Origin of the sequence: Streptomyces sp. NPDC101132 (assembly GCF_044759225.1) — a bacterium.
Lineage (GTDB): Bacteria > Actinomycetota > Actinomycetes > Streptomycetales > Streptomycetaceae > Streptomyces.
In genome coordinates, this window is the sequence record NZ_JBIVYX010000020.1 from 56,649 (window position 1) to 111,623 (window position 54,975).

The window sequence follows — 54,975 nt, forward strand, 5'->3', positions numbered from 1 at the left end:
GCCGCATCTTGACCTTTGGCTCCCGGTGCCGGCCACCGGCGGGCCCCCGGCCGCGCTCCGTGGCCTCGGCCCCGGATGCCGCCCGAAGCACGCGGCCACCCCGGAACCGCACACCGCGCGGTCCGGAGCCCCCGGCGCCGCGCCGGAGCGCCGGGGTCCCGGCGCGGGCCACCGCGCCGTGGTCCTCGGCGCCCGGCCGGGGGCGACCCGGTACCGGTGTGGCGGGGCCCCGCCCCACCCTCGGCCCGTCCAGGTCGTAGACGTCGGCGCCCCCGTCCCGTGTGGTCAACTCCCGGCGGGGCAGCCCGGCTTGACGCCGCCGGCCGCACCGGCACGGCGGGCGCCGAGCCGCGGGGCGTTAGGTTGGCGGGATGGACTTCACGACGACGGACGGTACGCGGATCCACTACGAGGTGTCGGGCCCGGCCGGCGGCACGCCCGTGCTGCTGGTGCACGGCCACCCCTTCGACCGCACCCTGTGGGACCCGCAGACCCGGGCCCTGGCGGGGGCCGGGTACCGGGTGGTCACCCCGGACCTGCGCGGCTACGGCCGGAGCGAGGTCGTCCCCGGCACGACGCCCTTCGAGGTGTTCGCCGGTGACCTCGCCGAGCTCCTGGACCACCTCGGGCTGGAGCGGGCCGTGGTGGGCGGGGTCTCCATGGGCGGTCAGCTCACCATGGAGTTCCACCGGCTGTTCCCCGGGCGGGTGCTGGCGCTGGTGCTGGCCGACACCTCGCCCCGGCCCGAGGCGGAGGACGGCAAGGCGTTCCGCAGGGCGCTGGCCGACCGGCTGGTGGCGGAGGGGATGGGCGGCTACGCGGACGAGGTGATCGACAAGATGATCACTCCGGCCCACGTCACCGCCCTGCCCGAGGTGGCCGCGCACGTCCTGGGCATGATGCGCGGCACCGACCCCGAGGGTGCCGCCGCCGCGCTGCGCGGACGTGCCGAACGCGCCGACCACCGGCCGGGCCTGGCGGCCGCCCGGGTGCCGGCGCTGATCGTGGTCGGCGAGGAGGACACGTACACGCCGGTGCCGGACGCCGAGGAACTCCACGCCCTGGTACCGGAGTCCACCCTCGTGGTCGTCCCGGGCGCGGGTCACCTGCCGGGGGTCGAGGCGCCGGAGGCCTTCAACGCGGCGCTGCTGGAGTTCCTGGCGAAGGTGTGAGGCGGGCCGGGGCCGGCGGGGCGACGAACCGGGGCGGTCGAACGTAGGATCGGCTGCCATGACTGGATCCGGATCCTGGTCCGTCGCCGGGGTGGACCTGCACGTCGACCTCGACGCGGCGGGGGGCCGCCGCACGGCCCTGGAACACGGCCTGCGCGACGCCGTACGCACCGGACGCCTGGTCTCCGGCGCCCGGCTGCCCTCCACCCGCCGGCTCGCCGCCGAACTGGGCCTGTCCCGCGGCACCGTTCAGGCCGCGTACGACCAGCTCACCGCCGAGGGCTACCTCACCGCCCGCCAGGGCGCCGGCACGGTCGTGGCGGCCCTCGCCACCGCCCGCGCGGGAGCCGGGGCCGAGGCCGCGCGCCCCGACGCCCCCCGGCTCGACCTGCGCCCCGGCAGCCCCGACGCCGGCACCTTCCCGGTGGCCGCGTGGCTGCGGGCGGTGCGGCGCGCGCTCACCACGGCGAGCGCGGAGACGTACGGGTACGGAGACCCGCTCGGCCGCCCCGAACTCCGCACCGCCCTCGCCGGGTACCTCGGCCGGACCCGGGGCGTCCTCGCCGACCCCGGCCGGATCGTGGTCGTCTCCGGCTACGTCCAGGGCCTCTCGCTGCTCTCCCGCGTCCTCGCCGATGCCGGGGCCCGCACGGTGGCCATGGAGGACCCCGGGCTCGCCTTCCACCGGGAGGTGGTCCGCCGCACCGGCCTCGGGGTCCGGCCGCTGCCGGTCGACGGGCGCGGCGCGCAGCCGGAGGCCCTCGACGGCGCCGACGCGGCCGTGGTCACGCCGGCCCACCAGTACCCGACCGGCGTCCCGCTCCACCCGGCCCGGCGCCGCGAACTGACCGCCTGGGCCCGCGCGCACGGCACGCTGCTCGTCGAGGACGACTACGACGGGGAGTTCCGGTACGACCGCCAGCCGGTCGGTGCCCTCCAGGGGACGGCCCCCGGCCACGTCGCGTACCTCGGCACGGTCTCCAAGTCCCTGGCCCCGGCGCTGCGGCTGGCCTGGATGGTGCTGCCGGAGCACCTCGTCGGCCCGGTCCTGGACGCCAAACTGCACACCGACCACCACACCGAGACGCTGGGGCAGCTGGCCCTGGCCGAGCTGATGGCCGGTCACACCTACGACCGGCACGTGCGCGCCGTCCGGATGCGGTACCGGCGCCGCCGCGACCTGATGGCCGGCCGGCTCGCCCCGTACGGCCGGGTCAGCGGCGTGGCCGCCGGGCTGCACGCCCTGCTCGAACTCCCGGCCGCCGGCCCGGCGGAGGCGGACCTGCGGGCCCGTGCGGAGGCCGCCGGCCTGGCGCTGGGCTGGCTCGGCGACCACTGGCACACCCCGGGCGACCGGCCGCAGGGCCTGGTGGTCGGCTACGGCACACCGCGCGAACGGGACTATCCGGAGGCGCTGGAGACGCTGGTGCGGGTGTTGGAGGGGGCGTAGGCGGGGGGCTGCCGGACCTGCCGGGCCTGCCGGGCCTGCCGGGTCTGCCGGGGCGGCTCAAGGCGGCTGGCCACCCGGAGCTGCCGGGCTGCCGAGCCCCCGCCCAAGTGGCCCAGTCCCACGGGAGCAGAATGGCCCTGCTCTCCGGGCCACCGGGACCGTAGCTTCGGAGTGTCCCCGAATCCCCGAAGGCCACCCCCGGAGTCACCCGATGCGGATCCTGCCCCCGTCCGGACCGGCGCGGCTGCTCGCCGCCGCCCAGCTGAGCAACTCCGTGGGCGACGGCGCCTACTACGTCGGCTCCGCGCTCTACTTCACCGGAGTGGCCGGCCTGTCGCCCACCCAGGTCGGCCTCGGCCTCACCGTGGCCTGGGCGGTCGGCTCCGTCGCCGGGGTGCCGCTGGGGGCGCTGGCCGACCGGCGCGGGCCGCGCGGTACCGCGGTCCTGCTGGCGCTGGCCGCCGCGGGCGCCGTGGCGTCGTTCCTGCTGGTGGACTCGTTCGGGGCGTTCCTGGTGGCCGCCGTCGGGTACGCGACCGCCCAGTGCGGGCTGGCGGCGGCCCGGCAGGCTCTGCTGGCCGGGCTGGTGGCGCCGGAGGAGCGGACCGGCGTACTCGCCCACCTGCAAGCCGTGGGCAACGCCGGGCTGGCCGCGGGCGCGGCGCTGGGCGGGCTGGCGCTGCACGTGGGGACGCGGGAGGCGTTCCTCGCGGTCTTCACCCTGGACGCGCTGACGTTCCTGCTGGGCGCGGCCCTGCTGCGGCAGCTTCCGGCAGTGGCTCCGACGGTGGCCCCGGCGGAGGGCGGGGCGGGCCGGGCCGCCGGCACCGTTCCGGCGGGGGAGCGCCGGCTCGCGGTGCTGCGCGACCGGCCGTACGCGCTGGTGACCCTGCTCAACGCCGTGCTGCTGCTCCGGCTGCCGCTGCTCAGCCTGGTCCTGCCGCTCTGGATCGTCAGCCGCACCGACGCGCCCGGCTGGCTCGTCTCGGGCCTGTTCGTGCTCAACACCGGGGCCGTGATGCTGTTCCAGGTGCGGACGGCGCGTTCGGTGACCGGGCTGGACGGGGCCGCCCGGGCGGTGCGCTCGTCGGGCTGGATCATGCTGGCGTCGTGTGCGGTGTTCGCCCTCTCCGCCTGGCGGCTCGGGCCCTGGGCGGGGGCGGCGGTGCTGGTGGCCGGTGCGGTGCTGCAAGTGGTCGCCGAAATGCGGCAGTCGGCGGGCGGCTGGCAGATCGGCTTCTCCCTCGCGCCGGCCCACCAGATCGGCCAGTACCAGGGCTTCTTCGGCACCGGCGTACCGGTGGCCCGCACCGTGGGCCCCCTGCTGCTGACCTCTCTGGTGGTGGCCGGCGGTGTCCCGGGCTGGCTGGTGCTGGGTGGCGTCTTCCTGGCCGCGGGCCACGCGATGGGCCCGGCCACCCGCTGGGCCGCCGGCACCCGCCCGCCCGCCCCGGCACCGCAGCCCACCGGCCCGCTCACCCGAGCGGCCTGACGGCCCCGCCCGCCCGCGCCGCCTCCGACCGCCGCCCCTGCCCCGTCGCCCCGAGCGGCGGGGCGCCGCTCCTGCCGCACACCTCAACGAGATCCCGGGGTACGGCACTTGATGACCCGTCAGCTCATGCCGCCGCCGGGCCGAACGCGCGCACCGGCGAGTAGCCGGTGCGCGGACGTGGGGACGGCCCGCACCTCGGCCGCCCAGGCCGATCCCGGAACCGAGGGTCACCGCCGCCAACGGCGCAGCGGCTGCTCGGACCGGGCGCCCGGGCGCGTGCGGGCGGGCGACGGCGTCTTCGAGGGCGGCCCGGCCCTGCTGCTCGCCGCGGACGACGTCCTCGAAGCGGCCGACGGCCTGCTGCTCGGCGGAACCAGCCGGGTCGTTTCGACCGGCAGCCCCGCTCCGGCGGCAACGGACGGGATCACCGGCAGGTGGCCGACGCGATCGCGGCCACGTACGCACCCGGCCTGCCCCGTCATCCCGTGAACGCCCCCGCGCGGGCCGCGGCCGCCGCCGCTCGGGCCGCGGTGGCGGGGAGGCGGGGGGACGGGGGCGTGCCCAGGAGGACCAGTTCGTGGTACAGCGGGGCCGTTGCCGCGACCAGGAGGTCCCGCGGGCGGGTGCCGGCCGGGAGTTCGCCGCGCCGCGCCGCACGTTCGGCCACCACCGCGCAGCGCGCGTACCGGTCCTCCCAGAAGGCGCGCAGCGCGTCAGCGGCCTGGGCCGAGCGGAACGACGCCGCGATCAGCGCCGTGGTCAGCGGAGGATCGGCGGTCACCCCGGCCAGGATCTCCTCGTTCAGGGCGGTCAGGTCGCCCTCCAGCGTGCCCGTGTCGGCGGGCTCCCAGCTGTCGTCGGCCGCCGCTTCCAGCAGGTCGGCCAGCAGTCCGCCGACGTCCCGCCAGCGCCGGTAGACGGTGGTGCGGTGGACGCCGGCCCGCTCGGCCACCGCGTCGACGGTGAGTGCGTCGTACCCCTGCTCGACCAGCTGCGCGCCGGTGGCTTCGAGGACCTGGGCGCGGACCCGGGCGCTGCGGCCCCCCGGGCGGGAACCGCTTGCGGACGTCGTGGATGCCATGGCAGCATCTTAACGCAACGATCGTCGCTTTAAGGAGTTCCTCACGCAGCCCCCGACCGGAACCACCACGACCGGCCCCACCCGGCCCACCCAGCTCACCCTCCGCGCCGTCACCAAGGCGTACGACGGCCACGTCGTCCTCGACGCCGTCAGCTGCTCGCTCCCGGCGGGCCGGCGCACCGGGATCGTCGGCGAGAACGGCTCGGGCAAGTCCACCCTGCTCCGCCTCCTCGCCGGGGTGGAGGAGCCCGACCAGGGCACCGTCACCGTCCGCGCCGCCGGCGGCATCGGCCGGCTCGCCCAGGAGGAGCACCTCCCCGGCCACCTCACCGTCCAGCGCGTGATCGACCGCGGCCTCGCCGGCCTGCGGGCCCTCGAAACCCGGATGCGCGAGCTGGAGCGGGCCATGACCGACGGCGACGGCAGCGGCCTGGCGGAGTACGGCGACCTCCTCACCGCCTTCGAACTGCGCGGCGGGTACGACGCCGACGCCCGCCTGGAGCGCGCCCTGCACGGACTGGGCCTGGCCCGCCTGCCCCGCGACCGCCGTGTCGGCGGCCTCTCGGGCGGCGAGCAGGTGCGCCTGCGCCTGGCCGCCCTGCTGGCCGGGGCCCCCGAGGTGCTGCTGCTCGACGAGCCCACCAACCACCTCGACGACCACGCCCTGACCTGGCTGGAGGAACACCTGCGCGGCCGCGCCGGCACCACCGTCGCCGTCTCGCACGACCGGACCTTCCTCGACCGCGTGGCCGACGTCCTCGTCGAGGCCGACGCCGACACCAGGACGCTCACCCGGTACGGCAACGGCTACACCGGCTACCTCGCCGAGAAGGCCGCGGAACGCGCCCGCCGCGCCCAGGCCCACGAGCGGTGGCGGGCGGAGGCCGAGCGGCTGCGCGAGACGGCGGCCACGACCGCCCGCCGCGTGGCACCGGGCCGGGCCGCCAAGGACGGCAACAAGATGGCGTACGACCGGGCGGCCGGCCGCGTCCAGCAGTCCCTGGCCGGCCGGGTCCGCAACGCGGAGGAGCGGCTGCGCCGGCTGCTGGCCGAGCCGGTGCCGGCCCCCGCCGCGCCCCTGCGCTTCACCGCCGAACTCCGCACCGCCGAACTCCGCACCGCCGGGCCCGGTACGCGCGCCGGGTGCGCGTCCGGCCCCCTCGTCGACGCCGAGGGGATCGCCGTGACCGGCCGCCTGGGCCCGCTCGACATGACGCTCTCGGCCGGCGACCGGCTGCTGGTCACCGGCCCCAACGGAGCAGGCAAGTCCACCCTGTTGCGCGTCCTGGCCGGCGAACTCGCCCCGGACCGGGGCCGGATCACCCGGCGGGGCCGCGTCGGCTTCCTGTCGCAGCAGCCCGACCCGGGCCCGCCCGACCGCACCGTGCGCGCCGCCTTCGGACCCGAGGGCACCGCCCGGCTGCTCTCCCTCGGGCTGTTCGCATCCGACCGCCTCGACACGCCCATCGGCCGGCTCTCCACCGGCCAGCGCCAACGGCTCGCCCTGGCCCGCCTCGTATCCGAGCCGGCCGACGTACTGCTGCTCGACGAGCCCACGAACCACCTCTCCCTCGCCCTGGTCGAGGAACTCGAAGCGGCCCTCGACGACTACCCCGGAGCCCTGGTGGTCGTCAGCCACGACCGCCGGCTGCGCGACCGCCGGCGCGGCACCCGCCTCGACCTCGCCGCGCCCGTTTCCGCCCCCGCGCCCGCACTCCGAGGAGCCCCGTGACCGACCACCGCCCCCACCCCCACCCGCACGGCCTCCTCCGGGTCTCCGAGCCCGGCGAGGGCCCCTACGCGGTCGCCGCCGGCCCCGACGGTGCCGTGTGGACCACCCTCGTCCACGCCGGCGCCGTCGCCCGGGTCGGCCCCGACGGCCAGGTCACCCGGTACGACACCGGCGCACCTGACTGCGGACCGTCCGTCCTGACCACCGGCCCGGACGGCGCCCTGTGGTTCACCCGCAACCGCGACCACCGCATCGGCCGCGTCACCACCTCGGGCGAGATGACCGCGTACGAGCTGCCCACTCCCGGCAGCGGCCCCTTCGGCATCGCCGCGGGCCCGGACGGCGCGCTCTGGTTCACCGCGATGCACACCGACCGCATCGGCCGCATCACCACCTCCGGCGAGGTCACCGAGTACCCCCTGCCGGTCACGGGCGCCTTCGCCTCCTTCATCACCGCGGGCCCCGACGGCGCGCTCTGGTTCACCCTCAACCAGGCGAACGCCGTCGGCCGCATCACCACCGGCGGGGACATCACCCTGTTCCCCCTGCCCACCCCGGCCGCCGCGCCGGTCGGCATCACCGCGGGCCCCGACGGCGCCCTGTGGTGCGTGGAGATCGGCGCGGGGCGGATCGCCCGCATCACCACCGCAGGCACGATCACCGAATTCCCCCTCCCCGACCCCGGCTGCCGCCCCCACGCCATCACGGCCGGCCCGGACGGCCGCTGCTGGTTCACGGAATGGGCCGCCAACCGCGTCGGCGCCATCACCCCCGACGGCCGTGTCGAGGAGCACCCCCTCCCCGCCGCCGCGCCCGAACCCCACGGCCTCGCCTTCACCCCCGACGGCACCCTGTACACGGCCCAGGAGTCCGGCCACCTCACCCGCCTGGTTCCGGCCGTGACCCCGGACCCGACCCCAACCCCGACCCCGACCGTGCCGCCCCGGACGGGCGGCGCCCGCCGGCCCCGCCCGGGTGTGCCCGGGGGAGGGCCGGGTACTCGCGGGGCGTGACCGTGGGGGCTGACGTGCCCTGGGAAGGAAACGCCGCCATGAGTGCCGTAGCCACCGCCCCGAACCTGGGGACCGCGCCCGCCCTGCCGCCCGGCCGGGGCGAGCTGTCCGCCGCCGTGCGCAGCGCGCTCCGCGCGGAGGGACCGTACGAGCTCGCCGGAGCGGACACCGCCGAGCGCGCCGACCCGTACGGCGAGGACCTCCAACTCGCCCTGTACCTCTGCTACGAGCCCCACTACCGCGGCTTCGACGGAGTGCCGGACGGCAAGGAATGGGACCCGCAACTGCTCGGGCTGCGGCGACTGCTGGAGTGCCGGTTCCTCGACGCGCTGCGCGCGGAGACCGGCGCCGTCGACCGGGTCGACCAGGCGCTGCGCGGACTGCTGGTCGAACACACCGACGCGTACGACGTCTCGCACCACCTCAAGGACGGCGGCGGGCGCGAGGAACTCCGCGAGTACGCGGCCCTGCGCTCCCTGTACCAGCTGAAGGAGGCCGACCCGCACGCCTGGGTGCTGCCGAGGCTGCGCGGGCGGGCCAAGGCGGCGATGGCGGCCGTGCTGTACGACGACTACGGCAGCGGGCGCGCCGAGCGGCTGCACGCCACGCTCTGGGCGGACCTCATGACCGACCTCGGGCTCGACCCCGCGTACGGGCACTACCTGCCCGCAGCCGGGGCGCCGGCCCTCGCCACGGTCAACCTCATGTCACTGCTGGGCCTGCACCGTTCGCTGCGCGGCGCGCTGGTCGGGCACTTCGCGGCGCTGGAGACCGCGGCGCCCCCCGCGGCCGCCCGGATGCTGCTGGCCCTGCGGCGCGCGGGGGCGGGGCCGGCGGCCCAGCGGTTCTACGACGAGCACGTGGAGGCGGACGCGGTGCACGAGCAGGTCGTGCGGCGGGACGTGATCGGCGGGCTGCTGGAGGAGGAGCCGGAGCTGGAGGCGGACGTGGTCTTCGGCGTGGAGGCCACGGTGTGGCTGGGCGACCGGCTGACCGAGCACGTGCTGACCGCCTGGCGCCGGGGCGACTCCGCACTGCGGGTGCCGCTGGACCGGCTGGACGGGGACGGCGCGGAGGGCGCGGAGGGCACGGGAGGTACCGGAGGGGCCGGGTGAGGCTCCCGTGCGGCTGCGTGCGTGCTCGCACGCGGCGCGATGGTCCGGCCGGTACCGGAAGGGGCCACCGCCTTGACGGCGGTGGCCCCTTCCGGCGGGGTCCGCGCGCCGGGAGGACGGTCGGACGCGGACCCGGGGGAGGGTGGTCCCAACGGCCCCGCGGGGGGCGGGGCTCCGACGGTTCGACGCCGGCCCGGGGGGCCGGGTGCCGGCCGGGTACCCCGAGGGCGGCCGGTCAGGAGCGGACCCTCGGGCGGTGGCTGGTGTCGCACAGGGGGAAGCGGAGGCTGCGGCGGCAGGCGCACAGCGCCACGACCGGCCGGTCGCACACGCGCACCTCCCCGTCCGGCAGCACGATCTCGACCGGGCCCTCGATCAGTACGGGCCCGCCCGCGATCGACGTCGCCCGGGGCAGCGGCGGCTCCGCGGGACGCCGGCCGGCGCCCTGCCGTCGGTCCTCGGTACGTTCCACCGGCTCCGGCATGGTCACCACGCTCCTCGCTCCGCGGCCCCGCTCCCGAGGAGGGCGCGAGCACCGTCAGGCCGCCTCTGCCCGGCCGAGGAACCGCCATGCACCCCCCGGTACGAACCCACACGCCCCCGCCCCGCCGCCGGCCCCCGGCTCCGCTGCCGGACCCCGCACCCCGGTCCGAGCACCCCGGCTCGGACCCCGGACCCCGTACCCCGGATCCGGCACCCCGGATCCGGCGCCCCGGACCCGGTCCCTGGCTCCGGCCCGCGGCCTGGGACCGCGGCCTCCGCACCCGGACCCCGGCCGCGGCCGCCGCACCCGGACCTCGGCCTCGTACCCCGGTCCCGCCCCCGCCCCCCGGCCCCGGCCCCGGCCCCGCCCCCCGCCCCCCGGCCGCGACCCCCGCACCCCGGCCTCGTACCCGGTCCCGCCCGCGGCCTCAGACTCCGCACCCGGAGCCCGGCCCCGGCCCCCCGCACCCGGAGCCCGGACCCGGGGCGCCGGTTTCCCCTGGCCCCCCGGGGTAGACGCGGGTCATGGGCGGAGTCGAGGTGGGCGGTGGCCGGGGTGCCGTGCCGACGTTCGGGGTCGAGGAGGAGTTCTTCCTCGTCGATCCGCTGACCCGCGCCCCCGTGCCCCGCGGCCCCGACGTGCTGCGGGCGCTGCTGCCGCGGCTGGGCGGGCGGGTCCAGGCCGAGTTCTACCGCTGTCAGGTGGAGCTGTGCACCCGCCCCACCGCCTCCGCCGCCGAGCTGCGCGCCGACCTCGCCGCCCTGCGGTCCCTCGCCGCCGGGGCAGCCCGTGACGCCGGGTGCCGGCTGATGGCCAGCGGCACGGTCGTGGTCCCTCCGGACGCTCCGATCCCGGTCACCGACACCCCCCGCTACCGCCGCATGGCCCGGCACTTCGGTGCCGTGGTCGACGGCACCCACGGCATGGTCTGCGGCTGCCACGTCCACATCGGCACCGAGGACCGCGCCCAGGCCCTGCTGCTCGCCAACGAGCTGCGCCCTTACCTGCCCGCCCTCCAGGGCCTGCTGGCCAACTCGCCCTTCCGCGCCGGGCTGGAGAGCGGGTTCGCCGGCTGGCGGTCCGTCGAGTTCGGCCGCTGGCCCACCGCCGGGCCCGCACCCGTGCTCGACGCCGCCGGGTACGAGCACACCGCGTCCGCGCTGGTCCGCTCCGGCGTCCTGCTCGACCGCCGGATGATCTACTGGTTCGCCCGGCCCTCCGAGCACGTCCCCACCCTGGAGGTGCGCGTGGCGGACAGCAACGCCGACCTGGACATGACGGTGCTGCTGGCCCTGCTCGTACGCGGCCTGGCCACGACCGCCCTGCTGCGCCCCCGGAACGGGCCGGCCCCCGCGGTCCCCGCCGCCCGGATGCGCGCCGCCCATGCCGCGGCGGCCCGCCACGGCGACCGGGGCGACGCGGTCGACCCCTTCACCGGGGCGACGGTGCCCGCCGCGGAACGCACGAGCGCCCTGCTCCGCCGGGCCGCGCCGGGCCTCGCGGCCGCCGGGGACCTCGACGAGGCGGTCCGGCTCCTGGAGCGCACCCGCCGGGCGGGCAACGGCGCCGAACGCCAGCGTGCCGCCTACCGCCGGGCCGGCCGCCTGCGCGACGTCGTCGACGACCTGGTGGCCGTGACCGAGGCCTGAGCCCCGCCACCGGTACCGTCCGCGCTGCCCCCGCCACGGCACCGTCCCCGCCCCCGCCCCCGGCACCGTCCCCGAGCCCCCGGCCGGCCCCCCGCATACCGCCCGCACCACCGGGTAGCCGCGCACCATGTCCCCCACCATGACCGACAGCACCCTGTCCCTGCTGGCCCAGGGGTACAGCTGGCTGCCCGAGCGCCGCCGTCGGGCCGGGGGCGGGCCCGTGCGCACGCGTCTGCTCGGCAGGCCCGCGGTCGCGCTCGGCGGTCCCGGAGCCGTCGGCTTCTTCTACGACGAACGCCACGTCCGGCGCCACGCGGCGCTGCCCGGACCGGTGCTGGACACCCTCTTCGGGCGGGGCGCCGTGCACACCCTGGACGGCACGCCCCACCGGGTCCGCAAGGGCATGTTCGTCCGGCTGCTCATGGACGAGGCCCGCGTACGGGACCTCGTGGCGCGGGTCGACACGCTCTGGGCGCGCGAGCTGGCCCGTACCCCCGGCCGGCCGATCGCCGTGTTCGACACCGCCGGCCAGGTGCTGGCCCGTGCGGTCTGCGGCTGGGCCGGACTGCCGCTGTCGCAGCGTGCCGTACGCCGCACCGCGCGCGACTGCGTGGCCATGGTCGACGGCTTCGCCACCCCCGGGCCCAGGCACTGGCGCGCCCGGCGGGCCCGCAGGCGCCAGGAGAGGCAGTTCGCCCGGCTCGTCCGGGACGTCCGCGCGGGCCCGCCCGCCGACGGCCAAGCCAAACCCACCGTCCTGGAGGCCGTGGCACGGCACCGGGACGTCGAGGGCCGGCCGCTCGACCCGCACACCGCGGCCGTGGAACTGCTGAACGTCGTCCGGCCCACCGTGGCCATCGCGTGGTTCGCCGCCTTCGCGGCCCACGCACTGCACGCCTGGCCGGCGGAGGCCGCCCGGCTGCGCGCCGACACCGGCACCGACCGCGCCCGGGCCTTCGCCCAAGAGGTGCGCCGCTACTACCCGTTCGCGCCCTTCGCGGCCGGCCGGGCCGCCGCCGACCTGGAGTGGCAGGGCGAGCACATCCCCGAGGGCACGCTCGTCCTGCTCGACCTGTACGGGCAGGACCACGACCCCCGCACCTGGCACGACCCGGAGCGCTTCGACCCCGAACGCTTCGCCGGCGGACCGCCGGACCCCGACACCCTGGTCCCGCAGGGCGGCGGCGACCCCACGACCGGCCACCGCTGCCCCGGCGAGGACATCACCCTCGCCGTACTCACCGTCCTCGCCGCACGGCTGGCGGCCCAGGAGTACGCCGTACCCGACCACCAGGACCTCTCGATCCCGCTGCGCCGGGTGCCCACCCGGCCCCGCAGCGGGGTCGTGATCACGCCGGTCACCCCGGCCGGCTGAAACGGAAGCGGAACGCATTCACGAGAGCAGGAGGAACGCCATGCCCCGCGGATCCAGCCCCAAGAGGGAACGCCAGTACGAGCACATCAAGGAGAGCGTCAAGTCCCGCGGCGAGAGCGAGAAGAAGGCGGAGGAGATCGCCGCCCGCACCGTCAACAAGGAACGCGCCCGCGCGGGCGAGTCCAAGACGGCCAGCAAGACCTCGCTGGAGGACATGTCCTCGTCCCGGCGCGGCGGCCGGCGCTCCCACAGCGGCGCGCAGGGGCCCACGTACGACCAGCTGTACGAGGAGGCCAAGCGCCGCAACATCCACGGCCGTTCGACCATGAACAAGGCCGAGCTGAAGCGGAAGCTGGACCGCTGACCCGCCGCGCGGGAGGAGGCAGCACGATGACAGGTGCGGATGCGGATGCGGCTGCGGCTGCGGGCACCGGGCACGGCTCCCGGGTCGTGGTCGTCGGTGCCACCGGCAACGTGGGGACCAGTGTGGTGGGGGCCCTCGCCGGGGACCCGTCGGTGGCGTCCGTCCTGGGCCTGGCCCGCCGCGTCCCCGACTGGCGCCCGGCCGGGACCCGGTGGGCCGCCGCGGACGTGGACCCCGGAGGCCCCGACCTCGTGCCGCACTTCCGCGGCGCCGACGCGGTGGTCCACCTGGCCTGGCGGTTCCAGCCCGCGCACGACCCGCTGACCACCTGGCGGACCAACGTGCTGGGCAGCATCCGCGTCTTCGAGGCCGCGGCCGAGGCGGGCGTGCCCGCGCTCGTGTACGCCTCCTCGGTGGGCGCGTACTCGCCCGGTCCCAAGGACCGCGAGGTGGCCGAGGACTGGCCCACGCACGGCTGGGCCGCGGCGGCGTACTGCCGGGAGAAGGCGTACGTCGAGCGCTGGCTCGACGCGTTCGAACGCGACCACCCGGAGGTGCGGGTGGTCCGGATGCGGCCCGGCTTCCTCTTCAAGCGGGAGTCCGCCTCGCAGCAGCGCCGGATCTTCGCCGGTCCGCTGCTGCCGGGCCGGCTCGTGCGCCCCGGCCTCATCCCCGTGGTGCCCGACCTGCCGGGACTCCGCTTCCAGGTGCTGCACACGGACGACGCCGCCCAGGCCTACCTGGCGGCCGTGGTCCGTCCGGTGCGCGGCGCCTTCAACCTCGCCGCCGGGCCGGTGGTCGACGCCGGCCTGCTTGCCGGGCTGCTGGACGCCCGGGTGGTCGCGGTGCCCCGCGGCGGCGTACGGGCCGCCCTCGCGGCGGCCTTCCGGCTGCGCGCGGTGCCCGCCTCGCCGGACCTCTTCGACGCGTTCCTGCGGCTGCCGCTGATGGACACCTCGCGGGCGGTGCGCGAACTGGGCTTCGCCCCGCGCCACTCCGCGACCGAGACCCTGGCCGAGTTCCTCGGCGGCCTGCGGGACGCCGCGGGCATGGGTACCGCCCCGCTCCAGCCGGGCCGCGCCGGCCTCCCGGCCCGCGCGGCCTGACGGGGGTGCGTCGTCCGGCCGCGGTCCGGCACCCGGTCCGGCCGCGGTCCGGCACCCGCTCGGCAGGGTGCCGGACGAGGCACGTCCCGGGTCCGGACGACGCACGCCCCGGGCCCGGGACGACGCACGGCCCGGGTGCCGGGCCACCCCCGGCCCCGGTGCCGCACCGCTCAGCCCCCGGTGCCCCTCAGCCCAGGTGCCGGCGCGCCACCGTCAGGTCGGCCACCAGGCCCGCGTACGCCGCCTCCCGGTCGTCGGACCGCAGGACCGCCGACGGGTGCAGGGTGGCCATCGCGTGGCGCACCCCGCCGTCACCGGGCAGCGGCAGCTCCACGACGGCGCCGCGCCGGTCGCCGAGCCGGAAGTCCGGGCCCCACAGCGCCTTGCCGGCCGTGGCGCCCAGGGCCACCACCAGCTCGGGGCCGACGAGGTCCAGCTCGGCGTCGAGCCAGGGGCGGCAGGCGGACAGCTCGCGCAGGGTCGGCTGCCGGTGGATCCGGCGCTTGCCGCCCGCGGGGACCGTGTACTTGAAGTGCTTGACGGCATTGGTGACGTAACACTCGGCCAGGTCCAGTCCGGCCTCCGCAGCGGCCCGGCGCAGCAGCCGTCCGGCGGGGCCGACGAACGGCTCGCCCCGCCGGTCCTCCTGGTCGCCGGGCTGCTCGCCCACCAGCACCAGCCGGGCACCCGGGTCGCCGGCGCCGAAGACCGTGCCGGTGGTGCCCTCCCACAGCGGACAGCCCCGGCAGCCGGCCGCCGCCTTGCGGTGGGCCTCCAGGCCGCCCCGCCGGGGGAGGAACGGCCCGGCGTCGTACGGGACCGCAACGGTTCCTGCCATGCTGCTCTCCCTCGCTCCCGTGTCGCGGCTCCCCCTGGTCCGCGTCTCTCCGGCGGACCGGCGCCGAAACGGGGAGTCGGGGAGTATGGGGTGTAGGCCGGGCAGGTGCCGGGCAACAGGGGGCAGGGGGACCACACGGGGGCCGGGAAGGGAGTCGGCCGTGAGCGACACAGAGGTGACGGTGGTCGTCAGCGACTGCGCGGAGGACGACGCGCGGACGGTGCTGACGGCGCTGGGCGAGACGTTCACACCGGACCGGGCCCCGGCGGCCCGGAGCGGCGGCCGGGCCACCGTATGGTCCTCGACCTTCGACGTGGCCCACCCCAAGGAGCACGCCGCCCACCCGGTGCCGCTGGAACACCCGGTGACCGTCACCGCCCAGGGCGGCTACGGCGCGGTGGACCGGGTCGTGGCGGAGCTGGGCACGGTCTTCGCGATCGACGCGCAGGGCAGCGCGGCGGGTGACCAGGAGAAGGACGTCCACCTGCGCCTCCACGGGCGCTGAACCCAGCGGGGCCCGGAGCGCAGCGAGCCGGGCCGGGCCTCGCGCGCCGGGGCCCGGGCGCTCAGATCCCGGGCCCGTCCGCCGCCGTGCCCGGCCCCTCGGCCGGTCCGCGCGGCTCGCGGCGGGCCATCGTGGCCGCCCAGCGGCGGCACCAGCCGATCAGCATCCGCAGCAGGCAGGCCAGCGTGACCAGCCAGACGGCCGCGAACGCCCAGATCAGGGCGGGCCGCTCGGCCGCCACGGCCAGGACGAAGAGGGTGAGGGAGGCGGTCAGCAGCAGGGGTGCCGCCAGCCGCAGCGGGTGGCGCCGGGCGCCCCGCCAGGGCACGGCCCAAGGGCGCAGCCCGCGTCGCATCGTGCGCATCCGGCGGTCGAGGAGGGCGTCCTCCCCGGCCAGGTCCCGCTCGATCCCGTCCAGGATCGTGCGCTCCCGCTCAGAGAATCCAGGGCCGTCCATGGCCGCCTCCGGTGGTGCGCCGCCTGCCCCCCGTCCCGTGCCGCTACCCAGTTCCCGCGGGTCCAGACGGATGCCGGTGCAGGGTGATGAGCAGCCGCCAGACCTGGCCCGCCAGGGCTTCCGGCGTGCCCTCGACGAGCCCGTGCAGCCAGTCTGCCACCACGCCGGTGAAGGTGGCCGTGACGGCGGAGGCGATCAGGGCGGGGGAGTGGCCGCCGGCGAGCGTGCGCTCGGCCAGGCTGCGCTCACGCAGCTCCCGGTGGAGCGCCTGGCCGAGCGGTCCCGAGCCGCCGGGCAGCAGCAGGGCCCGGTACAGCCCGGCGTGGCCCGCGGTCTGGGTGAAGAACCGGACCAGCGGCTCGGGCGGTGCGGCCGGGTCGGGCACGCCGCGCCAGGCGTGCAGCGCGTCGACCGCCTGCCGGGCCAGGTCCGCGCAGGTGTCCACGGCCAGGTCGGGTACGTCGGTGTAGTGCAGGTAGAAGGTGGCCCGGCCGACGCCGGCCCGGCGTACCAGGGCGGCGACGGTGATCTCCGCCAGCGGCCGCTCGGCGCACTCGGCGAGCAGCGCGGTGCGGAGCCGGTCGCGGGTACGGGCGGCCCGCGCCCCGCCCCCGTCCGGCGCGGCCGTACGGGGCGTCATCCGGCGACCAGGACGGCCGCCAGTGCCAGGGCGCCGGGCAGGGCCTGGGCCAGGAGGATCCGGCGGTTGGCGGTGAGCCCGCCGTACACGCCCGCCACGGTCACGCAGGCGAGGAAGAACACCCGTACCTGGAAGCCGGTGGGGTCGGCAGCGATCAGGCCCCAGACCAGACCGGCCGCGAGGAAGCCGTTGTAGAGCCCCTGGTTGGCGGCGAGCGGCCGGGTGGCCCTGGCCATGGCGGCGTCGAAGCCCGACAGGCCGCGGCCCGGCGCGCGCTCCCACAGGAACATCTCCAGAACCAGGATGTAGACGTGCAGCAGGGCGACCAGGCCCACGAGGACGTTCGCAAAGATGGACATGTGTCCAGCTTAGATGGACACATGTCCATTCCGCCAATCGCCGCCGCCGTCGCGGACGGCCTGGCCCCGGCAATGGTTCGGTAAAGCAATTATTTACTTGACCAAGTGAACTAATGCTGGCTACCTTCGTCCAGTTACTTGAAGACATGAAACATCCGTGTCCTGAAGCATTGAGTCACTGAGAAGGTCCCCGCCGCCATGAGTCACCCCGCCACCCCGGCCGCCGCGACCGGCCGACGCAGCGAGACGGCCGTCGTCCTCGCGCTGAGCCTCGCCGCGATGGTCGTGTCGATGATGCAGACCCTGCCCGTGCCGATCCTGGGGCTGATCCGCGCCGACCTCGGCACCACCACCGCGAACGTCAGCTGGGTGACCACCGCCACCCTCCTCTCGGCCGCCGTCTTCACCCCGCTGCTCGGCCGCTTCGGCGACCAGCGCGGCAAGAAGCCCACCCTGATCGCCGTCCTCGGCGTCATGGTCGTCGGCTCGGTCATCGCCGCCCTCGCCACCTCGCTGCCCGTGCTGATCGTGGGCCGGGTGCTCCAGGGCGCGGCCACCGCGATCTTCCCGCTGGCCCTGTCGGTGCTGCGCGAAGAGGTCCGGCCCGAGCGGCTCCCCGGCGCGATGGCCCTGGTCAGCGGCACCCTCGCGTTCGGCAGCGGCCTGGCGCTCGTCGCCACCGGCCTGCTCACCTCCGGCTCGGACGCGGACTACCGCAGCGCCTTCTGGATGGCCGTCGGCTTCGCCGTGATCGCCCTGCTGGCCGTCCTCTTCCTGGTCCCGGCCACGCGCACCAAGGCCGGCGGGCGTACGGACGTCCTCGGTGCCCTCACCCTCGGCATCGCCCTGCTGCTCCTGCTCCTGCCGGTCTCGCAGGGCCACGAGTGGGGCTGGGGCTCCGCCCGTACGCTCGGCAGCTTCGCCGGCGCCGCCGTCATGACGGCCGTCTGGGTGCTCGTCGAGCGGCGGGTCCGCGAACCCCTGGTCGACATGAGGATGTTCGTCCACCGCCCGGTCCTGATGGCCAACCTGGCCGGCATCCTGGTCGGCTTCGGGATGTTCGCCAACTTCCTGGGCGTCTCGTACCTGGTCCAGATGCCCGAGGCGCTCACCGGCTACGGCTTCGACGCCTCGATCCTGCGGGCCTCGGTCGAGTTCCTGCTGCCCGGCGCGGTCGTCTCGCTCCTCGCCTCGCCGATCGGCGGCCGGCTGGTCCGCCACCGCGGCCCGCGCGTGGTCCTCGGCCTCGCCGCCGCGCTCGGCGCCGCCGGGTTCCTCTGGCTCGCTCTGGACCACCGCCACGCGTTCTCGGTGATCGGCGCCGGCCTGGTCGTCGGTGCCTCCGTCAGCTTCGGCTACGCGGCCATGCCGGCCGTGATCATGTCGAGCGTCCCGCCCCACCAGAGCGGCATCGCCAACGGCATCAACTCCATCTCCCGCTCCACGGGCAGCGCCATCGGCAGCGCCGTCGTCACGACGATCCTGGCCTCGCGGACCATCGAGCACCTGCCGGCGGGCGTGCCGGAGCTGCCGGCGGAGTCCGGCTTCACCCTGACCTTCGTGGTGGCCGCGGTGGCCTTCGCGCTGGTCGGCCTGATCGGCTGGCTCGGCCTGCGGGCCAGGACGGCCCCGGCGGAGGCCGCCGCTGCGCCCGCGCCCGCCGTGGAGGCATCGGAGGAGGCGTCGGTGGCGGCTCCGGCGCAGGCATCGGAGGCGGCCTCGGCGGAGGCTCGTACCGCCGCCGCGGCGGTGACCGCCTGATCCCGGCCGCGGCCGGGGCGCACGGCACGGCGGCGCAGGGGCGGGCGCACGGGGAGACCCCCGGCGCCCGCCCCTGGCGCGTTCCCGGGGCCCCCGCCGCCTGTCCGTCCGGGTGAACGGAGATTTCCGCGGCCGCGCCGATGAGTTCCGGGGGCCGGACCGGTCCATACAGGTGGCGCGGCACCCGCCGCGCGGTGCACGCCCGTACGAGGAGGCAGCGATGTCCGACCGTGGATTCACCACGTGCCTGTGGTTCGACGGCCAGGCCGAGGAGGCCGCGCAGTTCTACCTGTCCGTCTTCAAGGACTCCCGCCCGGGCAGGACCGGGCGCTACACCGAGGCCGGCCCGGGGCCCGCGGGGGACGTCCTGGCCGTCGAGTTCGAACTGAACGGCCAGAAGTTCGTCGCGATCAACGGCGGCCCCGAGTTCACCTTCAACGAGGCCGTCTCCTTCCAGATCCGCTGCAAGGACCAGGCCGAGGTCGACTACTACTGGGAGCGGCTGACCGACGGCGGGCACGGCGTCGCCTGCGGCTGGCTCAAGGACCGGTACGGGGTGTCCTGGCAGGTCTTCCCCGAGGTGCTGCTCGACATGGTGGGCGACGAGGACCAGGAGAAGGCCACGCGGGCCACCCGGGCCATGCTCCAGATGGTCAAGATCGACCTGGCCGCGCTGGAGCGGGCCTACGCGGGGGAGTGACGCGGGGGGCGCAGCGTACGGCCCCCGGTCCTCCCGTACGCGGGGTCGCCGCCCCGCCGGGGCTCAGCCCTCCGTACCGCGGGCCCGGGCGCCGGATCGCGTGCGGCCGGCCACCGGAGCGCGGTCCGGGTGCCGCCTCAGGTACTCGCCCTCCAGCTCCGACATGCGCTGGGTGTGGGTCCGCAGGGCGTCCTCCGACCCGTGCAGCAGCGTCTCGTGCCGGGTGCGGTGGATGGCCTCCAGCTCCTTCAGCAGGAGGCCCTCCGCCAGCTGCTCGGGTGCCACACCGCTGTCGTGCTCGGCCATGGTCACTCCCTCCGGTCCGGGTGGTGAGGGGCGGGGCCGCCGGAATGACTGCTTCCCCGTAAGCCAGGGTAAATGCGAACATTCCGGTCGGCCCTGCCGCGGCCGGACCCGGCGTCCGGGGAACGTCCCCGCAGGCGCGGTGCGGACGTTCCGTGGTCTGATGCTCCTGTCGTGGCCCGTCGCCTCACCCGGGTGGTTCGATGAGCACACCGCAGTTCGCGGACGCGTCGTCCGTGCGCGAGGACGAGCCGCGTCACGCCGGGTGGCTGGAGCTCTTCTTCGACCTCGTCTTCGTCGCCTTCGTCGCGCAGCTCTCCCACGGGCTGCACGGCGACCCCGGCTGGCGCGAGTTCGGCGTCTTCTTCGCCCTCTACTTCCCGCCCTGGTGGATGTGGGCCAACCTCACCGTCTCCGCCAACCTCTTCCAGGACGACAGCGCCCGCCGCCGCCTCGCCATGCTGTCCGCCATGCTCTGCCTGGCGGTGATGGCGGCCGCCGCGCCCGAGGCCGACGGCGACCGGGCACCCGCGTACGCCCTCGGCTACGCCGGCACCCGGCTCGTGCTGCTGGCCCTCTGGTGGCCCGCCACCCGCTTCGCCCCGCCCCGCCGCATCCCGCGCTGGCGGCCGCTGAGCTACTGCCTGGCCTCCGCCGTGCTCTGGGCCGCCTCCGCCGCCCTGCCCGCGCCCTGGATCTACGTCTCCTGGGCGGCCCTGCTGCTCGCGGAGATGGTGCTGCTGCTCACCGCCCGCGGCGTGGGGATCCCGGGCCAGGTCCACACCGGCCACCTGGTCGAGCGGGTCGGCCTGTTCGTGATCATCGTGCTGGGCGAGTCCGTGCTGGCGCTCATCACCGCCACCGACCACACCTGGACCGCGGCCGCCGGCATGGTGGCGGTGCTCGGCTTCGTCCTGCTGGCCGCGCTCTGGTGGTCGTACTTCGACTTCGCCGCCACCGGCGCCGAGCGCGTCCTGGGCGCTGCCGGGGGCCGCGCGGCCTACCTGATGGCCCGCGACGTCGGCGGCTTCCTGCACTTCTTCGTGACCGCCGCCGTCATCTCCATGGCCGCAGGACTGTCCACCGCCGTCGAGGAGGCCGGCCACGCGCACCTGGCCCGCGGCGCCGTCTGGGCGCTCGCCGGCGGCCTCGCCCTCTACCACGCGGCACACGCCCTGATCGCCCTGCGCTTCGGGAGCCCCCTGCGCCGGGTCGCGGTCTGGGCCGTGCCCGGCATCGGCGTCGCGCTCCTCGTCGTACTCGGCGCGGACGTGCTCGCCCCCTGGCTGGTGGTCCTGCTGCTGGCCGCCGAGGCGATCCTGCACCTGCTGTACGCCAAGCTGCTGGTGCGGCGGCGGGCGGCCGCACCCCGGTAGGGCGCGCCCGCAGCGGTACGGGCGGTCCCCCCGGACCGCCCGTACGCCGTGCTCACTGCTCGCGCATCCCCCACGGGGAGCCGTACGCGGTGAGCAGGTCCAGGAACGGCCGCGGCGCGAACGCCTCCGGGCCCAGCACGCCCGAGCCCGACCAGCTGCCGTCGGCCAGCAGCTCCAGGGCGACCACCGGGTTCACCGCGGTCTGCCAGACCACCGCCTGCGAGCCGTACTCGCCCATCGACCACTGGTTGTCGACCACGTGGTACAGGTACACCTCGCGCGGCGCCCCGTGCTTGACGCCCTTCACCCAGGTGCCGGCGCAGGTCTTGCCGGTCATCCGCTCGCCCAGCGTGGCCGGGTCCGGCAGGCAGGCCGCCACCACGTCCCGCGGCGAGACCTGCACCGGGCCCCCGGGACCCGGCACGGTCACCGGCGCCGTGCTGTCCAGGCCCAGCGCGTGCAGGGCCTTCAGCTTGCCGATGAAGTCGTCGCCGAGCCCGTACTTGAAGGTCACCCGGCGGGCGTCGACCCAGCGGGGGATCAGCAGCACCTCCTCGTGCTCCACGTTCACGCACTCCACCGGGCCGATGCCCTCGGGGAAGTCGAAGACCTCGCCCTCGCTGAACGGCGGGGTGGTGAACCATCCGCGGTCCGACTCGTAGACCACGGGCGGGTTCAGGCACTCCTCGATCGTGGTCCAGATGCTGAAGGAGGGGGCGAACTCGTACCCCTCGACCGCGAGGTTGGCGCCGTCGCGGATGCCGATCTCCTCGATCTCGTCGAAGAGCTCGTCGGCCGCGTACCGGGCGAAGACGTCCGACAGACCCGGCTCCACGCCCATGCCGACCAGCGCCAGCCGCCCGGCCGCCGCCCACTCCGCCGCCCGCTCGAACTGCGCGTCGCCGAGCTTGACCCCGCACTCCTCGTACGGTCGCTCCGGGTGCGGGTACGAGAGCGACATCGCCATGTCCAGGTAGTGCGCCCCCGCCGCCAGCGCGGCGTTGAACAGCGGCATCACGAACCGCGGATCGGTGGCGTTGAGCAGCACGTCGCACTCCCGCTCCGCCAGCAGGGCGGTCACCGCGGCCTCGTCCGAGGCGTCGACGCGGCAGGCGCTGAAGCGGGTCTCGCCCTCACCCAGCGCGGCCACCGCCGCCTCCGCCCGCGCCGGGTCGTAGTCCGCCACGACCATGTGCTCGAAGAACTTCCGACGGGCCGCGATCCTGGTGATCGCCGTGCCGACGCCACCGGCCCCCACAAGCAGTACACGCATGACACAACCCTCTTCCGTTGGAGCGCTCGCTCCTCGGAGGGCGATGAAACGCTCTGCCCGGAGTCAAGGTCAATGGCGTTGGCATAAGGATCCGGAGGTACGGTGCCCGGGACGCGCGGCACTCGGGAAGGACGGGTCATGGCCAAGCAGGTGGTGCCCGAACCGGCACGCAGGAGGCGCCGGCCGACCAAGACGGGCACCGTGCTGTCCGAGCGGATGATCGTGGAGACCGCCCTGCGGATGCTCCGCGAGCACGGCAGCGGCGGCCTGACCGCCCGCCGGCTGGGCGCCGCCCTCGGCGCGGACCCGAGCACCCTCTACCGCTACTTCGCCGGCATGGACGACCTCACCCGGGCGATCGGCGAGGAGCTCACCGGCCGCGCCCTGGAGGGCTGGACCGCCACCGGCGACTGGCGGGCCGACCTCGGCGCGCTGGGCCTGCGCATCCACCGCGCCTACCTGGACCACCCGCAGGCGGCGGTGCTCACCGCCAGCCGGGTCACCGGCCGGCCGCGCGAGATCGCCGCCGACGAGGCGATCCTCGGCGTGCTCCGCACCGCCGGCTTCCCGGATCCGGCGGCGGTGCGGATCTACCACGCGTTCATCGACCAGAGCCTGGCCTTCGCGGCGCTGGACGCGGGATCCCTGGCGCTGGCGGAGGAGGCGCGGACCGCGGACGAGGAGATGTGGGAGTCGACGTACGCCCGGCTGCCCGCCGAGACGTACCCGCACATCGCCGCGACCGCCGCGCTGCTGGCCGCCCGGATGACGCACAGCGCGTACCCGGTCGCCCTGCGGATGCTGCTGGACAGTGCGGAAGCCCAGCTCAGCGCCGTCCGTGGGGGCGGGCCGACCGGCGGGTAACGCTCTACACTCGCGCGGGTGACACAGGCACAGGGGGAGCGGGGCCGCGACGCGGGGAGCGGCGGCCCGGCCGACGAGGGCGGCGGGCCCGCCGGTGACGCCCGCCCGCGCTACCGCCGGGAGGACCTCGCCAGGGCGGCCGGGGTGAAGGCCCGCAACCTGCGCTACTACCAGGAGCGGGGGCTGCTGCCGCCGCCCCGCCGCGAGGGCCGGATCGCCTGGTACTCGGAGGACCACCTCACCCGGCTCCGGCTGATCGACGACCTGCTGGGCCGGGGCTACACCGTCAACGCCATCGCCGAACTCTTCGACGCGTGGGAGCGCGGCGGCGGACTCGCCCGGCTGCTGGGGCTGGAACGCGCCATGACCCACGACTGGCCCCGCGAGGAGCCCGTCACCCTTCCGCTCGCCCGGCTGCGCGAGACCTTCGGGCCCGGCGCGACGCCCGAGGACACCCGGCGCGCGGTCGCGCTCGGGTACCTGAGCGTCGACGGCGACCTCGTGACGCACCGCAGCCGGCGGCTGCTGGAGGCGACGGTCGCCCTGGTCCGGCGCGGGGTCCCGGTCTCGGAGGTCCTGGACGCGGGGGAGTTCGTACAGAACGAGGCGGCCGCCGTGGCGGACCGGTTCGTGGCCCTGTTCCGCCGGCACGTCATCGGCGAGGGCGGCCTGGAGGCGCTCCCGGCCGAGCGGGTCCAGCGGGTCACCGAGGCCGTGGCGGCGCTGCGGCCGGTCGCCGGCGAGGTGGTGGCGGCCGAGTTCGCGCGGGCGCTGGCGGCACGGGTCACGGCCGAACTGGAGGAACTGCTGGGGCTGGTGAGCGGTACCGAGGCGGTCCCGGAGTAGGCCGAAAACCGCCGTTGCCGCAACCTTGCCAACCGCCATTGGCACTCATACGTTCAACTCGTCGGTAACCAGAGCCCGGTGACCCGTGGCCGCCACCCCGGACGAGGTGGCGGCACCGCGCCGGCTCACCGGCGCACCCGGCCGGCCCGCGCCGCGCACCGGCCGCCAGGTCCAGGCACGTTCACCTCGCTGACAAGGGGACATGTCGCCATGCAGGAAGCCAACTTACCCTCCGACACGCCGCCCGGCCCCGCGCCGGAGGTGACGGGCAGGGTCGGCTGGAGACGCTTCGCCGTCCTCACCGTCCCCGCCCTGGCCGTCACCGCCGGCCTCGGCATCGCCCTCTCCCAGGGCGCGCTCGCCGCCTCGTTCGCCGTCTCGGGCCAGCAGTTCAAGGTCTCCGCCGAGAGCCTCACCGGCCAGGGCTTCGCCCAGTACGGCGGCATCGACGTGAACGCCCGGGAGGAACTGATCCCGGTCGCCGTCACCGCCATCAAACAGGCCGAGCTGCGCAGCCTCTGCCAGTCGGTGGTCACCACCCTCCCCGTCATCGGGGACATCTCCCTCAACCTCACCGCGGGCCGGGGCGCCCCCGTCGAGGCCACCGACCTGTTCGTGGACGCCACCCAGCTCGGCGGCGACGCGGTCTTCACCAACATCGAGATCGGCCGCGACGCCTCCACCCTCGACAAGGGGCCCGACGGCTCCCAGGGCATGCAGGACCTCTTCGGCCAGCAGGCCGACACCGTGCGCATCACCAAACTGAGGCAGACCGCCTGGGCGACCAACGCCGGCACCTTCAAGCTCTCCGGCCTGAACATGAGCGTCGCCAAGGGCAAGAAGGAATGCTTCTGACATGGCGGGGGCCTGGCGGCGCTGGCGCCGCAGCCGCCCCTTCTGGGGCGGCCTGGTCACCGTACTCGCCGGCGCCGAGATCAGCGTCCTGCCGCTGGCCCCGCTGAAGGTGATGCTCCATCAGGGCGTGGCGGGGATCCCGTCGGTCCTGATGGGCCTCCTGATGATCCTGATGGGACTGACCGCCTGGTTCGCACCGCACCACCGGAGCCTGGCCGGGATCGTCACCGCACTCCTCGCCTGTGCCGCGCTGGTCCTGTCGAACCTGGGCGGCTTCCTGATCGGCACCGTCCTCGGCATCGTCGGCGGCGGACTGACGTTCGCCTGGCGCCCGGTGCCGGGACCGGCACGCGGTGCGGCACCCGGCTCCGTACCGGCCGCGGCACCCGGCTCCGATCCTGCCGGAGCACCCGGCTCCGATCCGGCCGCGGCACCCGGCGCCGCGCCGGAAGCAGCGTCCGCGCCCGGCCCCGGTCCAGGTCGCGGCTCCGGTCCCGCGGCCGCGCCCACCGACGCCTGACCACCGACGCGCCACCCCGCCCGGCCGGCCCCCGTACGCACGAGCGCCACCCGAGTCTCCGCACGTACGAGGGCCGCCCGGGCCCCCGTACGCCGCCGCCCGGGCCCCGTACGCCGCCGCGCGACCGGCCGTACGCGGGCCCGGGCCGGCCGGCCGCCCCCCACCCCACTCCCGAAGGAGCACCGCCATGACCACCCGCACCCGTCCCCGCACCGCACTCGCCCTCGCGGCCGCCGCCGGCCTCGCCCTCGGTGCCGTGGGCCTCGCCGGCCCGGCCGCCGCCGCAGCCGGCCCGGCCCTGGCCGGCTCCACCACCGTCACCCCCGCCGGCCACTCCTTCAAGGCGGCCCTCACCGGCAAGGCCACCCTCAAGGCCGGCTCCGTCACCGTGACCTGCACCGTCTCCACGTCCACCGGCGCGGTGCCGCAGGCGCCCGCCCACCACAACCCGGCCGGCCCGGTCGCGTCCACCATCTCCGCCCCGACCTACAGCTCCTGCACCACCAGCGTGCCCGGCGTCAGCGCCACCGTGACCACCAGCGGCACCTGGGGCGTCTCCATGCAGCACGGCTCCCCGGTCGTCGCCACCATGACGGTGCCCGCCGCCGGCCTGGTCGTCCGCACCAGCGGCATCGCCAGCTGTACGGTCACCGCCGCACCCACCGCGGCCGCCGCCGTCCCCGGCACCTGGACCAACGGCGCCCCGTCCGCCCTCGCCTTCTCCGCCGCGAGCGTCCCGGTCAAGGTGGTCGGCGGCTTCGGCTGTCCCACCAGCGCCACCACCTCCTCCTTCACCGCCACCTACCTCGTGACGGACACCACCGACCCGTCGCAGCAGATCACCGTCACCAGCTGACGCAGGACCGCCGGCAGGCAGACCCGCCGCCCCGCCCCCCGACCGGCCCCCGGGCCCGGCCGCGGTCACGGGCGGCGGCATACTGGCTGCCCGTGATCGAGACCATCGGCCGCCTGGCCGCCGTCGGGCCGTACTTCACCGCGGGCTGCGGAGCGCCCCCGGCCGGGTACCGCCCGCTCACCGAGCTGTACGGGCCCGCGCTCGACGGATACGTCGCCGAGACCGCCCGCCGCATGGGCACCGCCCACACCCGGGTCGCCGCCTCCACCGCCCACCTGGGCATCGCCTCGCGTCTGTGGTCCCTCGCCCTGGGCTGTGCCGCCCTCGACGGCCGGGTGCCCGACCTGGCGCCGGACCGGGTGCTCTGGCACCTCCCGGCCGGCGGCTCCCTCACCCTCTGGCTGCCCGATCCCGAGCCCCGCCCGGAACCGGGGGCCCGGGGCATGGCCGCCTCCGTCCTGGAGGGCAACCTCCCCGTCCTGGACGCCCGGCTGCGCACCGGCTCCGGGCTCTCCGACCGGATCCTGCGCGGCAACTCCGCCTCCGCGCTGGTCGGCGCCCTCCGCGTGCTCGGGAACCGGGCGCCCGGCACCCCGTACTCCCCGGCGGCCCTCGTCGCGGAACTCCTGGACGGCGACGGACCGCTCGCGGACACCGCCCACACCTGGATCCACGAACCGGACCTGGGCACGGCCTTCGTGCGCAACAGCTGCTGCCTCTACTACCAGGCCCCGGGCGGCGGCCTCTGCGGCGACTGCGTCCTCCGCACCCGCCCCGCCCGCGGCGGCCCGGTGCACTGACGTTCCCCCACGCACCCGGACGCGCCGCGCGTCGCGGCGCGGTGCCCGGAACCGGCCGTGGAGTGATCGACTCCGCACGGGCCGGACCGCAAGCTTCCGGCCCCCCATACCGGTTTTCGGCATGTTCCGATGGAATTTGCCAGAACTCCCCAACCCGGCGCCGACGTTGAGTAGCGTCTGTGTCGCCGCCCGTACGCGACCGTCCTGCGCACGGCGGCTGGGAGGGGAGCCCGAGTGCCCGGAATCGATGAGTGCCTGCTCGAAGTGATGGCCGTGCCTGGTGCCCGCGGGGCCGCGCTGGTCGACTGGAGCAGCGGTCTCGCACTGGGCACGATAGGCGACTCGCCGGTCGGCGACCACGAGACCACCGCGGCCGAGACGGCGGAACTCGCCCGCGCGGCAGCCGAGTACGAGTCCTTCTCGGCCATCGGCGTACCGCCGCCCGTCCTGTCGGGCCGGCACAGCGCCAGACCGGTACCGCCCGAACTCCCGCCCGGCCCGCCCGACGGCGAACCCCCGGTCGAGGACGTGATCGTCACCACCCGCACCGGCTACCACGTGCTCCGCTTCGTCGAGACGAGCTTCGACAGCAGCGTCTTCATCCACCTCTGGCTGGACCGCACCGCGGGCAACCTCGCCCTCGCCCGGATCCGGCTCCGCGACCTCGCCGGGCGGCTGGTGCTGGGATGAACGCACACGCGGCGGCCACCACGGTGTCCCCGATGCTCCAACGACTCGCCGACGAACGCGCCACCGGCGCCCTGCTCCGCGACCACGGCACCCTCTTCCTGGAAGACGGCCGGATCGTGCACGCGGAAAGCCCCGCCACCCCCGGGATCGACGTGCTGCTCACCGCGGGCGGCCGGCTGCCCCCCGAGGGCTGGCAGGAGGCCGTCGACCGGGCCGGACCGCGCCGCGAGGTGGGCCGGTTCCTGGTCGAGAGCGGCCGCCTCGGCGACGGCGAACTGGAGATATGCCACCTCGGCGCGGTCTTCGACGCGGCCTTCTTCGCCCTCGCCCCCGGCAGCGGGCCCACCCGCTTCCGGCGCGGCGCCACCCACTGGATCGGCTCCGTGCGCTCGGTCTCCGCCGCCGCCGTGGAGCGCGAGACCGTACGCCGCAGGGAACTCCTCGACACCGTCTGGCCCTACCCCGTGCTCGACACCGCCCCCGTGGTGCCCCGGGCCGCCGCGCCGGGCCAGACCGTCACCCCCCGCCAGCGCGCCCTGCTGCGCGCGGCCGACGGGGTCCGCACACCGGCGGCCCTCGCCTGGGCACTGGGCCGCCCCGCCTTCCACACCCTCCTGGAGGTACGCCGGCTCGCCGCCACGGGCCTGGTCGAGACCCCGCAGGACCCCATGCCCCCACCTCCTTCGCCCCTCCCCGGATGGGTAACGCAGGTCGCCTCCCCGGACATCGCCCTGCTCCGTCGGCTCCGTGACGCCCTGGAGGCAACCCTGTGACCGCCCCTTCGCTCGGCACCACCCGCCGCTCCGCTCCGGGAAGGCCGTCATGAGGCTCCCGATGCGTCAGCGCGCCGAGAGGAGACAGCATGAAAGGAGACAGCTGATGACGGCAGAGCCCGAGGTGCTCGGTGAACTGAGGCGACTGCGGGCCCGGTTGCCCCAGCTGACCGGCGCCCTCGCGGCCAGCGTCGACGGCCTCGTCCTCGCCCAGGAGACCTCCGCCATCGAGGCCGAGGGCGTGGCGGCGCTCACCGCCGCCGCGCTCGGCGTCGCCCAGCGCCTGACCGACGCCACCGGCCAGGGCGACTTCCGGGAACTGCTGGTGCGCGGCGCGGACGGGTACGTCGCCACGTACGCCGCCGGCGGCTCCGCCGTGCTGACCCTGCTCGCGGAACCCCGCATCAACGTCGGCCGCCTCCACCTGGAGGCCCGCCGCTCCAGCGCCCGCATAGGCGAGCTGGTCGACAGCGCCCTCACGCGCCGCGACCCCTGACCCCGCCTCCGTACGACACACCATCCAGACAGTGCAGTTCGCCCCACGGGACCCGGAAACCCCCGGGCCCGCTCCGGGCACGGTCGAGAAAAGGAAGTACGACAGCCATGGCATCCACCGAAGCCGCCCTCAAAGAAGCCACCACCCTCATCGACGGTGCCATCGGCGCCGCGCTCGTCGACTACACCAGCGGCATGGCCCTGGGCATGATCGGCGGCGGCAAGGAGCTCGACCTCAACGTCGCCGCGGCGGGCAACACCGACGTGGTCCGCGCCAAGGTCCGCACCATGGAGATGCTGGGCCTCAAGGACGAGATCGAGGACATCCTGATCACGCTCGGCGGCCAGTACCACCTGATCCGCCTGCTCCGGGCCCGCGGGAACGACGGGCTCTTCCTCTACCTGGCGCTGGACAAGCAGCGGGCCAACCTCGCGATGGCCCGCCACCAGCTCCGGAAGATCGAGAACGAGCTGGACGTCTGACCAGGTCCCGCGGAGACGGGAGCACGACACGGCCGCCGGGCCCGTGACGACGACCGTCACGGGCCCGGCGGCCGTGCCGGCGCGGCTCAGCGCGCGCCGAACACCTGGGTCCAGTAGGGGCCCCCGCCCGAGTGGATGCCGACGCCGATCTCCTTGAAGGAGCAGTTGAGGATGTTGGCGCGGTGGCCGGAGCTGTTCATCCACGAGTCCATCACGTCCGCCGCGGTCCGCTGGCCCATCGCGATGTTCTCGCCGTACGTCGACCAGCGGTAGCCGGCGGCCGTGACGCGCTCGCCCGGTCCGTCCCCGTCAGGGTTCGTGTGGTCGAAGAAGTTGCGGGCCGCCATGTCGTCCGAGTGGCCCTGCGCGGCGCGCGTCAGCAGCGAGTTCGCCTTGAGCGGGCCGCAGCCGGCCTTGGACCGTTCCGCGTTCACCAGGCTGATCACCTGCTGTGCGGTGCTCCCGCCGGTACCCGTGCCGCCCGAGCCGCCCCCACCGGTCCTGGTGGGCCGCGGCGCGGGGGCCGTGGTCTTCCGGGTCGGCGCCTTCGAGGGCGAGGGCTTCGCCGTGCTGGGGCTGGGGGAGGGCTTCGCGCTCGGGCTCTTCGACGCCGAGGCGCTCGGCGAGGCCGAGACGGTCGGCGAGGCGGAGGCCGACGGGGACGCGGACGAGGCCGCCGGGCTCGCCGGCAGGGCGGCCGCGCGGGTGGCGCCGGCCCGGTCGGCGCGGTCGCCGTCGTGCGGCGCGGCCACGAAGTAGAAGGCGCCGCCGCCCAGGGCCACCACGGCGACACCGGCCGCCACCGCGGTACGGCGCCGCCCGCGGGCCTGCCGGCGGCGGGCCGCCCGGCCCGGGCCCGCGCCCTCGTGGTGGGCCGACGCCGACGGACGGGACGCGACCGCCGGAGACAGGGACGTGGTGCCCGAGGCCGCCGCGGCGGCGCCGGCGGACCAGCCGACCGCCTCCTGGACCTGCGCGGCCAGCAGCGCCGACGGGGGCACCAGCAGCAGACCGGCGAGCAGCCCCTCGGCGGGCATCAGGCCGTGCCACAGCCCGGCGCAGTGCGCGCACGAGCGGGCGTGCCGGGCTATTCGCTTGCGCCACAGCGCCGACGGCCGCCCGTCCCATACGCCCGTCTCGGCGCGCAGCTGCGGGCAGAGCGGGTTCGCGCCGAGCGCGCGTACGACCACCCGGGCGGCCTCCAGCTGCGCCTTCATCCGCTGCACCCGCACGGCGGTGTGCTGCGGGGACAGGCCCAGCGCGGCGGCCACCTCCTGGCGGGTCAGCTCGCCCGCGCACTCCAGCCACCACAGGGAGAGCAGGGCGCTGTCCTCGGGCTCCATCCACCGGGTGGCCTCGGCGGTCTCCCGGCGCTGCCCGGACAGGTTCAGGCGTACGACGGTGAGGTCGACGAAGTCGGCGCCGGGATCGGCCAGGTGCCGCGCGTCGTCCAGGGGGCCGCTGCCGTACCCGGTCTGCTGCGCGTGCCAGTGGCTGCGCAGCACGTTCATCGCGATGGCCACGAGCCAGGAGCGGAAGCTGTCGGGGGAGCGCAGCGTGCCGAGCCCGTCCAGGGCCTTCAGCATGGTCTCCTGCACCACGTCGTCCACGTCGTGGTGGCCGTTCATGGCACGGCCGACGATGTTGTAGACCAACGGCAGGTAGGCGGCGATCAGCTGGTCCTGCGCCTGCAGGTCACCACTCTGTGCCGCTCTGACCAGTTCTGTACCGTGCTGTCCGCTCATGTTCGGAATCACCCTGCCTGTCCCCTGCTGCTGTCGATGCCCAACACCTGGGAGACCGCAGGGCATCCGCCCGATAACGAAAACCGCCGGAACTTTCCGCCGGATTTCCCGGGACGGGTGCCCGGCGTCCGAACGGGCGGCCGACACGCTACCCCGGTTTCCGGGCGCCCACAGCCCCGGACCCCTCGTCGCCGAGGGGTCCGGGGGTCCCGTGGGGGGATTCGGGGGGTTCTGCCCGCGTGACGTCCGCCACTGCGGCGGGGGGCGGTGGAGCCGCCCGTCCCTCACCCGGGCGGGGTGCGGCGCGGCGCGGCCGCCCCGCCGCTCAGGCCTTGACCGGCTCCGCCTCGGGCGGCGTGCCCGGGGCGGGCACGGCGGCCTCCGGGGCGGGGCCGTGGCCGTCGTCGAGCAGGGTGGTCTCGTCGAAGGGCAGCCGGCCCGCCAGCACCTCGGCGGCCCGCTCCCGGTCGAACTCCTTCGTCCAGGTGCCGACCAGCACGGTGGCGACCGCGTTGCCCGCGAAGTTGGTCAGGGCCCGCGCCTCGCTCATGAACCGGTCGATGCCCACGATCAGGCCCACCCCGTCCACCAGCTCCGGCCGGTGCGACTGGAGGCCGCCGGCCAGGGTGGCCAGGCCGGCGCCGGTCACGCCCGCGGCGCCCTTCGAGGCGATCACCATGAAGACCAGCAGCGAGACCTGCTCGCCGATCGAGAGCGGGTCGCCCATCGCCTCGGCGACGAACAGCGAGGCCATCGTGAGGTAGATCGCGGTGCCGTCGAGGTTGAAGGAGTACCCCGTGGGCACCGTGATGCCGGTGACCGGCTTCGAGACGCCCAGGTGCTCCATCTTGGCGATCAGCCGAGGCAGCGCCGACTCCGAGGACGAGGTGGAGAGGATCAGCAGGAACTCCCGGCCCAGGTACTTCAGCAGCGCGAACACGCTGATCCCGGTGCACACCCGCAGCAGCGTGCCCAGTACCAGGAAGACGAAGAGCAGGCAGGTCGTGTAGAAGCCGATCATGATCACGGCGAGGGACTTCAGCGCGTCCACGCCCGTTGCGCCGACGACGGCCGCGATCGCGCCGAAGGCGCCGACCGGAGCCGCCCACATGATCATCGCCAGTACCCGGAAGACCAGCCGCTGCACGTGTCCGATCCCGCGCAGCACCGGCTCGCCCGCGCTCCCCATGGCCTGGAGCGCGAACCCGCACAGCAGGGCCACCAGCAGGGTCTGCAGCACCTCGCCGCCGGTGAACGCGGAGACCAGCGTGGTCGGGATGATGCCGAGCAGGAACTCGGCGGTGCTCTCCGCGCCGCCGTTCTTCGCCTGCTCCTCGCCGGCGTGCCGCACCGCCTCCGTCAGGTGCAGCCCGCTGCCCGGCTCCAGCAGGTTGCCGACCAGCAGGCCGATGGCCAGCGCCACGGTCGACATGACCATGAAGTAGCCCAGCGCCAGCCCGCCGACGGCGCCCACCTTGGCCGCCTTGCGCACCGAGCCCACCCCGAGCACGATCGTGCAGAAGATGATCGGGGAGATCATCATCTTGATCAGGTTCACGAAGCCGGTGCCGAGCGGCTTGAGCTCGACGGCCACCCCCGGGGCGGCGAAGCCCACGACGATGCCGAGCACCACCGCGGCGATCACCGCGAGGTAGAGGTAGTGCGTTCTGTCCCGACGCCGGCTGCTGTCCCGCTCGAGTACGGCCACGAAAGTCTCCTGAAGTCGCGCATCTGTCCCGGACCCGGCCCGCCGCACACGCGGCTCACGTTCCGGCGGGGGGTCCCGGCGACTATCCACCAGGCCTGTGACCGCGGTCACCCTTGCGTTCATTTCGTTCACCGGCCGGGGCAGACTGGCGCGCATGCTCCGCCTCCCCCGCCCGCGCAGCCTGGCCGGCCAGCTCTTCGCCGTGCAGGCCGTGCTGATCGCCGTCGTGGTGGCCGGGTGCGCCTTCCTCGCGTACGTCAACGCCCGCGCCCGCGCCGAGGAGTCCGCCGGACTCCAGGCCCGCGCCGTGGCCCGCTCGGTGGCGGACGCCCCCTCGGTGCGCGAGGCGGTGCGCGGCACCGACCCGTCGGCGGCCCTCCAGCCGTACGCCGAGCAGGTCCGCGCCGACTCCGGCGTCGACTTCGTCACGATCATGGACCCGGGCGGGGTGCGCTGGACCCACCGCGACCCCCGCCGGATCGGCGAGCGCTTCCTCGGCAACACCGGCCCCGCACTGCGCGGGCGGACCTTCGGCGAGACGTACACCGGCACGCTCGGCCCCTCCATCCGCGTGGTCACCCCGATCCGCGACGGCGCACGGATCACCGGCCTGGTCGCCGCCGGCATCACGGTGGAGTCGATCGGCGACCGGGTGGCCGGCGAGATCGCCGCCCTCGCCTGGGTCGCGGCCGGCGCCCTCGTCCTGGGCGGCCTCGGCACGTACGTGATCAACGCCCGGCTGCGCCGTCACACGCACGGCATGAACGCCGCCGAGCTGAGCCGCGTGTACGACTACCACCAGGCCACCCTGCACGCGGTCCGCGAGGGCCTGGTGATGCTCGACGGCCAGCGCAGGGTCCTGCTGGTCAACGACGGGGCGCGGGAGCTGCTCGGGCTGCGCGACGCCGACGTGCTGGGGCGCAACGTGGCGGAACTCGGCCTGCCCGCACCGCTGACCGGCGCCCTGCTCGCCGCCGAGCCCCGGCTCGACGAGGTGCACCTGACCGCCGAGAGGGTCCTGGTGGTCAGCACCGCGCCGGTCGCCGGCGGCGGGCGCCGGGGCACCGTGGCCACCCTGCGCGACCACACCGAACTCCAGTCCCTGACCGGGGAGCTGGACCACGAGCGGGGCTTCACCCAGGCCCTCCGCTCGCAGGCGCACGAGGCCGCGAACCGCCTGCACACGGTGGTCTCCCTGATCGAACTCGGCCGCACCGAGGAGGCGGTCGAGTTCGCCACCGCCGAACTGGAACTGGCCCAGGCCCTCACCGACCAGGTGGTCGCCGCGGTGGACGAGCCGGTGCTGGCCGCCCTGCTGCTGGGCAAGGCCGCGCAGGCGCACGAGCGCGGCGTGGAGCTGGTGGTCGCCCCGGAGTCCCGGATCGGCGCCCCGGGCGCCCTGCCGGTACGGGACCTGGTGACGGTCCTGGGCAACCTGGTCGACAACGCGGTGGACGCCGTGACCGGCACCCCCGGGGCGCGGGTGACGGTCACGGCCGGCACCGACGCGGAGCCGGGCACCCTGCTGCTGCGGGTGGCGGACAACGGGCCGGGCCTCCCGGCCGGCGCCGAGGTGTTCCGGCGCGGCTGGTCGGAGAAGGGCCCCGGCCGCGGCCTGGGCCTCGCGCTGGTCGAGCAGGCCGTGCGCCGCCACGGCGGCACCGTGACCGCCGCGCACACCGCCTCCGGAGGCGCGGAGTTCACCGCCCGGCTGCCGCTCCCCGACGGCGCCGGACTCCGGACGGGGGCCGGCGGATGAGCACCGCGGACCCGGTACGGGTGCTGGTGGTCGAGGACGACCCGGTGGCCGCGGACGCCCACGCCCTGTACGTCGGCCGGGTGCCCGGCTTCGAGGTCGCCGGCGTCTGCCACACCGCCGCGGCGGCCCGCCGCGAGCTGGAGCGCACCGGGGCCGACCTGCTCCTGTTGGACCTGTACCTGCCGGACGGGCACGGCCTGCGGCTGGCCCGGGCGGTGCGGGCCGCCGGGCACCCGGTGGACGTGATCGTGGTGACCTCGGCGCGCGACCTGGCGGTGGTGCGGGAGAGCGTCTCGCTGGGCGTGGTGCAGTACGTACTGAAGCCCTTCGCCTTCCCCACCCTGCGCGACCGGCTGCTGCGGTACGCCGAGTTCCGCGCCGCGGCCGGCGAGGCCAGCGGCCAGGACGAGGTGGACCGGGCCCTGTCCGCCCTCCGCGCCCCGCAGCCGGCCGCCCTGCCCAAGGGGCTCAGCGCCCCCACGCTCGACCGCGTCACCTCGATCCTGCGGGACGCCGAGGGCGGCCTGACCGCCGCCGCCCTCGCCGGGACCGCCGGCATCTCCCGGATCACCGCCCGCCGCTACCTGGAGTACCTGGTCGACTCCGGACGGGCCGGCCGCAGCCCCCAGTACGGCCAGGTCGGCCGCCCGGAACTGCACTACCGCTGGCTGCCCGCGTCCCGCTGAACCGGCGCGGCACCGCCCGCCCACCGGGACCCGCACCGCCCAGCGGGACCCGCACCGCCCAGCGGGACCCGCCCGCCCGCCGGGTCCCGGCGGCCGTCCGCCCCGCCGGGACCCGGCCTCCCGTGTGACGGCGCCAGGCGGGGGTAGCGTTGGCAGTAGCAACCCGACAGCGCCGGATGGGGGTGACAGTCGTGCCGACGTCGAGCGAGGACGTCTTCGGTGCGCCGTGCTGGGTCAGCCTCACCGCGCGTGACCTGGAGGCGGCCCAGCACTTCTACGGAGCGGTCCTGGGGTGGCACTTCCGCCCAGGCCGCCTCGGGGACGCGTTCAGCGTGGCCTTCGTGAACGGGGCGCCCGTGGCGGGCATCGGGGCGCTCGCCGAGAGCTTCGCGGTCTCGGTGGCCTGGATCCCGTACTTCGCCGTGGCGGACGCCGACGCGACGGCCGCAAAGATTCGCGAGCGCAGCGCCACGGTCGCCGTGGGCCCGCTCTCCTTCGGCCTGGGCCGCGCGGCCCTCGCCGCCGACCGGGACGGCGCGATCTTCGGCATCTGGCAGGGCCGGGTGATCAGGGACTGGGCCGTCGGCCGCAGCCGCGCCCCCGCCTGCCTGGAGCTCTACACCCGGGACGCCTTCGCCGCGGCGATCTTCTACGCCGAGGTCCTCGACTGGGCCAGCGGCCGCGAGGGCTGCTGCGAGGTCTCGTACGAGAGCGACCACGTGGTGCTGCGCCACGGGACGGGTGCCGTGGCCCGGATCCGCGGCGGCGCCGTCGACGAGGCGCCGGACCCGCAGGTCAGGCCGCGCTGGCACGTGCACTTCCGGGTGCCCGAGCTGTCCCGGGCCATCGACACCGCCACGCTCCTCGGCGGGACCGCGGTCACCCCCGTGCGCGCCGACGGCACCCACAACTGGATCACCCTGCGGGACCCGGAGGGTGCTCTGTTCACGGTCACCGCCCCGCTCCCGGCCGACCTGGCCGGCGCGCCGGTCGCGGCCGCGGGGACCGGCAGCCCGCTGGACTGACCGCCGGTCCCGACATCGACCCGGGCCCCGGGAGTCCGAGGGCCCGCGTGTGCCGGATTCGGCCTAGGCCATCGGGCTCCCGGGCCAGGGCTGATCGCGCCACTTCCGGCCCGTCGGGGTGGCGCTCGCGCCCAAGATCCAGATGCTGGGCACATGGAGTTCCCCGTGCGCCCGCTCCGGGCCCAGACCGTTCCCGACCTGCCCGGCGGCCCGGGGTGGTGGTTCGAGCCGGAGTTCGACGGCCAGCGCACCCTGCTCTTCCGGGACGAGGGCGCGGTACGGCTGCACACCGGCACCGGGCGGACCGTCACCGCGCTCTGGCCGGACCTGGTGCACGCCGCCCGCCGGCTGCCGCCCGGCACGGTCGTCGACGGGGTGGCGGTGATCTGGCGCGACGGCTGCCTGGACCCGGGCGCCGTGCACGCACGGGCCGGGGCGAGCCCCGGGCGGGCCCGCGAGCTGGCCCGGACGCTGCCCGCCTCGTACGCCGTCTTCGACCTGCTCGCCCACCCCGTCCACGGCGACGTCCGGGCCCTGGGCTACGCGGAGCGCCGCGGGCTGCTGCTGGACGTGCTCGGGGAGCCGGTGCCCCCGCTCCAGCCGGTGCCCGCCACGGACGACCACGAGACCGCGCTGATCTGGTACGAGGCGCTGCGCGACCAGGGCATCGAGGGCGTTCTCGCCAAGCCGGAGGACTCCCCGTACCGGCCGGACGCGGCGGACTGGCGGTGCCTGCGGCACTCCGAGAGCGCCGAGCTGCCGGTGGTGGGCTACACCGGGGCGGCCTCGCTGCCCAAGGCGCTGGCCGTGGAGCTGCCCGACGGGCGGCGGGTGCTGACCGAGCCCCTGGGCGCGGGCCCGGCGGCCCAGGCCGCGCCGTTCCTGACCGCCGCGGGTGCCGGGGAGCGGGCCCGTACCGGGGACGGCGAGGCGTACGCCGGCACCGCGCCGGGGCTGGTGGCGCTGGCCCGCACGGGCACCGCCCGGCACGCGGCGGTGCGGGTGGTGGCCGTCCGGCGGGCGCCCGGGTCCGGGGGGCCCGGGGGCGGGGGAGCGGCGTAACCTGGAAGTGGACTCGGGGGCCGTTCGTCCCGCCGGGAGGCGGTAGGCCATGGCTGGAATCCTGCAGAGGAACTTCGACTCCCCCGACGAGACCCGCCCGTTCGAGGAGAGCAGCGGCAGGCTCGACGTGATCAACACCCCCAAGGGGCCCGTCGGACGGGCCGTCTTCGAACCGGGCTGGCAGTGGTCGAAGCACATCAAGCCCATCGCGGGGACGGAGAGTTGCCAGTCCGCGCACACCGGCTACATCGTCAGCGGGCGGATGAAGGTGGTCATGGACGACGGGGAGTCGACGGAGTACGGCGCCGGTGACTTCATGATCGTAGACCCGGGCCACGACGCCTGGGTGCTGGGCGACGAGCCCTGTGTGGCCGTCGACTGGACGGGCTTCGGCGAGTACGCCAAGCGCTCCTGACGGCCTGTCGCACTCACGGGGTGCGGCCGCCCCGCCGCCGAACGCGCCGGTCCCGGACGGCTGTCGAGCCGTCCGGGACCGGGTGGTGGTGCGGGTGGTCCGGGTGCGTGTCCCGCCGTGACCTGGAAGCGCCGTGACCTAGAAGGTCAGGTTCCAGGCGTCGATCCTGCCGACGTCCTGGCTGGCGATGTCCTGGACGCGCAGCTTCCACGTGCCGTTGGCCACCTCGGACGAGGCGTTGACCGTGTAGGTCTTGAGCACGTTGTCGGTGCCGTCGTTGTTGGCGAAGTCCTCCAGCAGGTAGACCGAGCCGTCCGGGGCCACCAGCGAGATCACCAGGTCACCGCGGTAGGTGTGCTTGACGTCCACGCCGACCTTCAGCGTGGCCGGGGCGTTGCCCGTCACGCCGGAGACCGTCAGGGGGCTCTCCACCGTCGCGTTGTCGTTGACGGTGACGTCGGTGGTGGTCTCGAAGAACTTGCCGGGCGGCGGGGTCGCGCCGACGGCCTTCAGGGCGTCGGTCTGGCCCTCGCCGAAGAAGCCGTTCTTCGCGGCGGTGCCGGTGCAGCGGCTGTCGGACGGGCAGGCCGTGTCGTTGGCCTGGGTCGCCAGCGCGTTGCGCAGGTCGGCGGGGGTGTACGTCGGGTTGACGCTGGCGAGCAGCGCCGCCACGCCCGCGACGTGCGGCGAGGCCATCGACGTACCGTTCTTGCTGCCGTACTTGCCGCCCGGCAGGGTCGAGTACACGCCGGACGCGCCGTCGCCGCCCGGGGCCGCGATGTCGATGACGTCACGGCCGAAGTTCGAGTACGAGGCCTTGACGTTGCCCTGGCCCATCGCCGCGACCGTCACGACGCCCGGCAGCTCGGTCGGGATGTCGAGGCAGGCGTTGGTGATGGTGCGGGTGACCGGCGTCGAGTCGTTCGGGCTCTCGGTGTCCGTGGTCTTGTTGGCCAGGTCGATGTTCGAGTTGCCGGCCGCGGCGACCTGGAGCGAACCCTTGCCCTCGGCGTAGGCCTGGGCGCGCCTGACGCCCTCGATGATGGCCGCCTGGTCCAGGTTGTCCGGGCAGTTGAACTGCCACGGGTCGGTGTAGTAGCTGTTGTTGGTGACCTTGAAGCCGTGGTCGCCCGCCCACATGAAGCCGCAGATGGTGTTCTCGGCGAAGAAGAGGGTCGAACCGGGCTCCGCGATGCGCACCGAGGAGATCTTCACGCCCGGCGCGACGCCGATGACGCCCTTGCCGTTCTTGGCGGCGGCGATGGTGCCGGCCACGTGCGTGCCGTGGGTGTCCACGTCACGCCAGGCGCCGGTCCGGGTGTCGGCCTTGCCGTAGGCGCAGGAGGCCGAGTCCGCCGCGTTGAAGTTGGGCGCGATGTCCTGGTGCAGGTCGTCCACGCCGGTGTCGAGCACGCCGACCTTGACCGAGGCCGAGCCGGTGGTCACGGCCCAGGCCTGGTCGGCCTTGATCTGGGTCATGTCCCAGCGGTTCGACTCCGTCAGCGTGGTCGGCGTCTGGGCGGGCGCGGTCGGGATGGCCGGGTTGTACGCGTCGGCCGGGACGTCGGAGGTACGGGTCGCACCCACCTGCTGGACGCCGGAGACCGAGCGCATGGCCGAGGCGAACGTCGACGAGGTCGAGTGCGCCACGATGACGCCGATGGCGTCGTAGGAGGCGAAGACCGAACCGCCGTTGTTCGCGACGGCGGTCCGGACGGCCGTGGTGTCACCCGGCGTGGTGATGACCAGGTAGGCACGGGTGCCCGCGGCCCAGCCGGCGACGGCGGCCTTCGCTGCGGTGCGGGCGGAAGAGGTGGGCGTTGCCTGGGCGCGCGGAGTGTCCGACGTGGGTGCTGCGTTGGCGATCCCCGAGGGGGTCACGAACACGGCGGCGGCACTGAGCGCGGCGACCGCGACCGCGGTGCGGCGCAGTCGTCGGGATATGTGGGGAGTCAATGCGTCCTCCGAGGGTCCGATGGGGCTGGTGGCGCCATCGGGCCAGGTGAATAAAGGGGCGGACGCAAGATGTCACGTACATGCCCAGTTAGGGAAGAGCCTTGTTTTCCCGCCGCGTTCAGGCCAAGGTTGATCTCTTACGCGCCTCCGCGCCGCCGTTTTTCCCGCCACCGCCCCGGGGCCCCGGCGACGGCGCGGCGCCGCACGGTCAGGCGGCGGGCTCCAGCAGGCGGTCGCGCAGGCGCCCGAGCAGCTCCTCGTCCACGCCCAGGTGGCCGGTGGCGTACGCGTGGGCCGAGCCGTACGTCGCCGCCAGGTCCGCCAGGAACAGCCGGATCACCCGCTCCGGCGCCCGCCCGTACCCCGGCCAGCGCATCTCCCGGCCCGGGTGGGCCGCGTGCCAGTCGGCCAGCAGCCGCTCCGTGGCCAGTTCGGTGAGCGCGAAGTCGGCCGCCACGGTGTCCTCGTCGACGCCGAGCAGCACCAGCACCAGGGCCGCCAGCAGGCCGGTGCGGTCCTTCCCGGACGCGCAGTGGAACACCTGCGGGTCCTCGCCCTCCGCGATGACCTCCAGCGCGTCGCGCAGCTCCGCCGCCCCGTCCAGGGCCACCTCGGCGTACCGGTCGGCCAGGTAGCGCCAGGGGTCCAGCTCCGGGTCGATCTCCGCCTGGTCGTACGGCCGGTGCTCGATGCTCAGGTTCACGTACGCCAGGCCCTCGGCCTCCGGCACCCGGCCGCGGGACGCGATCTCCCAGGGGTAGCGCAGGTCGATCACGGTACGGATGCCCAGCTCCCGGAACCGCTCCCAGTCCGCGCCGGCCAGCTTGCCCAGGGAATCGGCCCGGTACAGCCGCCCCCAGCGGACGGCCCGCCCGTCGGCGGTGCGGTAGCCGCCCAAGTCGCGGAAGTTGTGCAGCCGTTCGAAGTTCAGGTGTCTCGTCACGGGCCACACCCTAAGCAGGGAATACGATCTTCCGCCCGGGCGTGACGCGTCCCACGCTGCCGGGGCGCCTGCGGGACCGGGTGGTGCCGGCCGCCATGGCGCGGCCCGTCAGTGTGGGCCCCGTGCACATGGAGGGTCCCCGGAGCCGCGCCTAGATTCCCGGTCATGACGAACGCACCGCACTCCGCGCCCCCGCCGCTGTCCGGCCGCACCGCGCTGGTCACCGGAGGCGGCGGCGGCATCGGCCGGGCCTGCGCCCACGCGCTCGCGGCCGCCGGCGCCGCCGTCCACGTGACCGACCTCGACGCCGACGCGGCCAAGGCGGTCGCCGACGCCGTCGGCGGCACCGCCCACGTGGCCGACCTGGCCGACCCGGCCGCCGTCGAGGGCCTCCCGGCGGCGGTCGACGTCCTCGTCAACAACGCCGGCCTGCAGCACGTCGCGCCGCTGCACACCTTCCCGCCCGAGCGCTTCGCCCGCATCCAGCAGGTCATGGTCACCGCGCCGTTCCTGCTGATGCGCCACACCCTGCCGCACATGTACGCACGCGGCTGGGGCCGCGTCGTCAACATCTCCAGCGTCCACGGACTGCGGGCCAGCGCGTACAAGTCGGCGTACGTCGCCGCCAAGCACGCGCTCGAAGGCCTCAGCAAGGTCCTCGCCGTCGAGGCCGCCCCGCACGGCGTGACCAGCAACTGCGTCAGCCCCGGCTACGTCCGCACCCCGCTCGTCGAGGGCCAGCTGCGCGACCAGGCTGCCGCCCACGGGCTGCCCGCCGAGGAGGTGCTCGCGCAGGTGCTGCTGGCCCGCTCGCCGGTCAAGCGGCTCATCGAGCCCGAAGAGGTGGCCGCCGCCGTCCTCTGGCTCTGCGGACCGCACACCGGCCACGTCAACGGCACCTCCCTCGCCCTGGACGGCGGCTGGACGGCCACCTGACCGGCCCGCCCGCGCCCCGGGCACGGCCCGCCCTTGCCCCCGAGCACGGTCCGCCCGCGCCTCCCGAGCACGGTCCGCCCGCGCCCCGAGCACGGTCCGCCCGCGCCGCGGAGCCCGGCGCGTGAAGGCCCGGCTTCCGGGTACCGGCGCGGTGTGGACGACAGGGCACGGATGGCCTCGATCGGCTCGCTGGACGAGCTGGTGGGACTGCTGGCCGCCGGACGCGGGCTCTACGTACGGTGGTCGATGGGCCCCGCCGTGGACCTGCCGACGGTGAGCAGCCGTGACGACCTGACCGGGGTCGCGCTGCCCGGCCTGTCCGCCAGCCTGCTGGACGCCGAACCCTGGTGGGGCGACCGGCCCCTGCGCACCTGGGTGGCGCGCCGGCTCTACGACTACGCGCACCTGCCGCGCGTCAGGGACCGCCGGGTGCGCCCGTGGCTCCTGCGCGGCACCGAGACGGGCCGCGGACCCGACAACGAACCCCTGGTCCGGGACGTCGAACCGCTGGGCTGGATCGACGAGCGGGTGATCGACGAGGCCGTCCGGGAGGTGGCGCGCCACAACGGCGACTGGGGTCCCCTCGACCGCCTGCGCCGGGGCCGTGGGGCGACGCGCGGCCCCGGCGGCGGGACGCCGGGCGCCCGGGGCGGCGGATGACGGTCCGCCGCCCCGGGCGTCGCGTGCCCCCGGAGGGCCGGGCCGGTCCCGGCCGCCCGGTCCTCGCCCGCTCCTAGTCCTTGCCGCGGCCGGTCATCCGGTCGCGGAGGCGGTCGACCAGGCCGATGCCCGGCGCGAGGAGCTTGTTGGCCGGCGGCTTGTCGGGAGTGGAGGGGTGCGGCCGGGTCGGGGCCGTCTTCTTGGCCTGGCGGGCCTTGTCGCCGAGCTTGTCCAGGAAGTCGTCCGGGCACTGGCTCCGGAGCCGGGGGAAGAGGTTGGACTCCTCGTCGGCGATGTGGTCCCGCACCTCCGTCATCAGCCGCCCCACCAGGTGGTCGAACTCGGGGTCGCCCGCCTCGCAGCCCTCCAGCTGCTTCATCAGCCGCTCGACGGTGGCGTGGTCCTCCAGCTCCCGGTCGGCCAGTCCCTCGCCGTCCGTGACGTGCTCGCGCACGGCCGGGTACAGGTACGCCTCCTCGGCGACCGAGTGGCGCACCAGCTCGATGGTCGCCTGGTCCGCGAGGTGCTTGCGGCGCTCGTCGCCGGACGGCAGTTCCTCGATCCTCGCGAAGAACTCCTCGACCTCCCGGTGGTCGGCGATGAGCTCCTCGATGATGTTGCCGCCGTGTCCCATGTCACTGTCTCCTGTCGGTACGGGGCAGCCTTGCTGCGGTCACTGGCGCGGCTTCCCGCTTCCCCTCCGGATAAAGTGGGGAACGGCAGATTTTCGAGCCCGGGACGGCCACGATGCCTGCGGAACTGCCCCTCTCCCCGCTGATCGCCGCCACCACGCAGTGGCTGACCAGCGCTTTCCCCTCCGCACGCGGCGCCTTCCAGCGGAGCCTCGCCGAGGCCCAGGCGCGCCAGGCGGTGACGGTCGCCGCGTGGCTGCGCTACCCCAGCGAGTTCGACGTCCAGCTGCTGGCGCTGACGGGCCCCGGGGGTGCGGCGAAGCTCGACTGGATCACCGGTGCCGACGCGCACGCCCACGAGCACGGCCGGCAGGCCTGGCGCACCTGGGTCGACGAGGTGGTGGCGAGCTGGGCCGCCTGCCTGCTGAGCACGCCCGGCCTCGCCGAGGCCGCCGTCCTGACCGTCTCGGGCTCGGTGCACTCCGGGCCGGTGCCGGCCGACTTCCGCCGCCTGGCCAGGCCCGGGGAGGACGACCGCCGGGCCGCCGCCCTCCTGCGCCACCCCGACCTGCTGGCCCCCATCGCCGACCTGCACCGGGCGGAGCTGGTGGACCTGCTGGGCGGCCCGCGGAGCTGAGGGCCCGTACGTCTCAGCCGGAGGCCGGCAGGACGGCGGGGGAGGCGGCTCCGGGGACCAGGACGCGCGGCCTGCCGGTGCCGTCCGCGGGGACGGACCAGACGTCGTTGGTGCCGTCGCCGCGCTGGAGGGCGTACGCGACGGTGGCGCCGTCGAGCCAGGCCGCCTGGTCGTCCACCGTCCGGGTCTCCGCCAGCTCCGTGCGGCGCAGGGTCGCGAGGTCGAGGACGGACAGGCGCCAGCCCTTGGCCGGGTCGCCGCCGACGGCCTGCTTGAAGGCCAACCGCCTGCCGTCGGGCGACAGCGACGGGCACTCCACGTTGTCCGCGAGGGTGCGCAGGGTCCTGGCCGCCAGGTCCCCTTCCACCAGGGACCGGGTGCCGGCGCTGGACACGGTCGCGTAGAAGCGGTTGCCGTCGGCGGCGAAGGTGACGCCCCAGACGTTGACGTCCGCGGCCCGGTACCGGCGTCCCTCCCGGAAGACGGCGAAGTCCTCCAGGGAGGACTCCAGCCGTCCCGTCCGCGTGTCGAGGATGCCGGTCCTGGTCGAGAAGCCGCCGCCGGCGTACGAGTCGCCGCCGACGAACGTGGTCCAGGCGACCAGCCGTCCGTCGGGGGAGACCCGGGTGCGGTTGGGCAGGCCGGTCAGGGAGACCGTGCGCCGGGTGCGCAGGTCCTCGTCGAGGACCAGCAGCCTCGGGGCGCTGAGGGCGCCCGCGGGGGTGAGGCAGGCGGTGGTGCCGCCGGCCGTGTACGCGCGGTCGCAGCGCAGCTCCGTGACGGTGCGCGGCCCCTTCGGGTCGGTCAGGGAGACGGTGGACAGCAGCCCGTTGCTCAGCACGCGCAGCCCGGCGCCGGGCTGCCGGGGCCCGCCCGCGGGGGCTCCGGCGGCGGTGGCGCCCGCGGGCGGCCCGGCCGCCGCGTCCTGGCGGGCGAGCACCACGGTGGTGGCCGCCAGGGCCGCCAGTACGACGGCGGCGGCCACGGTGAGCAGGATCCGGGAGCGCCGGGTGAGGCCGTTCATGCCCTGTGTGCCGTGCGTGCCGTTCGTGCCGTTCATGAAGGGGAACCGGTCCTTTCACCCGGGGTCCGGGCATCGGGGGCGCCACCGGGGGATCCGGGAGCTCCGGTCCGGGGGCGGAGGGCGCCCGGGAAGGCCCGGGAACCGAGGAGGAACGCCGTCAGCACATCGGTGAGGACCACGGCGACGGCGGCGCCGCGGCTCGCGGCCGCGCCGCCCCACGCCTGCCAGGCCAGGCCGAACAGCACCGAGGAGCCGAGGTAGGCCAGCGCCTGGCCGCTCTGCACCAGCGCGATGCCCGTGGTCCGCAGCCGTTCCGGCAGGACCGGGCCGGCCAGCGCCATCAGGACGCCCTCGGTGGCGGCGTAGAAGAGGCCGTACAGGACGAGGACGGTGACGACCAGCGCCGGGCCGCCCAGCGGGCCGTGCAGCAGCAGGTAGACCGCGGCCAGTACGCCGTACCCGCCGAGCAGCACCGGGAGCCGCCCGATCCGGTCGGCCAGCACGCCGAGGGGGGCCGCCAGGAGCAGGTACGACAGGCTCGTTCCGACGGCCAGCAGCGGGAACCAGCCGAGGGACAGCGACTCGCGCCGCTGGAGCAGCAGGTAGACGAAGCCGTCGCCGACCGTGGCCAGTCCGAGGAGGCACGAGGCGCCCACCAGGCGCCGCACCGGGGCCTCGCGCAGCAGCCGTCCCACGGCGCGCGGCGAGACGGCACCCGCCGGCGGGCGCGGCTGCCGGCGGTCCCGTACGAAGAGGACGAGGACCAGCACGCCGAGCGCCGCCACGCAGAAGCTGGTCACGAAGACCGCGTCGAAGGACCGGGCGTCGGCCGGCCGGCCGACGGCCGTGACCGTGAGCACGGCCAGCGCCGCGAGCGGCCCGAGGAAGGCGCCGACACTGTCCATCGCGCGGTGCACCCCGAAGGCCCGGCCCAGCGCATGACCGGGTGCGGACAGGGTGATCAGGGCGTCGCGGGGAGCCGTCCGCAGCCCCTTGCCCGCCCGGTCGGCGGCCAGGACGAGGCCCAGCGCCGGCACGGAGCTCCCCGCCGCCACCAGCCCGAGTTTGGCGGCGGCCGACAGCCCGTACCCCGCCCCGGCGACGGCCTTGCGCCGGCTGACGCGGTCGGCGACGTAGCCGCCGGCGACCCTGAGCAGCGCCGTGGCCCCGGTGTTGAGGCCGTCGAGCAGGCCGTACGCCGCGGGGCTGAGCCCCAGTCCGAGGACGAGGTACAGCGGCAGGACGGCGGTGACCATCTCGGCGGAGACGTCGGTGATCAGGCTGACGCCGCCGAGGGCGACGACGTTGCCGCCGACCACCTTCCACCGGCCGCGGCGGCGGCCCGGTCCCGGGGCGTCGGACGGCAGGTCCGTCCTGCCGATCGTGGAGAGATACACGGGGGTTGCGACCTCCGGGTACGGGGGCGGATGCCGCCCGCCCCGCCGGGGAGCGGGTGGCGCGGGCGGCATCCGGCCGGAGCGGGTGCGTCAGTGGCAGGTGCCGGAGCCGCTGTCGTTGTAGGTCTTGCCGGCCTGCGGGACGAACTGCCAGTCGTAGCTGTTGGCGTGCAGGGTCAGCTTCAGGACGCCGAAGGTGTCGTTGTTGCGGGCCTCGCTGTTGGGCTGGATGGTGCCGAAGCCGTAGAGGCTCGCGCCGCCCATGCCGGCGACGAACTGGCGCAGGCCGCGCGCGGTGTCCAGCCGGCCGCTCGGGTCCTGCGGGGCGAAGCGCTCGTACTGGTGGTTGTGGCCGGTCAGGATGACCTCGGCGTTGTGGTCGTACAGCGCCTGGACCAGCGGGCCCGTCGAGGGGTCGCCGGCATGGCTGGAACTCGACGTCCAGCGCGGCTTGTGCCAGAGGGCCACCGTGCACTGCTTGGTGCTCGCGGCGAGGTCGGCGCGCAGCCACTGCTCCTGGGCGGAGCCCGCGCTCATGGAGACCTCGGAGTTGAGGGCGACCACGTGCCAGGCGCCCAGGTCGTACGAGTAGTAACCGCGGCCCGAGGGACCGGCGTTGGCGCCGAAGTAGCCGAAGTATCCCGAGGCGCCGGAGGTGTGGTAGTCGTGGTTGCCCGGGACCGGACGGGTGCGGGCCTTGTGCCGGCCCCACGTCGGCTCGTAGTAGGTGGAGAAGTCCGAGGCGGTGCCGTTCGGGTAGGCGTTGTCGCCGGTGGTGAAGACGGTGCCGGATATGTTGTCCAGCAGGTTCGCCGTCACGCTGTCGCCGGAGCCCGTGGTGGCGATGTCACCGGCCCCGACGAGCACCGGGTCGCCGGTGGGCGGGGTGGTGCTGGGGCTGGGCGTGGGCGTGCTGCCGGTCTCGACCACCAGCTGCGGTGCGGTGGTGCCGGTCTCGCGGGAGTCGTAGTCCGCGCCGTTGCTGCTCGACGAGGTGACGCCGATGCCGAAGGTGCCGTTGCCGGTGACGTACGAGGTGACGTCGACCTCGTACCAGGTGTTGCGGGCGACCGCGCCCAGGGTCCCGAGGGTGGCGCCGCTGATGGACGGCCTGTTGTTGTACGTCACGGAGGTCTCGGACCAGCTGGTGTTCGACATCGCGCGGAACGTTCCGCCGCTGCTGCTCTCGGCACCGGAGACGTCGTCGACGTGGACGCGGAGCGTGGCGCGGGTGACCGGCTGGGTGATGCCGGAGACGTCGAACCGGAGCAGGGTCTGCTTGACCGGGCTGTTGTCGACGCCGAGCTGCTGGGCGGTGCCGTAGTTGGTGCCGGCGTTCAGGCTGTCGACGGAGGCGTCGGCGGTGGCGGTGAAGGTGGTGCCGGCCGCCGCCGCCGAGGGGGCGAAGGCGGTGAGGGCGGTGGCGGCCAGGGCGGCCGAGGCGACGGTGCCGACGAGGGCCGCTGTGGTGGCCTTCCGACTGGGCATGCCGAACCTTTCGGTGGGGGACGGGAGCGACACGGAAGGTAGATGCCCAGTGAATCGCCCAGATGTTCCAACGGAGTTGACCCGGTGGCCACCGGATGAACCCCACAAGACCCGATCCGGCCACGGGCGGCCTCAGCCCCGCCGCCCGGCCCGTCCCCTCGCGCTCCCGTCGGCAGGCCGTCACCGAACCCTGCCCCGTCCCACCCACCCACCCATCGGAGCCTGTCCCGGGGCGGCCCGCGGCAGGCTCTCACTCGGGTCAGGCCCGGCTCCGCCTTTGCAGCTGGGCGAGGTGGACGACCACCGTCGTGTAGAAGCGGTCGACCGACTCGCCGACGCTCCTGATGAAGCCCGACTCGGTGTTCCCCCGCGCCCCGCCCATCCCCTTGAACAGCGAGAGGCGGAAGCCGGTGATCGGTGCGCCGTCCCGGGGGAGCAGGTCGCCCGGTTCCGGCCGCAACCGTTCCAGGGTGCCGCGCGGACCGTTGTTGGCCTCGACCAGTGTCTCCACGTGCAGGTCGGCCGGGGCCTCGGCCAGGACCCGGACGAGCCGCTTCGCGGTCGTGAGGGGGTAGCCGCCCTCCGGCGCCGGCACGTCCATGGACGTACGGAGCTTGCCGGTCCGAAGATCGGCGGTCAGCCCCAGGATCCCGGGTGAGCCGTCCACCCGGATCTCGGCCGACAGCCGGCCCTCGAAGCACAGCGTGTCCGCTGCCTCCGCCCGGCGCGCCTGCGGGTCGCCGCCCCGGCGCGCCCGCTGTACCGGCAGTGCCTTCTGGCCGAGCTCTCCGCCGAGCCGTAGGCACAGCTGGCGGACCAGGCGCTCCCAGCTCTCCACCACCTCGGCGGCGCGCGGGTCGCCGGCGGACAGCGTCTCGGTCTCGATGCCGGTGCGCACCGGAACCCAGGACGGGCCCATGTTCTGGAAACCGTGGCAGCCGGAGTTCTCATGGTGCAGGTAGTGCAGCAGCTCCTGCAGCAGCCAGGCGTGGGCGGCGTTGCCCACGCCCTCGTGCCGGATGAGCAACTGCGCGTGCTGTGCGACCTCCGCCCATGAGAGGTGCCAGAGCCCGACCTTGTGCTTGCGCCGGCCGTCGAGCTTCACGGTGACGAGGGGACTGCCCTCGAGCGCGACGTCGTTGGAGAGCGTGATCACCGCTTCGTAGCCGCGCCGGGCGGCGATGTCCATGTAGTCCTGGACCTGCTCGTCCTTGAGCGGGTTGCCGTTGGTCTTCGTCTCCACGAGTGCCGTCCACAGCTTGCCGGCCCGCTCCACCCGGATCACGCCGTCCGGCCTGCGGGGAGACTCGCCGTGCGGCAGGGAGACCTCGGTGAACGTCTGCATGCGGCCGGCGGGGGCGCCGAAACCGGCGGTGAGCCGACGTCCGAACTCGGGTACCTCGGCCATGACGGACAGCAGGACGGACGTGGCCCGGGCCTCACGTTCCCGGTCGCTCTTGGTGTGCGGCAGGGGGAACAGGCGGGCGGGCCTCCATGACTCGTTCTCCGCCAGGGACTTCTTGGCGGCCCGCGGGACGGTGATCTTCTTCTTGGCCGTGCGGACGGCCCGGGGGCGGGCCGGAGCGGTCGAGTCGCCGGGCCCCGCCTGGGCGGGAACCAGGGGAGCGTCCGGCCCACCGGGAGCGGCGACGGCCGCGCCGACCACGGCCGCACCGGCGACGGCAGCACCCGAGGCGACCGCCCCCGCGCTGCCGGCGCCCGCGAGGGCCGCGCCGGCGCCGACGACTCCCGCGGCGACGACGGCCGTGCCGATGACGGGCCCACCGCCGGTGCCCGGCCCGCCGGCCCCGGACGAAGCGGTCCCGGGGCTTGCGGAGGACCCGGCCGAACCGTCCCCGGAGCCTGCCCCGTCCGCGGCCTCAGCCGCATCCGCCTCCTCCTCGTCGTCGACGACCGCGATGCCGAAGTCGGTGGCGAGCCCGGCGAGTCCGGAGTCGTAGCCCTGGCCCACGGCCCGGAACTTCCATTCCGCGGCGCGCCGGTAGAGCTCTCCGAAGATGAACGCCGTCTCGGCACCCGCGTCCGGGATCGAGAAGCCGAGGAGCGCCTCGCCCGACCCGTCGGAGAGCGTCAGCCGGAGGTCGGCCAGGTCGCCGAAGCGGGCACCGCCGTACCGGCTGGCCGCCACGACGATGCGTGCCACGTCCGGCGCGACGGCCGTGAGGTCGAGACTGATGCGGTCCTCGCTGCCGTCGGGGGTGGGGACCTTGCCGAGCAGTTGGACGCTGCCGTCCTTCGCCGCGGGCTGGTTGTAGAAGTAGAAGTCGCCGTCGTCGCGGACCTTGCCGTTCTCGTCGAGCAGGATCACCGAGACGTCCGCGTCGCCGTCTCCCGAGGCGCTGCTCCAACTGAGGCCGGCGACCACCGCGCCCGGCTGCTCGGTGAGTGCGGAGAGCGCGACGTTGGCCCCCTTGGGCATTTCGTGCATGTGGAGTCCCCCCGGACCCGCGGCCGCCGGCGTCGGCTTCCGGGCAGCCGTGTCCAGTCGATCGGTTGGTGCTGTGACGTGACACACGTTTGTGGCCAGTGAGTGAACCGTAACTGTCCGCATCCATGGGGCGGGAGGGTGCTTTTCGGCCAGCTCGGCGGAGCTCGGTGTGGTGGTTGTGGGGGTGCTGGGGGGTTCAACTGTGGGGGTCCGCCACATACGCGGGTGGGCCGGGCGCTTCTACGGTGTGGCGACACGACTCGTCCCCCCGGAACCCGCTCGGAAGTGGTGACTATGGCCGCCAAGGCAACCGCTGCAACACCCCCCGGCTCCATCAGGCGCATCGTCGGTGCCAGCCTGATCGGGACCACCATCGAGTGGTACGACTTCTTCCTCTACGGCTCCGCCGCCGCGCTGGTGTTCAACACCCTCTTCTTCCCCGCCGCCGACCCGCTCACCGGCACCCTCATCGCCTTCGTCACCTATGCCATCGGCTTCCTCGCGCGGCCGCTCGGCGGGATCGTCTTCGGCCACTTCGGGGACCGGCTCGGGCGCAAGAAGCTGCTGGTGATCAGCCTGCTGCTGATGGGCGGCTCGACGTTCGCCATGGGGCTGCTGCCCACCCACGCCACCATCGGCTCCGCCGCGCCCGTGCTGCTCACCGTGCTGCGGCTGGTGCAGGGGTTCGCCCTCGGCGGCGAGTGGGGCGGCGCCGTCCTCATCGTGGCCGAGCACGGCGGGGACCGGAACCGCGGGTTCTGGGCCTCCTGGCCGCAGGCCGGCGCGCCCGGCGGCAACCTGCTCGCCACCGGCGTGCTCGCGCTCCTCGCCGCCGTCCAGTCCGAGGAGGCGTTCCTCGCCTGGGGCTGGCGGATACCGTTCCTGCTCTCCGGTCTGCTGGTGGTCGTCGGCCTGTGGATCCGGCTCTCGGTCGCCGAGTCACCGCTCTTCCTGGAGGCGCAGGCCCGGGCCGAGGCCGCCGCGGCCGGGGGCGTCAAGGACCGGGCGCCCGTAGTCCAGGTCTTCCGGAAGTCCTGGCGCGAGGTGCTCACCGCCATCGGTGCCCGGTTCGGCGAGAACATCTCGTACTACGTGCTGACCTCCTTCCTCCTCGTGTACGTCACCGTCCACCTCGGCCTGCCCAAGAGCGCCGCGCTCAACTCCGTCCTCATCGGCTCCGCCGTCCACTTCGTCACGATCCCCGCCTGGGGCGCGCTCTCCGACCGGATCGGCCGCCGCCCGGTCATCCTGATCGGCTCCGTGGGCATGGCGGCATGGGCCTTCGCCTTCTTCGCGCTGCTCGACACCGAGTCGTTCCCGGTCATCGCGCTCGCCGTGACCGCGGGCCTGCTGCTGCACGGCGCGATGTACGGGCCCCAGGCCGCCTTCGTCACCGAGCTGTTCGACACCCGGGTGCGCTACTCGGGCGCCTCGATCGGCTCGCAGCTGGCCTCGATCGTCGCCGGGGCGCTCGCCCCGATCATCGCCGTCGAGCTGCTGAAGGACTACGGCTCCGCCACCCCGGTCTCCGTCTACCTCTGCCTCGCCGCCCTGGTCACCACCCTCACCGTGGTCCTGGCCCGCGAGACCAGGGGCCGGGCGCTCGCCGACGCCGGTGCCGCACCGGTCTCCGCCCCGGCCGCCGAGCGGGTCTGACGGCCGGGCGTCCTACCATCCGGACCATGCACAGCTCTCAGCACGAAGCCCCCGCCGGCGGCGGCCGGGCCGCCCACGCGGCCCGGCTGCTGCTCGACCTGCTCGCCCAGGGCGGTACGGCCGAGGAACTCGGCAGGGTGGCCGAGGCGGCCCGCGCCGCCGGGGCCACCCCGGAGGAGCTGGCGTTCATCGCCGGGGCCACCGACGCCGCCCGCGGCATCCACCGCACCCTCGGCCAGCACCGCCGCCGCGAGGCCGAGCTGGAGGCCCTCTTCGACACCGCGGGGGACCTGGCCGGGCTGCGCGACCTGGACGCCGTGCTCCGCGCCATCGTGCGGCGGGCCCGTACGCTGCTGCGCGCGGACGTCGCGTACCTGACCCTGCACGACCCGGCCGCCGGGGACACGTACATGCGGGTCACCGAGGGCTCCGTATCCGCCGCCTTCCAGCAGCTCCGGCTCAACATGGGCGACGGGCTCGGCGGCCTCGTCGCGCAGACCGCCCGCCCGTACGCGAGCACCGACTACCGCACCGACACCCGCTTCCGGCACGTGGCCGCCATCGACACCGGCGTCGCGGAGGAGGGGCTGCGCGGCATCCTCGGCGTCCCGCTGCGCCTGGGCACCCGGGTGATCGGGGTGCTGTTCGCCGCCGACCGGACGGTACGCGAGTTCACCCAGGACGCCATCGCCCTGCTCGGCTCCCTCGCCGACCACGCGGCCATCGCCATCGACGGCGCCCGGCTGCTGGAGGAGACCCGCGGCGCGCTGGTCTCGCTGGGCGCCGCCAACCAGGCCATCAGCCGGGCCGCCGACACCCACGACCGGCTCACCGACCTGGTGCTGCGCGGCGGCGAGGCCGGCGACGTGGCCCGGGAGACCGCGGCGGTCCTGGGGGGTGCCCTGGTCGTGCACGACGCCGACGGCAGCGAGCTGGCCCGTACCGGGCCGGCGGCGGCCGCACCCCCGCCCGCCGGCGTGGCCGCCTCCCGGGCGGCCGGCCGGGCCGTGGCCGTCGACGGCGTGTGGGTGTGCGCCGTGCTCGCCGGACCCGAACTGCTGGGCTCCATCGCCCTGTCGGGGCGGGCGGAGCTGCCCGACACCGACCGGCGGCTCTTCGAGCGGGCCGGCCTGGTCACCGCACTGCTGCTGCTGATGCGGCGCTCCGTCGCCGAGGCCGAGGACCGGGTGCGCGGCGAACTCCTCGACGACCTGCTCACCCTGGCCCCCGACGCCGGCGCCCGGCAGGTCTCCAGCCTCGCGCTGCGGGCAGGCCGGCTCGGCGTCGACACCACCCGGCCGCACAGCGTGCTGCTGGCCCACTGCGCCCCGGAGGCCCGCTCCCGGCTGGCCACCGAGGCGGCCCGGCATGCCCGTGCCCTGGGCGGGCTGGCCGGCCCGCACGGCGGCCACGCCGTCCTGGTCGTCCCCGGCACCGAGCCCGGCCCGCTCGCCGCCACCCTCGCCGCCGATCTGGGCCGGGCCACCGGCACCCCCGTCACGGTCGGCTCGGCCGGACCGGCCGCCGGCCCCCGGGACTTCCCCACCGCCTACGCCGAGGCCACCCGCTGCCTGACGGCCCTGCACACCCTCGGCCGCACCGGGGACGGCGCGGCGCTGGCCGACCTCGGGTTCGTCGGCGTGCTCCTCGGCGACCGCACCGACCTCACCGGGTACGTCGAGCGGGTCCTGGGCCCCGTCATCGCGTACGACCGCAGCCGCGGCACCGAACTCCTGCGCACCCTGGACGCGTACTACCAGCAGGGCGGCAGCCTCACCCGCGCCAAGGACCACCTGCACGTGCACATCAACACCGTCACCCAGCGCCTGGACCGCGTGGCCCGGCTCCTGGGCAAGGACTGGAACAGCCCGGCCCGGGCCCTGGAGACGCAGCTCGCCCTCCGCCTGCACCACCTCTCCCGGGGCTGACGCGGCGGCCCCGGCCCCGCTGCGGATCACCGCCGGTCCGCACCCTGGTGTCCGCCGGGGCGGGGTGGCAGCATGCCGCGCATGACGGGGACTGTGGTGAGCGGGACGGGGCAAGGGCCGCGCGGCTGGCCGGTGTTGGGGAACCTGCCGGCGTTCGCGCGGGATCCGCTGGGCTTCTTCGAGGACCTGCGCGACCGGCACGGCGACTGGGTCCCGTGGGCCCTCGGACCGCAGCGCAACCTGCTGGTGTCCCGGCCGGAGCACGTCGTGGAGCTGATGGGCGCGGTCGAGGACACCTTCCGGCCCCCCGAGCTGGGCTGGGCCTTCCGCCACCTGCTCGGCGAGGGCGTGGTGCTCAGCACCGGTGCCGACTGGCGGCGCAAGCGGGCGCTGGTGCAGCCCGCCGTGCGGCCCCGCCAGGTCAAGGCGTACGCCGCCACGATGATCGACTGCGCCGACGCGGTGGCCCGCGGCTGGCGCGACGGGGCGCGGATCGACGTCCAGAAGGAGATGGCGGCCCTCACCCAGCGCATCGCGGTCCGCACCCTCTTCGGCACCGAGACCGGCGGCCGCGAGGAGGCCATCGGCGGCGCGATGGCCGTGGCCCAGCGCGAACTCGGCGCCGAGCTCCGCGGCGTCACCGTCTTCCTGCCGCCCTGGGTCCCCACCCCGGGCCGGCGCCGGATGCGCGCCGCGGTGGCGCAGCTCGACGAGGAGATCGCCCGCGTGATCGCGGCCCACCGGGCCGCCGCGGCGGCCGGCGAGGAGCGCGAGGACCTGCTCAGCCGGCTCCTCGCGGCCCGTGACGAACAGGGGCTGCCGCTCACCGAGAAGGAGCTGCGCGACGAGTCCATCACCCTCTACATCGGCGGCCACGAGACCACCTCCACCACGCTGACCTGGACCTGGCAGCTGCTCGCCCGGAACCCCGCCGCGCGCGAGCGGCTGGAGGAGGAGCTGGCGGAGGTGCTGGGCGACCGGCTGCCCGGCCACGACGACTACGCACGGCTCCCGTGGACCCGGCAGGTGGTCAAGGAGGCGCTGCGGCTCTACCCGCCGATCTGGCTGATCACGGCGATCGCGGGGGAGGGGGCCACCCTCGGCGGCCGGCCGGTGCCGGCGGACACCTCGGTCTGGTGCAGCCAGTGGTCGGTGCACCGGGACGCGCGCTGGTTCCCCGACCCGGACGCCTTCCGCCCCGAGCGCTGGACGCCGGGCAGTGAGGACCAGGCCGACGAACGCGCCTGGTTCCCCTTCGGCGGCGGCCCCCGCGCCTGCCTCGGCGCGCGCTTCGCGATGGTGGAGGCGGTGCTGCTGCTGGCCGTGCTGGCCCGGCGGTTCCGGATCGAACCCGAGGTCCCGGTCGGCCGCCCGTTCACCGGACTCACCCTGGTGCCCCGGGCTCCCGTCACCGCCCGGCTGCGCTCACTACGCTGAGGACG

The 54,975-nt window shown here is 75.4% G+C and carries 52 protein-coding genes and 1 pseudogene; 36 read left to right on the forward strand and 17 right to left on the reverse strand.

Annotated elements, in window-relative coordinates:
- The first annotated feature begins 371 nt into the window (after positions 1-371).
- The 4 genes from ACIQUR_RS32795 (at position 372) to ACIQUR_RS32810 (ending at position 4,603) form a co-directional block, all read left to right on the forward strand.
- The gene (locus ACIQUR_RS32795) at positions 372-1,172 is read left to right on the forward strand and encodes an alpha/beta fold hydrolase (protein WP_403672455.1); all 801 of its coding nucleotides are present in this window, start codon (positions 372-374) and stop codon (positions 1,170-1,172) included.
- A gap of 58 nt (positions 1,173-1,230) precedes the next feature.
- The gene (locus ACIQUR_RS32800) at positions 1,231-2,622 is read left to right on the forward strand and encodes a PLP-dependent aminotransferase family protein (RefSeq protein WP_403672457.1); all 1,392 of its coding nucleotides are present in this window, start codon (positions 1,231-1,233) and stop codon (positions 2,620-2,622) included.
- 211 nt (positions 2,623-2,833) lie between these two features.
- On the forward strand, positions 2,834-4,114 hold the full coding sequence (locus ACIQUR_RS32805) for an MFS transporter (protein ID WP_403672459.1): 1,281 nt from the start codon (positions 2,834-2,836) through the stop codon (positions 4,112-4,114).
- Positions 4,115-4,291: 177 nt separating this feature from the next.
- A complete protein-coding gene (locus ACIQUR_RS32810) occupies positions 4,292-4,603 on the forward strand; it encodes a hypothetical protein (protein WP_403672462.1) in 312 nt (103 codons plus the stop codon).
- Here ACIQUR_RS32810 and ACIQUR_RS32815 read toward each other — a convergent pair.
- On the reverse strand, positions 4,593-5,195 hold the full coding sequence (locus tag ACIQUR_RS32815; protein WP_403672465.1) for a TetR/AcrR family transcriptional regulator: 603 nt from the start codon (positions 5,193-5,195) through the stop codon (positions 4,593-4,595). The genes ACIQUR_RS32810 and ACIQUR_RS32815 overlap by 11 nt on opposite strands.
- A 91-nt stretch (positions 5,196-5,286) precedes the next feature.
- Here ACIQUR_RS32815 and ACIQUR_RS32820 point away from each other — a divergent pair.
- The 3 genes and pseudogenes from ACIQUR_RS32820 to ACIQUR_RS32830 all read left to right on the forward strand — a co-directional run.
- Positions 5,287-6,927: pseudogene (locus tag ACIQUR_RS32820) on the forward strand (ABC-F family ATP-binding cassette domain-containing protein); the annotation flags it as partial.
- Entirely contained in the window at positions 6,924-7,940 is a 1,017-nt protein-coding gene (locus ACIQUR_RS32825) for a virginiamycin B lyase (RefSeq protein ID WP_403672468.1), read from the forward strand. The pseudogene ACIQUR_RS32820 and the gene ACIQUR_RS32825, both read left to right, overlap by 4 nt.
- Positions 7,941-7,978: 38 nt before the next feature.
- A complete protein-coding gene (locus tag ACIQUR_RS32830) occupies positions 7,979-9,055 on the forward strand; it encodes an iron-containing redox enzyme family protein (protein ID WP_403672471.1) in 1,077 nt (358 codons plus the stop codon).
- 235 nt (positions 9,056-9,290) lie between these two features.
- On the opposite strand, the gene ACIQUR_RS32835 is transcribed toward ACIQUR_RS32830, so the two are convergent.
- Entirely contained in the window at positions 9,291-9,539 is a 249-nt protein-coding gene (locus ACIQUR_RS32835; protein WP_403672474.1) for a CDGSH iron-sulfur domain-containing protein, read from the reverse strand.
- 524 nt (positions 9,540-10,063) lie between these two features.
- Between ACIQUR_RS32835 and ACIQUR_RS32840 the strand changes: the two genes are divergently transcribed.
- The 4 genes from ACIQUR_RS32840 (at position 10,064) to ACIQUR_RS32855 (ending at position 14,033) form a co-directional block, all read left to right on the forward strand.
- A complete protein-coding gene (locus tag ACIQUR_RS32840) occupies positions 10,064-11,188 on the forward strand; it encodes a glutamate--cysteine ligase (protein ID WP_403672477.1) in 1,125 nt (374 codons plus the stop codon).
- A 139-nt stretch (positions 11,189-11,327) separates the two neighbouring features.
- Positions 11,328-12,563: a cytochrome P450 gene (locus ACIQUR_RS32845; RefSeq protein ID WP_403672480.1), complete on the forward strand. Its 1,236-nt coding sequence runs from the start codon at positions 11,328-11,330 to the stop codon at positions 12,561-12,563.
- Between the two features lie 40 nt (positions 12,564-12,603).
- On the forward strand, positions 12,604-12,927 hold the full coding sequence (locus tag ACIQUR_RS32850; RefSeq protein WP_403672482.1) for a plasmid stabilization protein: 324 nt from the start codon (positions 12,604-12,606) through the stop codon (positions 12,925-12,927).
- 26 nt (positions 12,928-12,953) lie between these two features.
- Positions 12,954-14,033: an NAD-dependent epimerase/dehydratase family protein gene (locus ACIQUR_RS32855; RefSeq protein WP_403672485.1), complete on the forward strand. Its 1,080-nt coding sequence runs from the start codon at positions 12,954-12,956 to the stop codon at positions 14,031-14,033.
- 187 nt (positions 14,034-14,220) lie between these two features.
- Here the strand turns inward: ACIQUR_RS32855 and ACIQUR_RS32860 are convergent, their stop codons facing one another.
- A complete protein-coding gene (locus ACIQUR_RS32860; RefSeq protein WP_403672488.1) occupies positions 14,221-14,871 on the reverse strand; it encodes a UdgX family uracil-DNA binding protein in 651 nt (216 codons plus the stop codon).
- A 160-nt stretch (positions 14,872-15,031) separates the two neighbouring features.
- Here ACIQUR_RS32860 and ACIQUR_RS32865 point away from each other — a divergent pair, with 160 nt between their 5' ends.
- A complete protein-coding gene (locus tag ACIQUR_RS32865; protein WP_403672491.1) occupies positions 15,032-15,376 on the forward strand; it encodes a hypothetical protein in 345 nt (114 codons plus the stop codon).
- Between the two features lie 61 nt (positions 15,377-15,437).
- On the opposite strand, the gene ACIQUR_RS32870 is transcribed toward ACIQUR_RS32865, so the two are convergent.
- Genes ACIQUR_RS32870 through ACIQUR_RS32880 form a run of 3 tightly spaced genes read right to left on the reverse strand, consistent with a single transcriptional unit; the run spans position 15,438 to position 16,832 of the window.
- Positions 15,438-15,833 (reverse strand): DUF3040 domain-containing protein, encoded by a 396-nt coding sequence (locus ACIQUR_RS32870; protein ID WP_403672494.1) that lies wholly within the window; start codon positions 15,831-15,833, stop codon positions 15,438-15,440.
- 43 nt (positions 15,834-15,876) lie between these two features.
- The gene (locus ACIQUR_RS32875; RefSeq protein WP_403672497.1) at positions 15,877-16,473 is read right to left on the reverse strand and encodes a TetR/AcrR family transcriptional regulator; all 597 of its coding nucleotides are present in this window, start codon (positions 16,471-16,473) and stop codon (positions 15,877-15,879) included.
- Positions 16,470-16,832, reverse strand: a complete 363-nt coding sequence (locus ACIQUR_RS32880; protein ID WP_403672499.1) for a DUF1304 domain-containing protein — start codon at positions 16,830-16,832, stop codon at positions 16,470-16,472. Before ACIQUR_RS32880 ends, ACIQUR_RS32875 begins: the two co-directional genes overlap by 4 nt.
- Positions 16,833-17,030: 198 nt before the next feature.
- On the opposite strand from ACIQUR_RS32880, the gene ACIQUR_RS32885 reads away from it, so the two are divergent.
- Both ACIQUR_RS32885 and ACIQUR_RS32890 read left to right on the forward strand, forming a co-directional pair.
- Positions 17,031-18,593 carry an MFS transporter gene (locus ACIQUR_RS32885; RefSeq protein WP_403672502.1) on the forward strand — a complete coding sequence of 521 codons (1,563 nt, stop codon included), beginning with the start codon at positions 17,031-17,033 and terminating at the stop codon, positions 18,591-18,593.
- Positions 18,594-18,813: 220 nt separating this feature from the next.
- Positions 18,814-19,293, forward strand: coding sequence for a VOC family protein (locus ACIQUR_RS32890; protein ID WP_403672506.1), 480 nt, complete (start codon positions 18,814-18,816; stop codon positions 19,291-19,293).
- A gap of 63 nt (positions 19,294-19,356) precedes the next feature.
- On the opposite strand, the gene ACIQUR_RS32895 is transcribed toward ACIQUR_RS32890, so the two are convergent.
- A complete protein-coding gene (locus tag ACIQUR_RS32895) occupies positions 19,357-19,599 on the reverse strand; it encodes a DUF6158 family protein (RefSeq protein WP_403672509.1) in 243 nt (80 codons plus the stop codon).
- 200 nt (positions 19,600-19,799) lie between these two features.
- Here ACIQUR_RS32895 and ACIQUR_RS32900 point away from each other — a divergent pair, with 200 nt between their 5' ends.
- The gene (locus ACIQUR_RS32900) at positions 19,800-20,972 is read left to right on the forward strand and encodes a low temperature requirement protein A (protein WP_403672512.1); all 1,173 of its coding nucleotides are present in this window, start codon (positions 19,800-19,802) and stop codon (positions 20,970-20,972) included.
- Positions 20,973-21,024: 52 nt separating this feature from the next.
- On the opposite strand, the gene ACIQUR_RS32905 is transcribed toward ACIQUR_RS32900, so the two are convergent.
- Positions 21,025-22,245 carry a saccharopine dehydrogenase family protein gene (locus ACIQUR_RS32905; RefSeq protein ID WP_403672514.1) on the reverse strand — a complete coding sequence of 407 codons (1,221 nt, stop codon included), beginning with the start codon at positions 22,243-22,245 and terminating at the stop codon, positions 21,025-21,027.
- Between the two features lie 138 nt (positions 22,246-22,383).
- On the opposite strand from ACIQUR_RS32905, the gene ACIQUR_RS32910 reads away from it, so the two are divergent.
- The 10 genes from ACIQUR_RS32910 to ACIQUR_RS32955 all read left to right on the forward strand — a co-directional run bounded on the left by ACIQUR_RS32910 (position 22,384) and on the right by ACIQUR_RS32955 (position 29,427).
- The gene (locus tag ACIQUR_RS32910; protein ID WP_403672517.1) at positions 22,384-23,109 is read left to right on the forward strand and encodes a TetR/AcrR family transcriptional regulator; all 726 of its coding nucleotides are present in this window, start codon (positions 22,384-22,386) and stop codon (positions 23,107-23,109) included.
- An 18-nt stretch (positions 23,110-23,127) separates the two neighbouring features.
- Complete coding sequence (locus ACIQUR_RS32915) at positions 23,128-23,955, forward strand: MerR family transcriptional regulator (protein ID WP_403672520.1); 828 nt, start codon at positions 23,128-23,130, stop codon at positions 23,953-23,955.
- A gap of 210 nt (positions 23,956-24,165) precedes the next feature.
- Positions 24,166-24,810, forward strand: a complete 645-nt coding sequence (locus ACIQUR_RS32920) for a DUF6230 family protein (protein WP_403672523.1) — start codon at positions 24,166-24,168, stop codon at positions 24,808-24,810.
- A 1-nt stretch (position 24,811) separates the two neighbouring features.
- Positions 24,812-25,330 carry a DUF6114 domain-containing protein gene (locus tag ACIQUR_RS32925; RefSeq protein ID WP_403672526.1) on the forward strand — a complete coding sequence of 173 codons (519 nt, stop codon included), beginning with the start codon at positions 24,812-24,814 and terminating at the stop codon, positions 25,328-25,330.
- Positions 25,331-25,517: 187 nt separating this feature from the next.
- Complete coding sequence (locus ACIQUR_RS32930) at positions 25,518-26,186, forward strand: hypothetical protein (RefSeq protein ID WP_403672529.1); 669 nt, start codon at positions 25,518-25,520, stop codon at positions 26,184-26,186.
- Positions 26,187-26,278: 92 nt separating this feature from the next.
- A complete protein-coding gene (locus tag ACIQUR_RS32935) occupies positions 26,279-26,986 on the forward strand; it encodes a (2Fe-2S)-binding protein (RefSeq protein ID WP_403672532.1) in 708 nt (235 codons plus the stop codon).
- A 234-nt stretch (positions 26,987-27,220) separates the two neighbouring features.
- Positions 27,221-27,676, forward strand: coding sequence for a hypothetical protein (locus tag ACIQUR_RS32940; RefSeq protein ID WP_403672535.1), 456 nt, complete (start codon positions 27,221-27,223; stop codon positions 27,674-27,676).
- Complete coding sequence (locus ACIQUR_RS32945; protein WP_403672537.1) at positions 27,673-28,449, forward strand: transcriptional regulator; 777 nt, start codon at positions 27,673-27,675, stop codon at positions 28,447-28,449. Before ACIQUR_RS32940 ends, ACIQUR_RS32945 begins: the two co-directional genes overlap by 4 nt.
- Before the next feature lie 106 nt (positions 28,450-28,555).
- Positions 28,556-28,945 (forward strand): roadblock/LC7 domain-containing protein, encoded by a 390-nt coding sequence (locus ACIQUR_RS32950; protein WP_403672540.1) that lies wholly within the window; start codon positions 28,556-28,558, stop codon positions 28,943-28,945.
- A 107-nt stretch (positions 28,946-29,052) separates the two neighbouring features.
- A complete protein-coding gene (locus ACIQUR_RS32955; RefSeq protein WP_403672543.1) occupies positions 29,053-29,427 on the forward strand; it encodes a hypothetical protein in 375 nt (124 codons plus the stop codon).
- 86 nt (positions 29,428-29,513) lie between these two features.
- Here ACIQUR_RS32955 and ACIQUR_RS32960 read toward each other — a convergent pair whose 3' ends face one another.
- On the reverse strand, positions 29,514-31,172 hold the full coding sequence (locus ACIQUR_RS32960) for a sigma-70 family RNA polymerase sigma factor (RefSeq protein WP_403672546.1): 1,659 nt from the start codon (positions 31,170-31,172) through the stop codon (positions 29,514-29,516).
- A 325-nt stretch (positions 31,173-31,497) separates the two neighbouring features.
- Complete coding sequence (locus ACIQUR_RS32965; RefSeq protein WP_403672548.1) at positions 31,498-32,880, reverse strand: cation:dicarboxylate symporter family transporter; 1,383 nt, start codon at positions 32,878-32,880, stop codon at positions 31,498-31,500.
- A 154-nt stretch (positions 32,881-33,034) separates the two neighbouring features.
- Here ACIQUR_RS32965 and ACIQUR_RS32970 point away from each other — a divergent pair, with 154 nt between their 5' ends.
- From ACIQUR_RS32970 to ACIQUR_RS32990, 5 genes are all read left to right on the forward strand, one after another.
- A complete protein-coding gene (locus tag ACIQUR_RS32970) occupies positions 33,035-34,639 on the forward strand; it encodes an ATP-binding protein (RefSeq protein WP_403672551.1) in 1,605 nt (534 codons plus the stop codon).
- On the forward strand, positions 34,636-35,325 hold the full coding sequence (locus tag ACIQUR_RS32975) for a response regulator (protein ID WP_403672554.1): 690 nt from the start codon (positions 34,636-34,638) through the stop codon (positions 35,323-35,325). Before ACIQUR_RS32970 ends, ACIQUR_RS32975 begins: the two co-directional genes overlap by 4 nt.
- Positions 35,326-35,501: 176 nt before the next feature.
- Entirely contained in the window at positions 35,502-36,350 is an 849-nt protein-coding gene (locus ACIQUR_RS32980) for a VOC family protein (RefSeq protein WP_403672557.1), read from the forward strand.
- Positions 36,351-36,503: 153 nt separating this feature from the next.
- Positions 36,504-37,412 (forward strand): hypothetical protein, encoded by a 909-nt coding sequence (locus ACIQUR_RS32985; RefSeq protein WP_403672560.1) that lies wholly within the window; start codon positions 36,504-36,506, stop codon positions 37,410-37,412.
- A gap of 49 nt (positions 37,413-37,461) precedes the next feature.
- Positions 37,462-37,827: a cupin domain-containing protein gene (locus ACIQUR_RS32990; RefSeq protein ID WP_403672563.1), complete on the forward strand. Its 366-nt coding sequence runs from the start codon at positions 37,462-37,464 to the stop codon at positions 37,825-37,827.
- 138 nt (positions 37,828-37,965) lie between these two features.
- On the opposite strand, the gene ACIQUR_RS32995 is transcribed toward ACIQUR_RS32990, so the two are convergent.
- Both ACIQUR_RS32995 and ACIQUR_RS33000 read right to left on the reverse strand, forming a co-directional pair.
- Positions 37,966-39,783 (reverse strand): S8 family peptidase, encoded by a 1,818-nt coding sequence (locus tag ACIQUR_RS32995; protein WP_403672566.1) that lies wholly within the window; start codon positions 39,781-39,783, stop codon positions 37,966-37,968.
- Positions 39,784-39,991: 208 nt separating this feature from the next.
- Positions 39,992-40,726, reverse strand: coding sequence for a tyrosine-protein phosphatase (locus ACIQUR_RS33000; protein WP_403672568.1), 735 nt, complete (start codon positions 40,724-40,726; stop codon positions 39,992-39,994).
- Between the two features lie 165 nt (positions 40,727-40,891).
- On the opposite strand from ACIQUR_RS33000, the gene ACIQUR_RS33005 reads away from it, so the two are divergent.
- Positions 40,892-41,662: a 3-hydroxybutyrate dehydrogenase gene (locus tag ACIQUR_RS33005; protein WP_403672570.1), complete on the forward strand. Its 771-nt coding sequence runs from the start codon at positions 40,892-40,894 to the stop codon at positions 41,660-41,662.
- A 171-nt stretch (positions 41,663-41,833) separates the two neighbouring features.
- The gene (locus ACIQUR_RS33010) at positions 41,834-42,322 is read left to right on the forward strand and encodes a DUF6098 family protein (RefSeq protein ID WP_403672707.1); all 489 of its coding nucleotides are present in this window, start codon (positions 41,834-41,836) and stop codon (positions 42,320-42,322) included.
- Between the two features lie 73 nt (positions 42,323-42,395).
- Here ACIQUR_RS33010 and ACIQUR_RS33015 read toward each other — a convergent pair whose 3' ends face one another.
- A complete protein-coding gene (locus tag ACIQUR_RS33015; RefSeq protein ID WP_403672573.1) occupies positions 42,396-42,956 on the reverse strand; it encodes a hemerythrin domain-containing protein in 561 nt (186 codons plus the stop codon).
- A 113-nt stretch (positions 42,957-43,069) separates the two neighbouring features.
- Between ACIQUR_RS33015 and ACIQUR_RS33020 the strand changes: the two genes are divergently transcribed.
- Complete coding sequence (locus ACIQUR_RS33020) at positions 43,070-43,591, forward strand: hypothetical protein (protein WP_403672576.1); 522 nt, start codon at positions 43,070-43,072, stop codon at positions 43,589-43,591.
- A 13-nt stretch (positions 43,592-43,604) separates the two neighbouring features.
- Here ACIQUR_RS33020 and ACIQUR_RS33025 read toward each other — a convergent pair whose 3' ends face one another.
- The 4 genes from ACIQUR_RS33025 to ACIQUR_RS33040 form a co-directional block, all read right to left on the reverse strand.
- Positions 43,605-44,651, reverse strand: coding sequence for a TolB family protein (locus ACIQUR_RS33025; RefSeq protein ID WP_403672579.1), 1,047 nt, complete (start codon positions 44,649-44,651; stop codon positions 43,605-43,607).
- Positions 44,648-46,012, reverse strand: a complete 1,365-nt coding sequence (locus tag ACIQUR_RS33030; RefSeq protein ID WP_403672582.1) for an MFS transporter — start codon at positions 46,010-46,012, stop codon at positions 44,648-44,650. Before ACIQUR_RS33030 ends, ACIQUR_RS33025 begins: the two co-directional genes overlap by 4 nt.
- Before the next feature lie 90 nt (positions 46,013-46,102).
- Positions 46,103-47,500, reverse strand: coding sequence for a DNRLRE domain-containing protein (locus ACIQUR_RS33035; RefSeq protein ID WP_403672585.1), 1,398 nt, complete (start codon positions 47,498-47,500; stop codon positions 46,103-46,105).
- Positions 47,501-47,759: 259 nt separating this feature from the next.
- On the reverse strand, positions 47,760-49,949 hold the full coding sequence (locus ACIQUR_RS33040) for a TerD family protein (protein WP_403672587.1): 2,190 nt from the start codon (positions 49,947-49,949) through the stop codon (positions 47,760-47,762).
- A gap of 294 nt (positions 49,950-50,243) precedes the next feature.
- Here ACIQUR_RS33040 and ACIQUR_RS33045 point away from each other — a divergent pair, with 294 nt between their 5' ends.
- From ACIQUR_RS33045 to ACIQUR_RS33055, 3 genes are all read left to right on the forward strand, one after another.
- Positions 50,244-51,605: an MFS transporter gene (locus tag ACIQUR_RS33045; protein ID WP_403672590.1), complete on the forward strand. Its 1,362-nt coding sequence runs from the start codon at positions 50,244-50,246 to the stop codon at positions 51,603-51,605.
- 26 nt (positions 51,606-51,631) lie between these two features.
- Positions 51,632-53,533 carry a helix-turn-helix domain-containing protein gene (locus tag ACIQUR_RS33050; protein WP_403672593.1) on the forward strand — a complete coding sequence of 634 codons (1,902 nt, stop codon included), beginning with the start codon at positions 51,632-51,634 and terminating at the stop codon, positions 53,531-53,533.
- 81 nt (positions 53,534-53,614) lie between these two features.
- Positions 53,615-54,970, forward strand: coding sequence for a cytochrome P450 (locus ACIQUR_RS33055; protein ID WP_403672596.1), 1,356 nt, complete (start codon positions 53,615-53,617; stop codon positions 54,968-54,970).
- Positions 54,971-54,975: the final 5 nt, after the last annotated feature.

Excerpts from the sequence above, each read along its gene's own strand:
- ACIQUR_RS32795 (WP_403672455.1), top strand. The coding sequence starts at position 372 with ATGGACTTCACGACGACGGACGGTACGCGGATCCACTACGAGGTGTCG.
- ACIQUR_RS32800 (WP_403672457.1), top strand. The coding sequence starts at position 1,231 with ATGACTGGATCCGGATCCTGGTCCGTCGCCGGGGTGGACCTGCACGTC.
- ACIQUR_RS32805 (WP_403672459.1), top strand. The coding sequence starts at position 2,834 with ATGCGGATCCTGCCCCCGTCCGGACCGGCGCGGCTGCTCGCCGCCGCC.
- ACIQUR_RS32815 (WP_403672465.1), bottom strand. The coding sequence starts at position 5,195 with ATGGCATCCACGACGTCCGCAAGCGGTTCCCGCCCGGGGGGCCGCAGC.
- ACIQUR_RS32830 (WP_403672471.1), top strand. The coding sequence starts at position 7,979 with ATGAGTGCCGTAGCCACCGCCCCGAACCTGGGGACCGCGCCCGCCCTG.
- ACIQUR_RS32835 (WP_403672474.1), bottom strand. The coding sequence starts at position 9,539 with ATGCCGGAGCCGGTGGAACGTACCGAGGACCGACGGCAGGGCGCCGGC.
- ACIQUR_RS32840 (WP_403672477.1), top strand. The coding sequence starts at position 10,064 with ATGGGCGGAGTCGAGGTGGGCGGTGGCCGGGGTGCCGTGCCGACGTTC.
- ACIQUR_RS32845 (WP_403672480.1), top strand. The coding sequence starts at position 11,328 with ATGACCGACAGCACCCTGTCCCTGCTGGCCCAGGGGTACAGCTGGCTG.
- ACIQUR_RS32850 (WP_403672482.1), top strand. The coding sequence starts at position 12,604 with ATGCCCCGCGGATCCAGCCCCAAGAGGGAACGCCAGTACGAGCACATC.
- ACIQUR_RS32855 (WP_403672485.1), top strand. The coding sequence starts at position 12,954 with ATGACAGGTGCGGATGCGGATGCGGCTGCGGCTGCGGGCACCGGGCAC.
- ACIQUR_RS32860 (WP_403672488.1), bottom strand. The coding sequence starts at position 14,871 with ATGGCAGGAACCGTTGCGGTCCCGTACGACGCCGGGCCGTTCCTCCCC.
- ACIQUR_RS32870 (WP_403672494.1), bottom strand. The coding sequence starts at position 15,833 with ATGGACGGCCCTGGATTCTCTGAGCGGGAGCGCACGATCCTGGACGGG.
- ACIQUR_RS32875 (WP_403672497.1), bottom strand. The coding sequence starts at position 16,473 with ATGACGCCCCGTACGGCCGCGCCGGACGGGGGCGGGGCGCGGGCCGCC.
- ACIQUR_RS32880 (WP_403672499.1), bottom strand. The coding sequence starts at position 16,832 with ATGTCCATCTTTGCGAACGTCCTCGTGGGCCTGGTCGCCCTGCTGCAC.
- ACIQUR_RS32885 (WP_403672502.1), top strand. The coding sequence starts at position 17,031 with ATGAGTCACCCCGCCACCCCGGCCGCCGCGACCGGCCGACGCAGCGAG.
- ACIQUR_RS32890 (WP_403672506.1), top strand. The coding sequence starts at position 18,814 with ATGTCCGACCGTGGATTCACCACGTGCCTGTGGTTCGACGGCCAGGCC.
- ACIQUR_RS32895 (WP_403672509.1), bottom strand. The coding sequence starts at position 19,599 with ATGGCCGAGCACGACAGCGGTGTGGCACCCGAGCAGCTGGCGGAGGGC.
- ACIQUR_RS32900 (WP_403672512.1), top strand. The coding sequence starts at position 19,800 with ATGAGCACACCGCAGTTCGCGGACGCGTCGTCCGTGCGCGAGGACGAG.
- ACIQUR_RS32905 (WP_403672514.1), bottom strand. The coding sequence starts at position 22,245 with ATGCGTGTACTGCTTGTGGGGGCCGGTGGCGTCGGCACGGCGATCACC.
- ACIQUR_RS32910 (WP_403672517.1), top strand. The coding sequence starts at position 22,384 with ATGGCCAAGCAGGTGGTGCCCGAACCGGCACGCAGGAGGCGCCGGCCG.
- ACIQUR_RS32920 (WP_403672523.1), top strand. The coding sequence starts at position 24,166 with ATGCAGGAAGCCAACTTACCCTCCGACACGCCGCCCGGCCCCGCGCCG.
- ACIQUR_RS32925 (WP_403672526.1), top strand. The coding sequence starts at position 24,812 with ATGGCGGGGGCCTGGCGGCGCTGGCGCCGCAGCCGCCCCTTCTGGGGC.
- ACIQUR_RS32930 (WP_403672529.1), top strand. The coding sequence starts at position 25,518 with ATGACCACCCGCACCCGTCCCCGCACCGCACTCGCCCTCGCGGCCGCC.
- ACIQUR_RS32945 (WP_403672537.1), top strand. The coding sequence starts at position 27,673 with ATGAACGCACACGCGGCGGCCACCACGGTGTCCCCGATGCTCCAACGA.
- ACIQUR_RS32950 (WP_403672540.1), top strand. The coding sequence starts at position 28,556 with ATGACGGCAGAGCCCGAGGTGCTCGGTGAACTGAGGCGACTGCGGGCC.
- ACIQUR_RS32955 (WP_403672543.1), top strand. The coding sequence starts at position 29,053 with ATGGCATCCACCGAAGCCGCCCTCAAAGAAGCCACCACCCTCATCGAC.
- ACIQUR_RS32960 (WP_403672546.1), bottom strand. The coding sequence starts at position 31,172 with ATGAGCGGACAGCACGGTACAGAACTGGTCAGAGCGGCACAGAGTGGT.
- ACIQUR_RS32970 (WP_403672551.1), top strand. The coding sequence starts at position 33,035 with ATGCTCCGCCTCCCCCGCCCGCGCAGCCTGGCCGGCCAGCTCTTCGCC.
- ACIQUR_RS32975 (WP_403672554.1), top strand. The coding sequence starts at position 34,636 with ATGAGCACCGCGGACCCGGTACGGGTGCTGGTGGTCGAGGACGACCCG.
- ACIQUR_RS32980 (WP_403672557.1), top strand. The coding sequence starts at position 35,502 with ATGGGGGTGACAGTCGTGCCGACGTCGAGCGAGGACGTCTTCGGTGCG.
- ACIQUR_RS32985 (WP_403672560.1), top strand. The coding sequence starts at position 36,504 with ATGGAGTTCCCCGTGCGCCCGCTCCGGGCCCAGACCGTTCCCGACCTG.
- ACIQUR_RS32990 (WP_403672563.1), top strand. The coding sequence starts at position 37,462 with ATGGCTGGAATCCTGCAGAGGAACTTCGACTCCCCCGACGAGACCCGC.
- ACIQUR_RS33005 (WP_403672570.1), top strand. The coding sequence starts at position 40,892 with ATGACGAACGCACCGCACTCCGCGCCCCCGCCGCTGTCCGGCCGCACC.
- ACIQUR_RS33010 (WP_403672707.1), top strand. The coding sequence starts at position 41,834 with ATGGCCTCGATCGGCTCGCTGGACGAGCTGGTGGGACTGCTGGCCGCC.
- ACIQUR_RS33015 (WP_403672573.1), bottom strand. The coding sequence starts at position 42,956 with ATGGGACACGGCGGCAACATCATCGAGGAGCTCATCGCCGACCACCGG.
- ACIQUR_RS33020 (WP_403672576.1), top strand. The coding sequence starts at position 43,070 with ATGCCTGCGGAACTGCCCCTCTCCCCGCTGATCGCCGCCACCACGCAG.
- ACIQUR_RS33025 (WP_403672579.1), bottom strand. The coding sequence starts at position 44,651 with ATGAACGGCACGAACGGCACGCACGGCACACAGGGCATGAACGGCCTC.
- ACIQUR_RS33035 (WP_403672585.1), bottom strand. The coding sequence starts at position 47,500 with ATGCCCAGTCGGAAGGCCACCACAGCGGCCCTCGTCGGCACCGTCGCC.
- ACIQUR_RS33040 (WP_403672587.1), bottom strand. The coding sequence starts at position 49,949 with ATGCACGAAATGCCCAAGGGGGCCAACGTCGCGCTCTCCGCACTCACC.
- ACIQUR_RS33045 (WP_403672590.1), top strand. The coding sequence starts at position 50,244 with ATGGCCGCCAAGGCAACCGCTGCAACACCCCCCGGCTCCATCAGGCGC.
- ACIQUR_RS33050 (WP_403672593.1), top strand. The coding sequence starts at position 51,632 with ATGCACAGCTCTCAGCACGAAGCCCCCGCCGGCGGCGGCCGGGCCGCC.
- ACIQUR_RS33055 (WP_403672596.1), top strand. The coding sequence starts at position 53,615 with ATGACGGGGACTGTGGTGAGCGGGACGGGGCAAGGGCCGCGCGGCTGG.